This is a genomic window from Mycobacterium sp. NGS50 (assembly GCF_059812545.1).
This window is the reverse complement of sequence record NZ_JCALCW010000010.1, coordinates 54,637-111,639: the sequence shown is the minus strand read 5'-3', so window position 1 is coordinate 111,639 and position 57,003 is coordinate 54,637. Positions and strand designations below refer to the sequence as shown.

The window sequence follows — 57,003 nt, the reverse complement described above, 5'->3', positions numbered from 1 at the left end:
GCGTCACGCCGACACCCCCGTATCGGCGTCGGCCACCGCGTCGCGCATCTTCGGCCAGACGGCGAACAACCGATCCCCCAGGGCCAGCGGTGTCCGCAAGTCCACCAACAGTGGAACCCAGCTCGGCGCGCAGACGCGGCGCGCGCGGCGCGCGATCCCGGAGGTGATCGCCGTGGCCGCCGACTCCACCGGGATGGGCTTGCCTACCGCCGGGGGCAGGGTGGCCATCACGACGCCCAGACCGGAGCGCGCCAGCATGTCTTGCGCCAGCCCGGTGTTGACCAGGCCGAAGTAGGCGATTCCGACACTGACTCCGCTGCCGCCCAATTCGACGCGCAGCGACCGCACCAGCGATTCCACCCCGGCCTTGGCGGCCATATACCCGCTGACGGTCGGTCCCGCGATGACGGCGCCGATCGATGCGACCGCCAGGAGGTATCCCCGGCGTTGCCGTAGGTAGGGCAGCGTCGCGGCGGCGGTGTGGAAGACACCGACGAGGTTGACGTCGATGACGCGCCGCCACTCCCCCGGATCGACGGCGGCCACGGTGGCGGCGGGCCCGGCGATCCCGGCGTTGGCCACCACGACGTCCACCCCGCCGAAGTACTCGGCCGCCGCCGCGCAGGCCACCGTCATCGACTCCGCCGAGGTGACGTCGGCATCGAACGCGGCTGCGGCATCGCCGAGTTCGACCACCAATCGCTGCGCACTCTCGGTGTCTCGATCCAATAGCGCAACGCGAGCACCGTTCTCGACAAGCTGACGCGCGATCTGGGCGCCGATGCCCTGCGCCCCGCCGGTGATCAGCACCGTCTTTCCGGCAAGTCGTTCCGCCCGTGGCGTTCTCATGCCCACGACGCTACGACCGCCGGCTACGGATCGGAATGCACGAATCAGACGCGCATTTGACACTTGCGGACATCGGCGCCGGGCGCAGCGGGTCGCTCATGCCGCGCCTGCTCAGCACCCACGCCGCCGTCAACCGCATTACCCCACCCCCGCATCGTCGCCCATCGTCAGCCGCAAGATGATGCGGGTCACCTCGTCGGGGTTGTCCAGCTGCGGGCAGTGCCCGGACCGCGGCAACACCACCAGTTCGCTCCCCCGAAGCTGCTGATGCAGCATGCGACTCGACTCCACCGGGATGACCCGGTCCAGCCCGCCGTGCACGATCACGGTCGGGCAGTCGACGCGCAGCCCGTCGTGACCATCGGCGGTTTCGCGGGCGTACTGGAGTCCGTAGCGGCCCAACTCGACGAGGTCGGCAAACCGCGACGCGGTCCCGGCCCAATACGCGACGACCTCAGGATCAGGGAGAACTCCGGGCCCGTAGATCATCCTCGGCACCACTCGCCGGGCCGCGCGCCGCAACACCTTCGGCGGCACCGGGATACGACCCAACGCCCACCACAGCCCGTCCGGTACCGCGTATCGGCGGGACAGCCGGGCCACCAACTGCTGCGCGTTCATCGGATCATCCATGGCGACAAGGCCGGCCACCCATTCGCCATGGCGGGCAGCGGCGCGCACCGCGGTGGCGGCGCCCAGCGAATTCCCCACCAGCACAGCCGGGCCGAGTTCGGCCAGGATGGCGTCGACGAACGCGTCGAATTGGGCCACCATCGGCCCGGGCCGCCGTGGCGCGGCCAGCCCGAAACCGGGCAGGTCGACCGCGACCGCGCGGCGCCCGGCCGCGGCCAACCGGGTGAGCACGCCCCGCCAGGTCTCGGCGCTGTCGGCGAATCCATGTAGGAGCACCACCGGCGTCCCGGTGCCGGGCACCGTCAGCGTCCGGGTACCGAAGCCGTGGTAACTCGCCCGGGTCTCGGTGATCATCGCCGACTCAGCCCAGCAGGCCCTTGGCGATGTGGGTGATCTGAACTTCGTTGCTGCCCGCGTAGATCATCAGCGACTTGGCATCGCGGGCCAGTTGCTCCACCCGATATTCGGCCATGTAACCGTTGCCGCCGAACAGCTGCACGGCGTCCATCGCGACATCGGTGGCGGCCTCCGAGGAGTACAGCTTCATCGCCGACGCCTCGGCCAGCGATGGAATCTTTCCCGCCTGCACCTTCTCCAGCGTCTGAAACACCATGTTCTGCACGTTGATCCGGGCGACTTCCATCTTGGCCAATTTCAGCTGAATCAACTGGAACTGGCCGATGTTCTGGCCCCACAGCGTGCGGTTCTTGGCGTAGTCGACGCACAGCCGGTGGCATTCGTTGATGATGCCCAGTGACATCAGTGCCACGCCGGCGCGTTCGGCCACGAAGTTGGCCCGCGCGCTTTCCCTTCCGTCGCCGCTGGTGTGCTGTTCGGTCTCACCGAGTAGCCGATCCGGGGTCAGCCGCACATTGTCGAAGAACAGCTCGCCGGTGGGCGAGGACATCATGCCCATCTTCTTGAACGGTTTGCCCTGCGTGAGCCCCGGCATCCCGGCATCGAGCACGAAGGTCAACACCGGCCGATTACGCGGATCCGACGAACCGGCAGTCCCCTCAGCCAGCTTGGCGTAGACGATCAGTACATCGGCGTAGGGACCGTTGGTGATAAAGGTCTTCTGCCCGTTGCGGATGTAGTCGGACCCGTCTCGTCGCACGTAGGTCTTCATGCCGCCGAACGCATCCGAGCCGGCGTCGGGTTCGGTGATCGCCCAGGCCGCGATCTTTTCCAGGGTCATCAGCTCCGGCAGCCAGCGCTCCTTCTGTGCCAGGGTGCCGCGGCTCAGGATCGTGGCGGCGCCCAAACCCAGGCTGACGCCGATCGTGCTGAGCAGGCCGATGCTGACCCCGGACAACTCCGACACCATCACCGCTGCCATAGACAGCTGGCCGCCCAAGTCGCCCAATCCGCCCTGCGATTCGCCACGGGATTCGGTCTCGCCGGATTCGGCTTTGGCGCGTTGTTTGTCCAGCATGGTCTTGACCGCTTCGCCGGCCACCACGTCCAAGCCGAATTCGCTGAACAGTTTGCGCGCGATCGGATACGGCGCAAGCTCACCGCTTTCCAGCGCGTCGAGATACGGACGGATCTCGGCGTCGATGAACCCGCGCACCGTATCGCGCATGATCACATCGGTGTCGGACCACTCAAACATGGTGTTCTCCCCGGCTCAGTGCGGCAGCCGTGCCGCGATGTCGTCGATCTGCCAGCAACCGTCGGTCTCGATGGTTTCGGTGTCGTGCCAGCCCGACAGCCGCGAGATGGCACCGCCCTGCACCGCGTACACCGTGCCGGTGACCGGGCATTTCTCCGTTGCCAGGTAGGCCACCAGCGGCGAGATGTTGGCCGGGCTGAACAAGTCGAGTTCGCCGTCCCCCGGTTCGGCCATCAGTGCGCCCATGCCCGGCGTGGCCAGGGTGAGCCGGGTGCGGGCGATCGGGGCGATCGCGTTGACCCGCACCCCGTAGCGGTCGAGTTCCTCGGCCGCGATCAGCGTCAGCGCGGCGATGCCGGCCTTGGCCGCACCGTAGTTGGCCTGTCCCGCGTTGGGCAGCGTCACCCCGGAACCGCTGGCGGTGTTGACCACCGCGGCGTTGGGTTGGTCGCCGGCCTTGGACTGGTTCTTCCAGTACTCGGCGGCGTGCCGCAGCATCGCGAAGTGCCCTTTGAGGTGCACTGCCAACACCGCATCCCATTGCGACTCGTCCATGCCCGCGATGAACGCGTCACGCAGGATCCCGGCGTTGTTGACCAGCACATCGAGTCGACCGAACTCGTCGATGGCCTGCTGGACAAGGTTTTTCGCCGCCGCCCAGTCGGAGACGCTGTCGGTGTTGGCCACCGCGCGCCCGCCGGCCGCGACGATCTCCTCGACGACCTGATGAGCCGGGCCGGTGTCGGCGCCCTCCCCGGCGTTGCTTCCACCCAGGTCGTTGACCACGACGGCGGCGCCTTCGGCGGCGAACAGCAGGGCGTGTTCGCGCCCGATTCCCCGTCCGGCGCCGGTGATGATCGCCACCCGGCCTTCCAGTACACCCATGTGTGACTCCTCGTTATCTTCAGTCGGCGATGACGGCCAAGCCGTCGGTGATGGCCATTTCGTCGGTGCCGGTTCGTGCGGTCTCGAACGCGTACGTCGTCGTGCCGTCGCCCCGGCCGCGGGTCCAGATCCGCGTTTCCAGGTCGTCGCCGGGCAGCACCATCTTGGAGAACCGCACCGCCAGTCGGCGCAGACGACTCACGTCCGACCCGGCCACCTCGGTCAGCACCGCCCAGGAGGTGAACGCCATGGTGCACAGGCCGTGCGCGATGATGCCCGGCAGTCCCGCGTCTTTGGCGACCTCCTCGTCGAGGTGGATCGGCATCGGATCCCCCGCGGCGGGTCCGTAGCGAAACGTCTGGTCATGGTCCACATGCTGAAGAACCTTGGCCACCGGAGCCTGGGCACGCAGCGCGTCATCGAATTTGTGCCCGGGACTCAGTTCGCCCACCCGCTTGCCTGCGTTGTGCCCACGGAAGAAGCACGTCACATACTGCTCGTTGACGAGTTCGCCGTCCTCGGTGCGGCATTCGAGATAGACAGCGGCGCGGGTGCCCTTCTCCAGGCCCTCGTACCCGATCATCTTGCCGCGCGACAGCAGGCGGTCGCCGGGACGGATCGGCCGATGAAAATGGAAGTCCTGTTCACCGTGAACCACCCGGGGGATCAGCTCGACGGGCGCAACCTCGACGGTGGGGGTGAGCAACGACTCGAACACCGGGACGATCGCGAACACGGGCGGGGCGAGCTCGCCGGTTCGGTGCGCGGCGATCGGATCGTTGGTCGCCTCCGCGTACTCCGCGATCCGCTCCCGGGTCACCTCGAAGCGGTCCTCGTCCGTCCATTTGTTGAGTCCGGCATCATCGAATTCCAGATCGTCTGCCATTTCAGGCCGCCGCTGACGCCAGCGACTCGAGCTGGGCGAGGGTCTTGTCGAGTTGCTTGGCGCCATCCTTCTCGACCGCCTTGCCCAACGCCCCCTTGATCAGCGCGCCCTCGAAATCGCCGGCGACACTGAACTGCGACCCCTCGCCGGATGGTGTCACCGAGAACTCGAATTGGCATTTCACCCCGGCCATCCCGGTCCCGGACATGGTCAAGCTCAGTGCGGACCCGGGTTCGTCAACGACCTTGTCGATTTTCCATTCGATCTTGTTGGCCATCCCGAGCATGACGATCTTGGCGGTCAGCGTCGCACCGGGCGTCAGTGTGGCCGGCGGCTCCTGCAGCCACTTCTCGTGGATGGTGAACCACTTGTCCCAGCTGGACAGATCGGACACGGTATTCCACAACGCCTCCGGGCTGACCGACAACTGCTTGGTCGCTTCGATGTGTCCCATCGTTTCTCCTTCGGTGTAGTTCAGCGCTCGGCGCGCTGGTATGCCGTCACGACGGCGGCGCCGCCGAGTCCGATGTTGTGCTGCAGCGCCGCGGTGACGCCGTCGACCTGTCGCTTGTCGGCGGCGCCGCGCAGCTGCCAGGTCAGCTCCGAGCACTGCGCCAAACCGGTGGCACCCAGCGGATGCCCCTTGGAGATCAGCCCGCCGGACGGGTTGACCACCCAACGCCCCCCGTAGGTGGTATCACCGTCATCGATCAGCCTCGGCGCCTCCCCTTCCTCGCACAGCCCCAACGCTTCGTAGAGCAGCAGTTCGTTCGCCGAAAAGCAGTCGTGCAACTCGATCACCTGGAAGTCCTGCGGCCCCAGTCCGGACTGGTCGTACACGCGTTGGGCGGCTTGCACATTCATGTCGTAGCCGATCAGGCTCTTGCAGGTGCCGTCGAAGGTGGACTTGAAGTCGGTGGTCATCGCCTGCCCGACGATCTCGACCGCCTGACCGGCCAGCCCGTGCTTGTCGACGAACGCCTCACTGGCCAGGATCGCCGCACCCGAACCGTCCGAGGTGGGTGAGCACTGCAGCTTGGTCAGCGGGTCATAGATCATCCGCGACGCCAGGATGTCCTCCAGGCTGTACTCGTCCTGGAACTGCGCATACGGATTGTTCACCGAATGCTTGTGGTTCTTGTATCCGATCTTGGCGAAATGTTCGGCGGTGGAACCGTATTTTTTGATGTGTTCACGACCAGCGGCGCCGAACATCCAGGGCGCCGGGGGGAAGAGCACTTCGGAGATCTCGGCCAGCGCGAGGATGTGTTTCTCCATCGGCTGGGCGCGATCGTCGTAGGAGGCCTCCAGCGAGCCCGGCTTCATCTTCTCGAAGCCCAGCGCCAGCGTGCAGTCGGCCAACCCGCCCCGGATCGCCTGGGCGGCAAGGAATAGCGCCGTCGACCCGGTCGAGCAGTTGTTGTTGACGTTGACGATCGGGATGCCCGTCAACCCCAGTTCGTAGACCGCCCGCTGCCCCGAGGTCGACTCGCCGTAGACGTAGCCGACATAGCCCTGTTCGATGGCGGTGTAGTCGATGCCGGCGTCGGCCAGCGCTTTGGTTCCGGATTCCCGTGCCATATCGGGGTAGTCCCACGCCGACCCGTCGGCGTTGCTCCGTCGCCCCGGCTTCTCGAACTTCGTCATGCCGACACCGATGACGTAAACCTTGTTGACCATGGCACTCCTCTTCCGGCCGCCGAACTCGCAACAAAACATACAGACCTGATTGCATCTTTGCAAGGGCGGGCGACGGGTCCAAGCGCACGACCTGTTGCCTCGAGGCTTAAACCACTGCGACACGCCCCGGCGTCTCGTCGCAACCGGTTAGGTGTCGCGACGCGGGGCGGGCGAGTGGGCCTGGATCAGTCGGACAGTGCGGCCGGCAACACGCCGGCGGCGATCTGGCGGACGTGCGCCGACGCCCGGTCCCACCGGCGCCGGGCGCGCTCGGGATCGTCGTCGACGAAGTTGGCGACCAGGATGCCGCGCAGCGCATCCATCGCCGTGTAGACGATGTTGCGGAGCTCCTTGGGCTCAGGGTGCTCGGGCATCAGTTGGGCGATGGCCGCGATCAGCGTGCTGTTGACGACGGGCTCAACGCGTTCAATGTGCCGCGCCAGTGTCCTATCGGTGCGTGAAGCCACCCAAAGTTCCATCGTGGCAATGAATAACGGTCCCTGATGGGCCTCCCACAGGAAGTCCAGCACCGTCGACACCGGATCGGGGCTGGACTGCACACGGCCCAGTTCACGGATCGCGGCTTGGGCTCGCTGCTGAGCCAGATGCTCGATCGCTGCCGCGACCAGATCCTCTTTGGAGCGGAAATGATGGATCTGAGCGCCGCGGGTGACCCCGGCCAGCTCGGCGATGCGCGGCGTGGTGGTGCCGGCATAGCCGTAGGACACCAGGCACTCCACCGTTGCGTCGAGCAGGCGCACTCGCATGGCGGCGCTGCGCTCCGCCTGGGTACGCCGCACCCGCTGGTCGTCGACGCCGGTCGCCATCGCCATCCCCTTCCCGAATCGGCTGGTCAACCATACATGCCGAAACGCGCTAGAGGATAGATACAACACAGAATGTATGTTTGCAGATCAGGGTGACAGCGGGGTGAGAGTCACCCGCAACACCTCCAGCCCGCGCAACGACGAGTTGGTGGTCCATCGCGGCGTGCCGATCACCTCGATGCGCTGCACGCGCTGCACCAGTTCACGCAGGACGGCCCGCGCCTCCATCCGGGCCAGTCCGGCACCCAGGCACAGGTGGATACCGGAGCCGAAGGCGACGTGGGACGGATTCCGGTCGGCGAGATAGGAGTCCGGCCGGTCGAATTGGCGCGGGTCGCGGTTGGCCGCACCCCACAACAGCGCCACCCGGGCGCCGGCCGGAACGGTGGCCTCCCCTATCCGGTAGTCGACTTTCGCCGTGCGGTAGAACCCTTGGATCGGCGACGAATACCGAAGTTGCTCCTCGATGGCGCTGCCCAGCAGCGTGTCGGGGTCCCGACGGATCACCTCGAACTGGTCGGGGTTCTCCGCGAGCGTCAAGAACATGGTGCTCAGCAGGTTGGTGGTGGTCTCGTTGCCGGCCAACAGCAACAGCAGGGCGAAGTAGAACAATTCCAAATGGGTGATCGCGCCGGTGTCGGCGTTGTCGATCAGACGGCCCAGCAATGTGCCGGACCCCAGTAATTCGCCGGTGCGGAATCGGCTGTGGAAGTAGGCGTGCAGGTGGCGGACGCCGTTGAGGGTGGGCAGCATCTGCCACAACCCCTTGGGGGTGAGCTGGATGTTGGCGACCCGAACGCATTCGTTGGACCAGTACCGGAAGAAATCCTGGTCGTCGGGCGGGATGCCCAGGATGTGAGCGATCATCCGCATCGGCATCGGTACCGCCAGCCGACTCACCATCTCCGCGCCGGGATTGGCCAGCAGCTCGCCGACCAACTCGGTGGCCAGCTGATCCACGACCGGTTGCCAGCTGCTGAGCGCACCGCGGGCGAACGCGGGCTGTACCTTGCGCCGCAACTCCGGGTGCCGAGGCGGATCCATGTTCAGCAGCACCGGGACCTCGAATCGGGCCCGGGTCACCCCTTCCCGACTGGACAACACCGCATCGTTGCGCGCCGCCGCACGGACATCGTCGTAGCGGCTCAGCACGAATATGTTCCGGCGGCGGTTGTAGCGGACCCGTGGGCCGGCCAGCAACTCGCGGTAGCCCGGGTACGGATCGGCGGCGGTCGCCGGATCGAACGGGTCGAACGAGGTCTCGGGAATGCCCGGGTACGCGCGGTGCTTGAGTTTGGCCGCCAGGTCGGTGCTGATGTTGGCGTACAGGCTGTCCACCACGGGTTTCGCCACCGAGGTTGCCAGTGCGACGTCATGTCTGAGGCTCACCGGTCCTCCGTTCTCGCCCAAGAACGATGCACATCCGACCGTAACGGAACTTTCTGTAACGGACAATAGCGTTAACATAGTGGCTGATGATGTCTGCAGACGCCACCGAGATGACGATCGACGAGCTGGCTCAGCGCGTCGCCATGTCGTCGCGCAACATCCGGGAGTGGCAACGTCAGGGGTTGGTGCCGCCACCTACCCGCCGGGGCCGAATCGGGGTGTACTCCGAGGAGCATGTGACCCGCATCCAGCGGGTGCGGAAGCTGCATACCGAGGGCCTTCCGCTGGATCTGATCCGTCGGTTGATCCAGGCCAGCGCTGCCGATGAAACCGACATCCGCCAGCTGGCGTCCGAGGTGCTCACACCGTTCTCCAGCCGGCGGTCGGCGACGCTGACTCGTGAGGAACTCACCGATCGTCTCGGTGACACCACCGTCAGCGCACTGGCCCGATTGGGTCTGATGACCGGCGATGCTGACCTTTCGACACGCGATGAAGCGACACTGGATCTGCTCGAAGGCCTTACCGAGGTGGGAATTTCACTGGATCGGGTGGTCACCGTGCTCACCGAGGTCGAGTTTCATCAGCGCGCGATTGCGCGGTTGTTCCTCGACGCCTATGTCGACGACGTGTGGCAGCCGTTCGCGGCGTCGGGATTCACCGAGCCCGGCTGGGGTCCCATCGCCGAGAATGTGGCGCGGGCAAAGCCGTTGGCGGTCCGACTGATCGCGCACATGCTCGAGGTTGCGCTGGACGACGTGGCGGGATCCATTGTGGTGCATGAGGCCAACCAGGCCGAACGAGTGCTGGAAGCCGAGTCTGCGACCGCCGCTAAAGTGTCGCCGGCCGGATGACGACCACCGATTTGGTTCGGTTGCCGGCATCTTCGAGTAGCGCGATCACCTGTCCGTTCGGATCGGTTGCCGCGTAAATCCCCTCGATCCCGGCGATCGCAAGGGGCCGCCCGTGCCCGGTCGCTTCCGCCTCCTCGGCACTGAGTTCGCGCCGCGGAAACGCTTGCAGGCAGGCTGCATCCAGCGTGTAGCTCAGCTGCGGGGACTCGGCCAGTTCCTCGAGGCTGCGGGACTGGTCCAGGTCGAATCGTCCGGATCGGGTGCGCCGTAATGCGGTCAGATGCCCTCCGACGCCCAGTTCGGCGCCCAGATCGCGGGCCAGCGCACGAATATAGGTACCCGACGAGCAATCCACCTCGACATCGAGGTCGACCAGCTCACCGCAGCGCCGCAGGGCCGACACGTCGAAACGGTCGATACGCACCGGCCGGGCCGCCAGCTCGACTTGTTGACCTTCGCGGGCCAGCTGATAGGCACGCTTGCCGCCCACCTTGATCGCGCTGACCGCCGAGGGTACCTGCGCAATGTCGCCCCGCAGCCCGCCGATCGCCGCCTCGATCGCATCTCCGGTCACGTCTGCCGCCGAAACCTGCTGCAGCATCTCGCCTTCGGCATCCTCGGTGGAGGTCGTCTGCCCCAACCGGATGGTGGCGGCGTACGATTTGGCGTCCGTGGTCAGCAGGCCGAGGATCTTGGTGGCGCGTTCTACCCCGATCACCAGTACGCCGGTGGCCATCGGGTCCAGGGTGCCGGCGTGGCCGACCTTGCGGGTGGCAAAGATTCGCCTGCATCGCGCCACCGCGTCGTGGCTGGTCATACCGGCGGGCTTGTCGACGATGACCAGACCGGCCGGGACCGGACCGCTCACAGGACGATCGCTGTTAAGACCAGGCCGCCGGCCACCGACCACCGGCCGGCCAGCCGTGTCAGCGGAGGACCAGACCGCGCCGCGGGGTCGATCAGAATCTCGGAGACGAACCCACCCGTGGTTGCGGCATCGTCAACATCGAAGGTGATGTGGGCGTCCTCGAAGCCCAGCCAGCGCTGCGTCAGCGGAAACCAGGCCTTATACGTCGCCTCCTTGGCGCAGAACATGATCCGATCCCAATGCAGATCAGCCGGCAGCGCGGAGATTTCGTTGCGCTCCACCGGCAGCGTCACCGCATCCAGGACGCCGTCGGGCAACACGTCGTGCGGTTCGGCATCGATACCCACCGAACGCACCTCGGAGGCCCGGCCGACGACCGCGCCACGGAAGCCGGCCGTGTGCGTCAGGCTGCCCACGATGCCCTCCGGCCAGCGCGGTTCACCCTTCTCTCCCTTGAGAATCGGCGCGGGCGGCACTCCGAGCTGCTGCAGTGCCAGCCGCGCGCAGTAGCGGGCGGTGATGAACTCGCTGCGCCGCTTGGCGACCGACTTGGCGATCAGCGGCTCCTCCTCGGGCATCGGACGAGCTTCGGGAGGGTCGTCGTAGAACTCGGCCGAGGCGACCCGGGTACCGCGTGGCAGCAGCACCCCATCCAGCAGCGGGCTCATCGGGACTGCCGCTGGCGCAGTCGGTCCCGGAATTCTGCCGATGCCGACCGCATCTCCGGGGTGATGACGAAGTGACCGCCGAAATCATTGAGGTACCCGGGCGCGTACTGCGGGTCGGGCAGTATCTGGCGCAGCCATCGATACGGTTTGCGCCGCCGCCATTCCCGCGGATAGCCGACCGAGACCTCTTCGAAGCGCACGCCGTCGTACCAGGTGGTGCGCGGAATGTGCAGGTGGCCGTACACCGAACACACCGCGTTGTACCGGGTGTGCCAGTCGGCGGTCTCGGTGGTTCCACACCACAGCGAGAACTCCGGATAGAACAGCACGTCGCAGGGTTCACGGACCATCGGGAAGTGGTTGACCAGCACCGTCGGCACCATCCAGTCCAGATCCTCAAGCCGTTTGCGGGTGGCCGCCAGCCGGTCGCGGCACCAGGCATCGCGAGTGGCGTAGGGCTCACACGACAGCAGGTATTCGTCGGTGGCCACCACATTGGCCGCCTTGGCGACCGCCAGCCCCTCGGCCTTGGTGGTCGCGCCGGCAGGCAGGAACGTGTAGTCGTAGAGCAGAAACATCGGCACGATGGTGGCCGGGCCGCCCTCCCCGATCCATACCGGGAACGGGTGCTCGGGTGTGATGACCCCCATCTCGTCGCACATCTCGACCAGGTAGTCGTAACGCGAGCGGCCGAAGATCTGCTTGGGGTCCTTGCCGGTGGTCCACAGCTCGTGGTTGCCCGGCACCCAGATCACCTTGGCGAAGCGGCGGCGCAGCAGATCCAGCGACCAGCGGATCTCGTCGGTGCGTTCGGCGACGTCCCCGGCCACGATCAACCAGTCATCGGGAGAGGACGGGTACAGCGACTCGGTGACCGGCTTGTTGCCGGAGTGACCCGTGTGCAGATCGGAGATCGCCCACAGCGTCGGGCGGTGCGTGCGCGTCGACTCCCGGGTTCCCACAACCACCCAGCCTAACCGGTGGGGTTGGGCCCAAAACTGGAACAGGTTCTCGTCCGGCTTGTACACTCCCGGCAGGTAGTCGGCGATGTGAGGTGGGTCATGGTTTCCAGGGTGCGTCTGTTCGCGGTATTGGGCGCGCTCGCCTTCGCCATCATCCTGGTCTTCCAGGGCACCACAACCAGCGGACGCACCGACGGCGGCGTGGAGCTGCGGTCGACCGCGGTGCCGTTGGCGCCGCCCAGCAGCCCGGCGGTCAACACCACCAACCCGCGCCCGTTCGACGCCTGCGAGGACATCCCCTTCGACGTGATCGCGGGCCTCGGCCTGGCCTACACCCCGCCCAAGCCGGTGGAAGCCAAACGGTGTGAGTTCGACGCCGGCAACTACCAGGTCGCCGTCGAGCCGATCATCTGGCGCACCTACGAGCAGACGCTGCCGGCCGACGCCGTCGAGACCACCATCAACGGGCACCGGGCCGCGCAGTACTGGGTGATGAAGCCCACCGACTGGAACAACCGGTGGTGGGTTTCCTGCATGGTCACCTTCAAGACCAGCTACGGGGTGATCCAGCAGGCGCTGTACTACGCGCCCACCTACTCCGAGCCCGACGTCGACTGCCCGGCGGAAAACATGATGCGGGCCCAGCAACTGTCGCCGCATTACGTCTTCTGAGATGGTGGCCAGCCGGCGCCGCGGGACGGCCCGCCACCTCACCAACACCGCCTTGAGCCGCGTTCTGCGGCTGCCTGCGCCCACCACCCGATACACGGTGAGCCGCGAGCGCGTCCCGATGCGCGACGGCGTCACCCTGCTGGCCGACCACTACCAGCCGCACGGTGAACCGGTCGGCACGCTGCTGGTTCGCTGTCCCTACGGCCGCGGCTTCCCGTTCGCGCTGGCCTACGGCCGGATTTACGCCGCCCGCGGCTACCGGGTGATCCTGCAGAGCGTGCGCGGCACGTTCGGTTCGGGCGGCGCGTTCGAACCGATGGTCAACGAAGCCGACGACGGTGCCGACACCGTGGCATGGCTGCGCGCCCAGCCCTGGTTCGCCGGCTCGTTCGCCACCATCGGGCTGTCCTATCTGGGGTTCACCCAATGGGCATTACTTCAGGATCCGCCGCCGGAACTGGCCGCCGCGATCATCGCGGTCGGGCCGCACGATCTGTACGAGTCGACGTGGGGCACCGGGTCGTTCGCGCTCAACGACTTCCTCGGCTGGAGCAACCTGATGGCGCACCAGGAGGCGCGCCCGCGGCTGCGGGCCGGCCTGCACCAGCTGGCCGGCCGACGCACGGTTCCGCGCGCCGCCGCCGGACTGCCGTTGGGCACGGCCGCCCGCAACCTGCTCGGCACCGGATCACCTTGGTTCGAATCGTGGCTGGAACACCCCGACGAGGACGACCCGTTCTGGGACGGGCTGCGCTGCCCGGCCGCGTTGGAGCGGGTGCAGATTCCGGTCCTGCTGCTCAGCGGCTGGCAGGACCTGTTCCTGCAGCAGACCCTGGCCCAGTATCGGCGGCTGCGCGAGCGCGGAGTCGACGTGTCGCTGACCATCGGGCCGTGGACTCACACCGAGATGCTGACCACCGGTTTGAGCAGAGTCACCGCGGAGTCGCTGCACTGGCTGGACACCCACCTTCGCGGCGTGGATACCCCCAGCCGCAGCCCGGTCCGCGTTTACCGGACCGGCCACGGGTGGTGTGATCTGCCGGATTGGCCACCACGCAGCACCCTGCGGCCCTGGTACCTGCAACCCGGCGGTGCGCTCGGCGAGGCGGCACCCGATGGCCAGACATCCGCCGAATCGGCCAGGTTCCGGTTCGACCCCACCGACCCCCCGCCCACCATCGGCGGCCGCCTGCTGTCGCCGGACAGCGGATACTGCAATGACAGCCGGCTGTCCCGCCGTGACGACGTGCTGAGCTTCACCGGCGCGGCGCTGACCCAGGATCTGTCGGTCTGCGGCACCCCGGTGCTGGAGCTGGCCCACTCATCAGACATCCCGCACGTCGACCTGTTCGTCCGGATCAGTGAGGTCGACCCCCGCGGTCGCTCGGTCAACGTCAGCGACGGCTACCGGCGACTGCGGGAGCACAACGGCCCGGTGCGGATCGAACTCGACGCCATCGACCGTCGGTTCGCTGCCGGATCACGGATCCGGGTGATGATCGGCGGGGGCAGCCATCCGCGTTACGCCCGCAACCTGGGCACCGGCGAAGCGCAGTCGAGTGGAAGCCGGCTCCAACCGGCCACCCACACCGTGCGCTTCGGCAGCTCCCGGCTGCTGCTACCGATATCAGCCGACGGCGGCGCGGACGCGCGCGGCCACAGCGGCTAACGCGGCGCCGTCGCCGAGCGGGGCGGCCAGCGCCGGTGCGACCGGAACCTGCACCCAACTGGTGCAGCCGGCGAAATCGGGGGTGCGGGTCAGCCACACGGGTTCGACGAGCGGCACGGCCTGGATCACCAAGACCGCCAGCCGATGTTTGGGCCGGAAGTCCATTCGGTCGGCACGCACCGATTCGTCGGTCCAGATGTGCAGATCCGCGATCTCGGTGAGCCCGTCTGGACGGTTGACCGGCACCGCGGCAACAACATTGGCCGCTGCCCGCAGCAGCACCCGCTCATCGGTGCAGTCGTCGGCCGCCGATGCGAGCAGGTCGCGGTGTTCGGGGCGGACCCGCTCGGTGTGGCTGTGCGCGACCGTCGGGAACAGCAGAAACTCGTCGGCGGCGACTTGGAAACGCTTCTCGCCGATACCGCCCTTGCGCAGCAGGATCGACTGCCGGCCGGCCAGCAGCGCGTGCACCGCCGCGCTCCACTCCTTGAGCGCAGGGATCATCGCGGCGCAAGCCGGCGCAGCGGCGGTACGGTCTTGGGCGGCTGGCGCCGCTGCGGCAGCGTATCCAGCAAACGGGTCGTCGTCGCCGTGACTTCGGCAACAGCCATCTCGAACGCCTCGGTGTTGGCGGCCGACGGGCGAGTCAGGCCACTGACCTTGCGCACGTACTGGCGGGCAGCCGCCTCGATCTCCGCGGCGGTGGCCGCCGGCTCGAGCCCGCGCAGTTCGGTGATGTTGCGGCACATGCCATCCACGATAGGTCGAGACCACTGGTTACGGTGAAGCCATGACACGCGCCGCCGACGACATCCTGCTGATCGACACCACCGATCGGGTCCGCACCCTGACGCTGAACCGGCCGCAGTCACGCAACGCACTGTCGTCCGCACTGCGGGAACGGTTCTACGGCGCCCTGGCAGATGCCGAAGCAGACGACGCTGTCGATGTGGTGATCCTGACCGGCGCCGACCCGGTGTTCTGTGCCGGGCTGGACCTCAAGGAATTGGGCGACCAGTCCGCGCTGCCCGATATCTCGCCGCGCTGGCCGGCGATGACCAAACCGGTGATCGGCGCGATCAACGGCGCCGCGGTCACCGGGGGCCTGGAGTTGGCGCTGTACTGCGACATCCTGATCGCCTCCGAGCGGGCCCGCTTCGCCGACACCCACGCGCGGGTCGGCCTGCTGCCGACCTGGGGAATGTCGGTGCGGCTGCCCCAGAGGGTCGGGGTGGGACTGGCCCGGCGGATGAGCCTGACCGGCGACTATCTGTCCGCCGACGACGCCCTGCGCGCCGGCCTGGTCACCGAGGTGGTGCCGCACGAGCGGCTGCTACCGGCGGCCCGCGAGGTGGCGGGATCCATCGTCGGCAACAACCAGCGCGCGGTTCGCGCGCTGCTGGACTCCTATCACCGCATCGACGACGAACAGATCAACGCGGGGCTCTGGATCGAGGCGGCTTCGGCACGACAGTGGATGCGCCAGACCAACGGGGATGCGGTCGCCGCCAGCCGCGACGCCGTGCTGCAGCGGGGCCGTACCCAGGTGCGCTGACCCGGCCCTTCGCTTTCCGTAGGACTGCTACGTTTCAGACGGCTTCGACACGTATTCCGCGCCCGTCAGCCGAACGAACGCGACGTTCTCGCGCCCAGATTCCGACCTGAACCACGCCAGATGCGGCTGGAAGCACGCTAAAAACCCAGGTAGCACGCTATTGCGTGGCTAATCGTTGCGCTGCTATATTTCTTTTCGTAGCGCTGCTACGGTTTCTAGTGAAGAGGATGCCGCGTCGTCGGCCTCCGACCGAGAGGAATCGCCATGAATCAAGCCGGTGTCTCCGCGCAGACGGTCACCACCCGCGATGGCGTCGCCCTCTCGGTCCGCGAACACGGGTCGCGCACTGCCGGCCACACCGTCGTCCTGCTGCACGGCTGGTGCATGAACAAGGACGCATGGAATCTCCAGATCGCGCAGCTGATCGCGGAATGGGGCACCGACATCCGGGTGATCGGTTACGACCACCGCGGCCATGGCGCCTCCGCTAACGCGCCGGTCGGCACCTACCAGGTCGACCAGCTCGCCGATGACCTCGCGGTGGTGCTGGAATCCCTGGACGTGACGGGGCGCCTCACCCTGGTCGGCCACTCGCTGGGCGGTATGACGGCGCTGGCCTACCTGGGCCGGGCCGCCCATCTGCGCCCCGTCGAACCGCACAGCATCGTCCTGGTGGCGACGGCAGCCGGCAAACTCGCCCAGCGCGGCATCGGGCGTCTGCTGGGCTCCCGCGCCTCCGACGCGGTGTGCGCCATCGGATACCAGTTCCCGCGGCTGGCGAACGGTGTGGTCCGGGCGTTCGGCCAGCCGGTGTCACGCGCGCTGCGGATCTGGGCTGAGGAGTCACTCGGCGGCGCGATCGACACCACCCCGATCACCACCAAACTCGGTTTCATGCGGGGCCTGAAGATCTACGACCACTACGCGACGCTGCCGACCATCACCGCGCAGACCACCATCATCAGCGGCGGCGTGGACACCCTGACCCCGGCCGTGCACGGCCGCGACATGGCCGCCGGCATCGCCGGCGCCCGGCTGATTCACCGTCCGGCTGCCGGGCACATGGTTCTGCACGAGGAGCCGGAGTTGGTGACCGCCGCCATCAGCGACGCCATCATCGAGGGCGGCCGGATGGCGGCGCCTCAGGTCCTTGCCGCCTGACCTCGGCTAGGTCGTCCCCGTCACGACCCAGCGCCCGGACAGCGTCCGCCAGCCCACAAACACCAACCGCAGCACGATGAACGTGGACAACCCGGTCCAGATACCGGCGAGCCCCCACCCGAAGATCAGCGACAGCCAGATCAGCGGCAGGAACCCGACCAGGGCGCTGACGACGGTGGCGGTGCGCATGAACGCGGCATCGCCCGCGCCGATCAGCACACCATCGAGTGCGAAGACGATCCCGGCGAGCGGCAATTGACCGACCAGGAACCACCACGGCACGCCGATGGCGTCCAGCACCGACAAATCGTCGGTGAACAGCTTCGGCAAAATCGGAGCCCCGGCGCCCAGCAGCACCGCGAGCACCGTCGCCGCCGCCAGCGAGAAAACCGTCACCCGGCGCGCCACCGCGGTCGCCGCGCCGGTGGCACCGCCACCCAACGCGGCGCCAACCAGCGACTGGGCAGCGATGGCCAGCGAATCGAGAACCAGCGCAAGGAAAGTCCAGAGTTGTAGGACCACCTGATGGGCGGCGACCGCCGCCACACCGAACCGGGCGGCCACCGCCGCGGCGGACACGAAGCAGGCCTGGAATGCCATACTGCGCACGACCAGATCACGGGCCATCACCAGCTGGGACCGCAGTATCGCCGGATCCGGTCGCAGCGACACCCGTTCGACCAACAGTGATCGACAGAACAGCAGCGCCGCCAGCCATTGGCCGGTCAGGTTGGCCACCGCCGAGCCGGCCAACCCCAACTGCGGCAGCCCCAGCCAGCCGTACACCAGCAGCGGGCACAGCAGGGCGGACAGCCCGAACCCGGCGACGACGTGACGCAGCGGCCGCACCGTGTCCTGCACCCCGCGCATCCACCCGTTTCCGGCCAGCGAGATCAGGATCGCGGGGGCGCCCAGGATCGCGATCCGCAGCCACGGCAGCGCGGCATCGGCGATGGCGGCGCCCGTCGCTGCACCGCCGGCGATCACCGCCACCAACGGAACCGCCGCGGCTTCAACGGCGATGGTGACCGCGGCCCCGATCATCAGCGCGAGCCAGGTGGCCTGAACACCTTCGGCGATGGCCGCGGCGCGGTTTTGGGCGCCGAAGTGTCGTGCCGCGCGCGCGGTGGTCCCGTAGGACAGGAACGTGGCCTGCGACCCGACCACGCCCAGGATCAGCCCACCGATCGCCAGCCCGGCCAGCGGCAGGGCGCCGAGCCGGCCGACGATGGCGGTGTCGAAGAGCAGATACAGCGGCTCGGCGGCCAACACGCCCAGGGCGGGCAGCGCCAGTCCGAGAATCTGGCGCGCGTCAGCCACCGCCACTCCCCCCGCGACCGTGCGTGGAATGCCAGTTTGCGGGCAGTTTTACGTACAACTGCGCACGTTCGCGGAGTCGCTAGCCCAGCGCCGCGACGAGCGCGGCAACCGCATCGTCGACCGGGCCGGACGCCGAATAGCCGGCGGCCAGCCGGTGCCCGCCACCGCCGAATCCGCAGGCGACCGCTGCCAGATCCACCGCCGACTTGGCCCGCATCGATACCGACCAGCGTTGCGGTTCGATCTCCTTGAAGACCGCGGCGACCTCGGCTTCCTGGGCGGTGCGCACGATGTCGACGATGCTCTCGATCTCCTCCGAGCGGGCAGCGGCCCACTCGCGATGCTCGACCACGGCGTAGACCAGGCCACGCCCGGCGGCGGCGGCGGACACCAGCTGCGCCGACGACAGCACCCGGGTCAGCATGGGCAGCCAGGCGAAGGGATGGGTGTCCATCAACGTCCGGCTGAGCGCGGCGTTGTCCACGCCCAGGTCGACCAGCCGGGCCGCCAGCCGATGAGCGCGGGCACTGGCCCAGCGGAATGACCCGGTATCGATGACCAGGCCGGCATACAGGCAATGCGCCACCGCAAGGTCGATCGGTTGATCCCAGGCGTCGAGCAGTTCGGCAACCAGCATCGTCGTCGAGTCCGCGGTGGGATCGACGAAGTTTGCAGTGCCGAACAGGTCGTTGCTGGCGTGATGGTCGATCACCAGCAGCTCGCGCCCCGGCGCGGCCAGATCAGCCAAGCTGCCGAGCCGGTCGACGCTCGGCACGTCGACCGTCACCGCCAGATCAACGTCTCGTCGCATCAGATCGGGATCGACCAGCAGTTCGCCGCCGGGCAACGTCCGCAGCGACTGCGGTAGCACCCCCGGCGCGGCAAAACTCACCTGGACATGTTTGCCGCAGCGGTGCAGGACGGCCGCCAACGCCAGCGCCGCGCCGACGGTGTCGGCGTCGGGATGCACGTGGCAGGCCACTGCGATGGTGTCCGCCCCGGCCACCAGTTGGGCGGCTGCAGCAGCGTCGACACGGGTCACGACGGCCGGCTCAGTCTTCGGATCGATCGTCGTCACCGGCGTCTCCCGCCGTGCTGGTCCGATAAGGATCGGCGTCGCCGGCCGGTGTGGCGCCGACGCGTGCCCGGGCCACGTCGGCGTCGGCGGCCCGAGCGGCCGCCAACAGCTCCTCCATCCGGTGTGCGGCGTCGGGCACGGTGTCACGAACGAACGCCAGCGTCGGGGTGAACCGCACGCCGGTGCCGGCCCCGACCTTGCTGCGCAGCACCCCGGTGGCACTTTCGAGTGCCGCGGCGGCGCCCCCATAGTCCGGGGCGTCGTCGAGAGTGCGGCCGAGCACCGTGTAGTACAACGTCGCATCGTGCAGGTCGGCGGTCACCTTCGCGTCGGTGATGGTGACCCCGACCAGCCGCGGATCCTTGATCTCGTACTCGATCGCCGAGGCGACGATCGTCGAGATGCGCTTGGCCAGCCGGCGCGCCCGGGCCGGGTCCGCCACGGCTAGGTCCGCGCCTTCTCGACGAGCTCGTAGGTCTCGATGACGTCGCCTTCCTTGATGTCGTTGTAGGTGAGCGTCAGACCGCATTCGAAGCCGTCGCGCACCTCAGTGACGTCATCCTTCTCCCGGCGCAGCGAGGACACGGTGACGTTTTCGGCCACCACCACACTGTCGCGCAGCAGCCGCGCCTTGGCGTTGCGGCGGATGATCCCGGACGTGACCAGGCAGCCCGCGATGTTGCCGACCTTGGAGCTGCGGAACATAGCCCGGATCTCGGCGCGGCCGAGTTCCTTCTCCTCGTAGATCGGCTTGAGCATGCCCTTGAGCGCGCTCTCGATCTCGTCGATGGCCTGGTAGATCACCGAGTAGTAGCGGATCTCCACACCTTCGCGGTTCGCGAGTTCGGTGGCCTTGCCCTCGGCACGCACGTTGAACCCGATGATGATCGCGTCGGACGCCGACGCCAGGTTGACGTTGGTCTCGGTGATGCCACCGACACCGCGGTCGATCACTCGCAGCGCAACCTCGTCGTCGATCTGGATGCCCATCAACGCTTCTTCCAGCGCCTCGACCGTACCGGCGTTGTCGCCCTTCAGGATCAGGTTGAGCTGACTGGTTTCCTTCAGCGCCGAGTCCAGGTCCTCCAGGCTGATCCGCTTGCGGGTCCGCGCCGCCATGGCGTTGCGCTTGCGGGCGCTGCGCTTGTCGGCGATCTGGCGGGCGATCCGGTCCTCGTCGACGACCAGCAGGTTGTCACCTGCGCCGGGCACCGAGGTGAAGCCGATGACCTGCACCGGCCGCGACGGGGTGGCCTCGTCGACGTCGTCGCCGTGCTCATCGACCATCCGCCGCACGCGGCCGTAGGCGTCGCCGGCGACGATCGAGTCACCGACCCGCAGCGTGCCGCGCTGGATCAGCACGGTGGCCACCGGGCCGCGACCGCGGTCCAGGTGCGCCTCGATCGCCACACCCTGGGCTTCCATGTCGGGGTTGGCCCGCAGGTCCAGGGCGGCGTCGGCGGTCAGCAGCACCGCGTCTTCCAGGGCCTTGATGTTGGTGCCCTGCTTGGCCGAGATGTCGACGAACATGGTGTCGCCACCGAAGTCCTCGGCGACCAAACCGTATTCGGTGAGCTGGCCGCGGATCTTGGCCGGGTCGGCGCCCTCCTTGTCGATCTTGTTGACCGCCACCACGATCGGCACGTCGGCGGCCTGCGCGTGGTTGATCGCCTCCACCGTCTGCGGCATGACGCCGTCGTCGGCGGCGACCACCAGGATCGCGATGTCGGTCGCCTTGGCACCACGGGCACGCATGGCGGTGAACGCCTCGTGACCCGGGGTGTCGATGAAGGTGATCAGACGCTCGGTGCCGTCCAGGTCAACCGCGACCTGGTAGGCACCGATGTGCTGGGTGATGCCGCCGGCCTCGGCCTCGCGGACATTGGCCTGACGGATGGTGTCCAGCAGCCGGGTCTTGCCGTGGTCGACGTGACCCATGACGGTGACGACCGGCGGACGGACCTGCAGGTCTTCCTCGTCGCCGGCGTCTTCGCCGTAGGACAGGTCGAACGACTCCAGCAGCTCGCGGTCTTCGTCCTCAGGCGAAACCACCTGCACGACGAAGTTCATCTCGCCGCCCAGCAGCTCCAGCGTCTCGTCACCGACGGACTGGGTCGCGGTGACCATCTCGCCGAGGTTGAACAACGCCTGCACCAGTGCGGCCGGGTTGGCGTCGATCTTTTCGGCGAAGTCGCTCAGCGACGCGCCGCGCGCCAACCGGATGGTCTCGCCGTTGCCGTGCGGCAACCGCACGCCGCCGACGACCGGCGCCTGCATGTTCTCGTATTCGGCGCGTTTCGCCCGCTTCGACTTGCGCCCCCGCTTGGGTGCACCGCCGGGACGGCCGAAGGCACCCGCTGCGCCGCCGCGCTGGCCGGGGCGACCGCCGCCGCCACCGCCGCCGGGGCGGCCGCGGAATCCGGCACCCGCCGGTGCGGCGCCACCGCCACCGGGACCGCCGGCGCCACCGCCGCGGTAACCACCGCCGGCACCACCGGGACGAGCACCGCCCGGGGCGCCCGGGCGACCGCCGGGACCGCCCGGGCGAGGAGCGCCGGGCCGCGGCGGACGACCCGCGCCAGCGGGCCGAGGCGGCATGTTGCCGGGCGAAGCGCCCGGACGCGGGGCCCCCGGTCGGGGTGCGCCGGGCCGGGGAGCCTGCGGATGCGGACGCGGAATCGCCCGCTCAACCGGTTGCACCGAGGAGAACGGGTTGTTGCCGACCCGCGGAGTGCGGTGCCCGGGCTTGGGAGCCGGACCGGGACGCGGCCCGGGCGCGGGTGCACCCGGCTCGGTCCCAGGAGCGGCCGGGGCCGGCGGCGCAACCGGCGCAGCCGCCGCGGCGGGTGCCGGGGCCTCCACCGGCGGCGTCGCGACCGGCGCGGGAGCCGGAGCCTCGGCAGGCTTGGCTGCCGGCTTGGGGCCGGCGGGCTTGGGGGCCGCATCGGCGGCCGGCGCGCTGGCGGGGGCCGGTGCCGCCGCTGCGGGCTTGCCACCGCCGAACGATTCACGCAGCCGGCGCGCGACGGGCGCTTCCACCGTCGACGACGCGGATTTGACGAATTCGCCCTGCTCGCTTAGCCGGGCGAGGACTTCCTTGCTGGTAACACCGAGTTCCTTAGCCAACTCGTGTACGCGGGCCTTTGCCACTACTTCTCCTGTCCAGTGAGGCGACAGCGGTGGTGGGGCCGCGCCTCGGGTTTAGCTATGACGCATGGTCATCGGGACTTCACGGTGTGCTCATGTTCTTTGCTGCCTGTTCTGTTGCCGTGGCTCTCGAGCGCTCCAATGACTCCAAGTGCTCGATCACCGCGGAGGTGTCCGGTGAACCGGTGATACGCAACGCTCGGGCGAAGGCTCGCCGTCGGGTGGCCTCGCTCGCGCACTGCGGTTGGGGATGCAGCCATGCACCCCGCCCCGGCAGATTACCCGCTGTATCAACGGTCACGGAATACGCGCCGTTCCGAAGCACAGCGACCACTCGAAGCAGTCCGACAGCCAACTCTCGTTTCCGGCAGCCGACACACGTTCGCACCGGACCATCGGGGTGGCGGTGCTTCCGCGAATCAGCGGACGGACTCTCGCGCTGGATCACGGCTCAGTGTACCCACACCGCGAGGGTGCTCCGAACCAGCGGTTGATTGCCTCAGCGGCTAGCCGGGGGCCAGCTTGACGACGTTGCCGTGGTTGTTGAGGTCGGTCTCAGCGACGTACACGGCGCCGCCGTTGTCTACCGCCACTGCCCGCGGCACCTGTCGCGCATTCCATGTGGTCGGCAACGCCGAACCCGGACTCAGTTTCGTCAGCCCAGAGTCGTCGGCGACGTAGATGTTGCCGGATACGTCGACGGTGATGCCGTCCAGTGCACTGAACGTGTCCAGTTCGGCGGGAAGTTCGGTTGAGCTGGTAGAGCCAGCCGCCAGTTTGAACACCCGCCCGGTGTAGGTGTGGTTGTCTTGTAGGTGCTGGTCGAGGACGTAGATGTCGCCGGCGGGGTCCACCGCTACGCCGCGGACCCCGTGGAGCCCAGTAAACGGCAGCTCAGTAGGGCTGGGTGAACCTGGAGCTAGCTTCTGGACGCGCCATGGAACGTCCAGCCTTCCGCTGTCTGCATTGCCGAAAAAGACGTTGCCTTCGCCGTCGACCGCGACACCCTCTACCTCCGCATCGTGAGACATCGCTAGCAGTTGAGTGGGCTTGTCGGCGCCCGGCGCCAGTTTCAAGACCTGCCATTCAAGGTGGTGATCGCGGACGGCATCACCGACAACGTAGACATTCTCGGCCCCGTCGACCGCGAGGCCCTTCAAAATGTCGAGTCCGAAGAAGGGCAACTCGACCGGGCTGGTGGACCCCGCCGCCAATTTCAGCACCCGGCCTCTCTTGCCCGATGCACCTCTGTCAAAGTCTGCGACGTATACGTTGCCGGCGCTGTCGACGGCCACCCCGCGGGGTTCGCGGAGCCCGGGGAACGGCAGCTCGGTTTGTCGGCTCGCCCACTCGGGTGGTGGCGGCGACTTGTGGGAACGCCCAGGCAGCAGGCCAAGACCAAACGCCGCGACGAGTGTGATGGCCGCGAGTCCGGCCACCGCCGCGACGGTAATGACTGCTGCTCGACGCCGTCTGCGTCGCCGGGGTCGCCTTTTCGGTTCGGGGTACGGTGGGAACGATGCTGGTACGGGGTGCGGGTAGGCGGAAGCAAGCTGGGTGTGATCAAGCAGGGTCGCAGTCTGCGGATCTGTCGGGTGAACCTCACCGCGCTGTTCGGCGGTGAACACGGGCGGGGTCGACTGCGAACTCCCGCGCAGCGCCTGCACGAATTGCACGCAGCTCTGATACCGCTCGTCGGGGTTTTTCGCCAGCACCCGCGCGAACAGGTCATTCAAGTAGACGGGCAGGTGAGGTGCCCAGGCGGTGATCGCCGGGACCGGATGATGAAGGTGCGCCGACATCAGCGCCACAATCGAGGTGCCCGTGAAAGGCAGGGCTCCGGTCAGCAGTTGAAATGCTGTACATCCCAGGGAGTAGATGTCGGCACGGTTATCCAGTGGCCGGCCCTCGATGGCCTCGGGCGACAAGTAGGAGACCGTGCCCACGGTGACTCCGGTCGAGGTCAGCGATGTCGCTTCGATGGCTGCCTTGGCGATCCCGAAGTCGGCGAGTTTCACGGTTTTGAGCCTGCCGTCCGCGGCGAAGGCGACCAGGATGTTGGCGGGTTTGACGTCGCGGTGGGTGACGGCGTGCTCCGCATAGGCGTAATCGAGGGCGGCGCCCGCACCGGCGATGATCTCGGTCACCAACCCCAGCGGCAGCGGCCCCCGCTCCTGCAACAGTTGCGCACCGTCGCGGCCGGCGATGTATTCCATCGTCAGCCACAGCCGCCCTTCCCACTCGCCGCGGTCGTAGAGGGTGGTGATGTTGGCGTGCGACAGCGGTGCGAGCACATCGGCTTCGCGTTGGAAGCGGCTGCGAAACTCCTCGTTGCGGCTCACACCGCCGTCGAGCAGCTTCAGCGCGTCACGACGAGGCAGACGCGGATGCTGCACCAGGTAGACCTCGCCCATGCCACCGGCACCGAGCCGCTGCAACACACGGTAACCCGCAATGTCCTGCGCCCCGGGGTCCGTCACAGTCGGTGAGTTTGCCACACCACACATCTGGCGCTGCTCGCAATTTTCAGCCGGGGCACCCGATCAGTCTTGTGCGCTCGGGCACAGACTCGACTCCCGGCTTAGCAACCCGTGCTTACGCGCAGCGTATGACACGCCTGATGCATCCGCGCAAAGGACAGGCGAGTGATCCTGCGCCGAAATGCAGTGCGCGGCAGGGTATGGATGTTGTCGAAGTTGACGACGCAGTCTGCCGGCACCTGATCGTCGCTGACCGTCAATTCCAGCTCCGAGACCAATCCCCTGCGGGTTCGTGTGAGCGCTGCTACCACCACGGCATCCATCCGGCCTGCAACCGGGTTGCGGGTAAGGATAAGTACCGGACGGTCACCACCGGGCGTTGCGGCGAACCAGAGTTCACCGCGTCGCATCGGCCCAATCCGACCAATCCTCCGCGGGGCCCCAGTCAGCCACGCTAGCGAGTGCTTCTTCCCCCGTGGCATCCGGATGGCCCGCGAGTTCAGCCAAGTGCCGCCGTAACGCATCCCGAAGAAGGTCGGACCGATCGATCCGCAAACGGCGCGCCCACTCGTCGGCTTGGGCGACGTCCGCATCGTCGGCGCGGAAGCTGATCATCGTCATAGTGCAACTTTAGAGCCAGCAGTGGCGCAGCACTATTCACCGATCGAGCAACACATCCGGGCCGCTACGCCGCGGGCAGTTTCCATACCTCCGCATTGCCCACGAACGACCGCCCGAGGTAGATCTTGCCCCCGGCGTCGACCGCCATCCCGTCCGCGGAGATAACCCCTGGCACCGGGATATCAGTCGGTTGCGAGGGTGGCGCCGACCAGCCCGAAGGCCGTCACGCCCGGTTGGCTTCACGCTCCTGGTGGGCGTTGTGCTCGCCCGCAGCATCGGGAGCGTCGCTGCGGATATCGATCCGCCAGCCGGTCAGCCGCGCCGCCAGCCGGGCGTTTTGGCCTTCCTTGCCGATCGCCAGCGACAGCTGGAAGTCCGGCACCACCACGCGGGCGGCCCGGGTGTTCTGGTCGATGACGGTCACCGACACCGCCTTGGCCGGTGACAGCGCGTTGGCGACGAAACGGGCGGGGTCCTCGTCATAGTCGATGATGTCGATCTTCTCCCCCGACAGCTCGCTCATCACGTTGCGCACCCGCTGTCCCATCGGACCGATGCAGGCGCCCTTGGCGTTCAGGCCGGGCACCCGCGATGCGACCGCGATCTTGGAGCGGTGACCGGCCTCGCGTGCGACCGCGACGATGTCCACCGACCCATCAGCGATCTCGGGGACTTCCAGCGAGAACAGTTTGCGCACCAGGTTGGGGTGGGTGCGCGACAGCGTGATCACCGGCTCACGGCTGCCCCGGGTCACCCCGACGACATAGCAGCGCACCCGGTCACCGTGTTCATAGCTTTCGCCGGGCACCTGCTCGGCGGCCGGGATGACCCCTTCGGAGCCCTTGGTCTCGCTGCCCATCCGGACCACGACCAGGCCGCGCGCGTTGGCACGGTTGTCACGCTGGATCACCCCGGCCACGATCTCGCCTTCGCGGGTGGAGAACTCGCCGTAGTTGCGCTCGTTCTCGGCGTCGCGCAGCCGCTGCAGGATGACCTGGCGGGCGGTGGTCGCCGCGATCCGGCCGAATCCCTCCGGGGTGTCGTCCCATTCACTGATGACGTTGCCGTCTTCGTCGAGTTCGCGGGCCATCACGCGTACCACACCGGTCTTGCGATCGATGTCGATGTGCGCGTCGGCCTCATGACCCTCGGTGTGCCGATATGCGGTGAGCAGCGCGGTCTTGATGGTGTCCACCACCACATCCACCGAAATGCCTTTATCGGCCTCGATCGCGTGCAGCGCAGCCATGTCGATGTTCATCAGCGCCGCTCCTCCTCGCTTCGCTCTGCCTCGTCGCTGGCGCGGTTCATGATCGGGCCTCCGTTCCCACACCCGATTGCCCCGCCAATTCAAGCTCACGCTTCGAGGGCGACGAAAACTCAACCTGGACAACTGCTTTGACGACCTGATCAATGGGAATCTCGCGCACCGCCCAGTCCTTGCCGTCCCGAACGACCAGCTCCACCGTGCTGTCGCCGGTGGCGCCGATTCGGCCGGCCAACTCCGACCCGTCGGCCAGCGTCACCTCGACTTTGCGGCCACGTGACCGCCGGAACTGTTTGGCGCTGGTCAACGGGCGATCCACGCCCGGCGAACTGACCTCCAGAACGTAGGCGTCGTCGAGATCGATCTGGTCGAGCAACGACGACGCCGACCGCGACAGTACCGCGACGGTATCCAGGTCCAGCGGCGCGTCGCCGTCGGCGATCACCGTGATCCGCGGCGGGTTGGCTCGGGTGTCGATGACGACGTCTTCGATTTCGTATCCGAGGCGCGCGAACTCCGCGTCGAGCAGCTCGATCACTTGCGCCTGCGAAGGTAGCCCGGTGGCCACGGCGAGCTCCTCATCTTGAGTTGTCCGGTCAGCTGGTCCCGGCCGGTCGTCGACGGCCCGGGGCACCAGGCTCCCACGATACGCCAGGAACCGGCACCGGCCCGTGCGAACGACTCAAGCGGGCGCAATGGCAGGATGTTGGCGTGTCCAGCCCCTTTCCGGCCCTCAGCAGGCGTGACGTGCTGGTCGGCGGCGTGGTGCTGGCCCTGCTCGGTGTGACGGCGTCCGCGTGCAGTCCTGCCCCGCCCCCGGTTCCCGACGAGCTGGAGGAACAACTGCGGCTGGCCGTGCACGACGCCGAGCTGGCCACCGCGGCCAGCGGCGCGGCTGCCCCGGCGAACGCGCCGGCATTGACCACCATCGCCGCTCAGCGCTCCGCGCATGCCCAGGCGCTAGCCAGCGAGATCGCCCGTGCGGCCGGCCAGCCGACCCCCACCTCAACCAGCACGCCGGCTTCTACGACCACAACCGCGGCGGGTCCGCCGCCGTCGGTGCCCGACGTAGTCAACGCGCTGCACGCCGCCGCGGACAGCGCCGCCAAACTGGCCGCCAACTCCTCGGGGTACCGCGCCGGGCTGCTCGGCTCGATCGCCGCGGCATGCACCGCGGCCTACACCGTCGCGCTGGCAAACGGGGTGAGCGGATCATGACGTCGGCCGAACCGGCTCCCAACGCACCCGACAAGCCCGGCGACGCGGCGCTGGCCGCCGCGCTGGCCACCGAGCACAGCGTCATCTACGGCTACGGCATCGTCTCGGCGCATTGCGCACCCGAGGTGAACTACCTGGTGTCCGACGCGCTGCACCAGCACCGCGACCGCCGCGACGAAGTGGTGGCGATGTTGACCCGGCGTTCGGTGAGCGCACCGGTGGCCGCCGCCGGCTACCAGCTGCCGGATTCGGTGAACAATGCCGCCGACGCGGCGCGGCTGGCGGTGCGGATGGAGGATGACAGCGCGGTGGCCTGGCGCGCGGCGCTGGAAGCGGCCCAGAGCACCGAGGACCGCCAGTTCGCGGTGACTGCCTTGACGGCCAGTGCGGTGTTGGGGGCGCGCTGGAATCGGGAGTCGGGCATCTGGCCGCTCACCGAGACATTCCCCGGCGGCAACGCCTCGTAGCCACTGTCAGCCCAGCCACCACCACCGCGAGCGTGCGCAGTTGTACGCCAAACCGCCGTGGAATTGGCAATCTGCGCACGCTCGCCGGAGGTTGGTCAGGCTCGGATCGCCGCGACGATGTCGGCGGCAAGTGACTCGCCGACAGCCAACTCGCGGGCTTCCCCTGCCATCCGGTCACGCAACTCGACCACCCCGTTGCCCCAGCCCCGACCGACCACGACAATCCAGGGCACACCCAGCAATTCGGCGTCCTTGAACTTCACCCCCGGTGACGCCGACCGGTCGTCGAGCAGCACTTCGACACCGAGCCGGTCCAGGTCGGCGGCCAGCGCCTCCGCCCCGGCCCGCGCCGCGTCATCCTTGTTGGCGATCACCAGATGCACGCCGAACGGGGCCACCACGCTCGGCCAGCGCAGGCCCAGCTCGTCATGGTGCTGCTCGGCGATCACCGCCACCAGTCGCGACACCCCGACACCGTAGGAGCCCATGGTGAGCCGCACCGGCTTGCCGTCTTCGCCGAGCACGTCGGCGGTGAATGCATCGGTGTACTTGCGCCCGAGCGAGAAGATGTGGGCGATCTCGATGCCGCGGGCGCTGACCAGCGGGCCCGCGCCGTCCGGCGAAAGGTCGCCGTCGCGCACCTCGGCTGCCTCGATGGTGCCGTCGGCGGTGAAGTCGCGCCCGGCGACCAGCCCGACCACGTGGCGGCCCGGTTCATCGGCACCGGTGATCCAGCTGGTGCCGTCCACCACCCGCGGGTCGACGAGGTAGCGCACTTTGTTGTCCTGCAATGCTTTCGGCCCGATGTAGCCCTTGACCAGGAACGGATACTTGGCGAAGTCCTGGTCGGCGAGCAGCGCGTACTCAGCCGGCTCCAGGGCTGCCGCCAGCCGCTTGTCGTCGACCTCACGGTCACCGGGCACACCGATGCCCAGCAGCTCCCACTCGCCGCCCGGTTCGCGGACCTTGACCATGACGTTCTTCAGGGTGTCGGCGGCGGTGACGTTGCGTCCGAGCGCGCTGTTGGCCCAGTCCACCAAGGTGGCGATGGTCGGGGTGTCGCCGGTGTCATGCACTTTCGCGTCCGGCTGCCCGTCGATCGGCAGCGCCTCCGGGCGGGCGGTGAGCACCGCCTCCACATTGGCGGCGTACCCGGACTGCAGGCAGCGCACGAAGGTGTCCTCGCCGATCTCGCTCTCCGCCAGGAACTCCTCTGACGCCGACCCGCCCATCGCGCCCGACACGGCGGAGACGATGACGTAGCGCACGCCCAACCGCTCGAACATCCGCTGATAGGCGTCGCGGTGATGGTGGTAGGCGTCCTTGAGGCCGCTGTCGTCGATGTCGAACGAGTAGGAGTCCTTCATCACGAACTCCCGGCCGCGCAGGATGCCGGCCCGCGGCCGCGCCTCGTCGCGGTACTTGGTCTGGATTTGGTAGAGCGTCAGCGGGAAGTCCTTGTAGGAGCTGTACTCCCCCTTGACCATCAGGGTGAACATTTCCTCGTGGGTCGGCGCGAGCAGGTAGTCGTTGTCGCGCCGATCCTGCAGCCGAAACAGACCGTCGCCGTACTCGGTCCAGCGGTTGGTCGTCTCGTACGGTGCGCGCGGCAGCAGCGCCGGAAACAGGATCTCCTGCCCGCCGATGGCGTTCATCTCCTCGCGCACCACTCGTTCGATGTTGCGCAGCACCCGCAGCCCCAGCGGCAGCCAGCTGTACAGTCCGGGCGCGATCGGGCGGATGTAGCCGGCCCGGATCAGCAGCTTGTGGCTGGCCACTTCGGCGTCGGCGGGGTCGTCGCGCAGCGTGCGCAGGAACAGCTCGGACATCCGGGTAATCACAGCGGGCCAGCTTAGCCGGGCTCCCCGTCAGCACCGAGGTCGCCAGCGCGGAACAACCATCCGTTCCCGAACTTCAAGGAAGGGGTGGGCCTGATGCTGCAGCTGCCTGCACCCACCGTCGTCGGCGTCATCACCATCGACATCTCCAGCACGCAAACCACCGTCGAAATCCGCTCGTCACCGTCGGCTGATCCGGCCGAACTGTCGAAGACCACATTGCTGGCGCCCCCGGCGGAGCTGCGATCCGGCTACAACACCATCCCGATTCCGGCCTCGGCGCCGACCTCGAATGTGCTGGTGTGGATCTCCACCCTGGGCACCACTGACGGCCAGAATTGCGCCGAGATCCGCGAGATCACCATTCAAGCCGCAGCCTGAGCGGATTACAGCTCGCCGGCGTCCAGGGCGCCCTGCACCTCTTGGGCGTGCGCCACCTGCTCGGCGGTGTACCCGATCAGCAGCGACACAGCGCCGACGATCACGGCCACCCCCGCCACCCAGAGCAGGCCGTAGGTGTAGCCCTGGTCCAGCGCGTGCAGCTGCGCGGCGTTCATGTCCTTGACCGGGCCGGTGATACCGCCCTTGTACAGCGTGCGGGAGCTGATGACGGCCTGGATGACGGCCAGCACCACGGGACCGCCGAGGTTCTGCAGCATCAACACGATGGCCGAGGTGGGCCCGATTTGGTCGAAGCCGACACCTGCGATGGCCGCCAGCGCCAGCGGCACGATGATCACGCCGATCCCGATACCGCCGACGACGATCGGCACCACCAGGTTGGGGAAGTACGGGATGCCGGCGTACAGCGTGGAGCCGTACACCATTGCACCAACGACCAGGACCCCACCGGCGATCACCAGCACCCGCGGCGGGAAGTACCGCACCAGCTGCGAGGAGGCGCCCAGACCGATGCCCATCGCGACAGCGAACGGGATGAAGCCGACGCCGGCGTGCAGCGGGCTATAGCCCATGATGTCCTGCACGTACAGGCCGATCAGCACGGTCAGGGTGAACAGCACGCCGCCGGCCAGGAAGATCGCGGCGAACGTGACCAGCCGGTTGCGGTCGAAAAACAGCGTCAACGGGACGATCGGGTTCTCAGCGGAACGCTCCACCCACAGGAACGCCGTGAACGCCGCCGCGGCCACCAGCCCCGAACCGATGGTGAAGACCGAGACCCAGCCCTTCTCCGGCCCGATCGAGAACGCGAACACCGCCGCGGTACAGCCCAGCGTGGCCAGCACCGCACCGGCGGCGTCCAGCTTCATCAGTTCGCGGTTGGTCTCCCGCAACGCTGTGCGGGCCAGATAGATCATCACCAGCCCGATCGGCACGTTGACCACGAACGCCAGCCGCCACGACCATTCGGTCAGCGCCCCGCCGACGACCAGCCCCATCACCGAACCGACACCGGTCATCGCGCCGAACACCGCCATGGCGGCGTTACGGCCCGGGCCCTTCGGGAAGGTGGTGGCGATCAACGCCAGACCTGTCGGTGAGGCGATGGCGGCACCGATGCCCTGCAGCAGCCGGGCGGTGACCAGCGTCGGCTCGTCCCAGGCGATGCCGCATAGCACCGAGGCGATGGTGAAGCCGGTGACACCGACGATGAAGGTGCGCTTGCGGCCGATGGTGTCGCCGAGTCGGCCGCCCAGCAGCATCAGTCCACCGAAAGTGAGCACGTAGGCGGTGATCACCCAGCTGCGCCCGGCGTCGGACAGGTCGAGCTCGTTCTGGATCTTCGGAAGCGCGACGATCGCGATCGTGCCATCCATGGTCGCCATCAGCTGCATGCCGCCGATGGCGATCACCGCCGCGATGAATCCGCGGGAAGGCAGCCAGTCCGGCAGGAACCTCTTGAAACGGTCCACAGCGCTCCGATCGGCGGGCACGGGGTTCTCATCTTCCGGGCGGCTGCACACAAGGGCGGTCCGCTCTGCATCATTGAGAGCCGTCATAGCGGGCTACCCTACAGTAATATTAAGAGAGTTTTAAATGCCGAATCCGGCGACGGCCCCGATAACGATGATCGCGGGAGGTCGGACCCCTTCTGACCGGATCTTTTCCGGCGCGTCGCGCAGGGTCGCCCGCAACGTGCGTTGCGCGGCGGTGGTGCCGTGCTGAACCACCAGAACCGGTGTTTCCGCAGGTCGGCCGCCTTTCAGTAGCACCTCGCTGAATTGTTCGATGCGTTCGACCGCCATCAGCAAAACAATGGTTCCGGTCATTGCGGCCAACGCGTCCCAATTCACTAACGATTCGGGGTCACCGGGCGCGACATGGCCGCTGACCACCACAAATTCGTGGTTGACGCCCCGGTGTGTGACCGGAACACCCGCCAGCGCGGGAACCGCTATGGCACTGGTCACACCGGGCACCACGGTGACCGGAATCCCGGCTTCGGCGCACGCCAGCAGCTCTTCGTAGCCGCGGGCGAACACGAAGGGATCGCCGCCCTTGAGCCGCACCACGAACTCGCCGGCCTTGGCCCGCTCGACCATCAGCTCATTGATCGCGTCCTGCGCCATCGCCCGCCCGTAGGGGATCTTGGCGGCGTCGACGACCTCCACCTGTGGGGGCAGCTCGGCCAACAGTTCCGGGGGCGCCAACCGGTCGACGATCACCACGTCGGCCTGCGCCAGCAGGCGACGGCCGCGCACGGTGATCAATTCGGGGTCCCCTGGTCCCCCGCCCACCAGCGCCACCGACGGGCGGGTCACCTCGAAGCTGCCGGCGGAGACCAGCCCGGCCTGCAGTGCTTCGTGAATGGCGGAGCGGATCGCCGCCGACCGGCGATGCTCGCCGCCGGCCAGTACCCCCACCGTGAGCCCGGTGTGATCGAACGTCGCCGGCGTGACGGCGCTGCCTTCCACGGCGATGTCGGCGCGGACACAGAAGATTCGACGGCGGTCGGCCTCGGCGACCACCGCGGTGTTGACCGCCGGGTCATCGGTGGCGGCGATCGCGTACCAGGCGCCGTCGAGGTCGCCATCGCGATACTCCCGCAGCGACAACGTGATTCGGGCCATCGCCTCGACCGCAGGAGTGGCTTCCCGGGCGATCACATGAACGTCGGCGCCACTGGCGATCAGCAGGCCAAGCCGACGCTGCGCGACGGAGCCGGCACCGATCACGACGACCTTCTTGCCGGTCAGGCGCAGGCCGACGAGGTACGGGTTGGCCTCGGGGGCGCTCACCAGATCGTCACCAGCTCAGCGCCGGTGTGCACCATCGGATCCCCGGGTTTGCACGCGAAGGCGGAGGCGAACTGCGGCATGTTGGTAGCCGATGCGAACGCGCGGATCTTGTCCGGCGAGTGCGGGTCGGTGTTGAGCGCGACTTCTGCGGCCTGCTCGCGGGTGCTGCCTTCATAGATACGGGCCGAGCTCAAGAAGAACCGCTGATCTGCGGTGTGGCCGTCGGCGCTCGTGTCGGCCTGATCGTCCGGCAGCGTTGCCCGCAGCGCGTCGTAGGCGATGTTCAGCCCGCCCAGATCGGCGATGTTCTCACCCAGTGTCAGCGCGCCGTTGACGTGCAGGTCGGGCTTGCCCGGAATCGGGGTGTAGGCATCGAACTGCTTGACCAGCGCGCCAGTGCGCTCGTCGAACTGTTTCTTGTCCTCGGGTGTCCACCAGTCGACCCGGTTGCCGTTACCGTCGAACTGGCTGCCTTGATCGTCGAAACCGTGGCTGGATTCGTGACCGATCACCCAGCCGATACCGCCGTAGTTGGCGGCGTCGTCACCGTCGGGGTCGAAGAACGGCGGTTGCAGCACCGCCGCCGGGAAGTTGATCGTGTTGGTGGACGGGCTGTAATAGGCGTTGACCGTCTGTGGGGTCATCCCCCACTCTTTGCGGTCGGTCGCTTTGCCGATCTGTGAGATGTCGTAGTGGTAGTTGTACTTTCCGGCCGCCTGCAGGTTGGCGTACCACTTGCCCGGTTCGATCTGCAGGCCGCTCCAGTCACGCCAGTGCTCGTCGTCGGGGTAGCCGATTTTGGGCAGGAACAGCGCCCACTTGTCCAGCGCCTTCTTCTTGGTCTCCGCGCTCATCCAGGTCAGGTTCTCGATGCGGTGCCGCAGTGCTTCGCGAACATTGGTGACCAATTGCTCGGCGCGCGCCTTGGCGTCCGGCGGGAAATACTTGGCGACGTACAACTGGCCAAGGCCCATCCCCATCGCACCGTTGACCGCGCCGACAACCTTCTTCCACCGCTCCTTTTGCTGCGGCTGGCCGTTGAGCGTCTTGCCGTAGAAGTCGAACACGGCGTCCTGGAACGGCTGGCTCAGCATCGAAGCGGTGCCGCTGATGACGTTGAAGCGCAAGTAGGCGCGCCACTGGTCGATCGGTGCGGTCGCCAACAGCCGGTCGAACCCGGCGATGAACTTCGGCTGCGACAGTGAGAAGCCCGCTCCCACGTCGACACCTTGTGCAGCAAAGAATTTCGCCCAGCTGAAGTGCGGGCTGACTTTGTCGGCCTCGGCCACGGTGACAAGGTTGTACTGATTGTCCAGGTCGCGCAGTTCAGTCGGCGACAGTGACGCCTTGGCCAGATCGGTCTCGAACGCGATCACCTGACCGGCCTGCTGAGTGGCGTCGGCTTCGGGGGTGCCGGCCAGTTGCAGCGCCTTGGTGATGAAGCCCCGGTATGCCTCGCGGATCTGCTGATATTTCGGCTGCGCGTAATAGTCCGGCGACGGCAGCCCCAGCCCGCTCTGCTCGACGTAGCCGATCTGACGTGTCGCGTCCTTGAAGTCCGCGCCTGAGCCGAAGCTGAAAAGGTAGGCGTCGCCGTTGCTGTAGCGGCTATTGATGAACCCGGCGATGTCGGCCGGGTTCTGCAGTGCGTCGACGGCGGCCAACAGCGGTTTGATGGGCTCGTAGCCGAGCTTGTTGATGGCATCCATATCCATGCCGGCGGCATACAGGTTGCCCAGCTTGTCGGTGAGGTCCCCGGAGTCCTTTTCGGCGTGCGCCGCGGCGTCCTCGAGGATCGCCTTTTGCTCCTGCCGGCTCTTGTCGGCCAGCATGCTGAACGATCCCCAACCGGTCTGGTCGGCCGGGATCGGGTTGGCCGCATTCCACTTCGCGTTGACATAGGAGGCGAAGTCGTCACACGGACGGAACTGATCGTCGAGGTCGAAGGCGGCCGGATGGTGATGGGTGGCTGAGTGACAGCAGCCCGAAACTGCGAGTGCCACGCCACAGGCCAGGGCGATCGGGGTCAGCAGAAGCTTGTGCACGAACACATCCTTACCTTGCCGGGTTCGCCTGTCGCCGCGAGCGTGCACAGAATGCCAACTTCACCGGCGTGTCGTTGTACAACCACGCACGCTCGCCGGTGTCAGCCGGCCGCCGATGAATCCAGCCGCAACGCCTTGGTGCCCCACTTCCACACCTCATCGAAGAGGGCGGGCTCGCCGGACAAGTCAGTACCCAGCGACGGCACCATCTCCTTCAGCGCGGGCAGCCACGACTGATAGCGATCGGGGAAGCATCGCTGCATGACGTCCAGCATCGCCGGAACCGCGGTCGATGCACCCGGCGAGGCGCCGAGCAGGCCGGCGATGCTGCCGTCGTCGTCGGCGAGCACGGTGGTGCCGAACTCCAGCACTCCCTTGATCCCGTCGGGGCGGATGACCTGCACACGTTGGCCGGCTTCGATGGTTTCCCAGTCGGCGTCGCGTGCAGTGGGCGCGAACTCGCGCAGCGCCTGCACCCGGGCCGGCTCGGACAGCAGCAACTGTCCGATCAGGTAATTCACCAGGCTCAGCTGGGTCACCCCGATGCTGGCCATCTGCACCACGTTGTTGGGCTTCACCGATTTCGGCAGGTCCGAGAAATGGCCCTGCTTCAAGAATTTCGGCGTCCAGCCGGCGAACGGCCCGAACAACAGGAACGGCTTGCCGCCGATGATCCGGGTGTCCAGGTGCGGCGCCGACATCGGCGGGGCGCCCAGCGGCGGGAAGCCGTACACCTTGGCCTGATGGGCAGCGGCCAGTTCGGGGTTGGCGGTGCGGATGAACTTTCCGCCGACCGGGAAGCCCGCGAATCCCTTGGCCGCCTTGATACCCGACTTCTGCAGCAGTGACAGCGCGTCCCCGCCGGCTCCGACGAACACGAACTTGGCGTCGATCTTGCGGCTCGCCCCGGTGCGCCGGTTGCGGACCTTGACCCGCCAGCTGCCGTCGGATTGCCGGGCCAGATTGCGCACCTCGTGGCCGAACAGCGCGGTGGTGCCGTTCTGGACGGCGTAGGCGATGAGCTGCTTGGACAGCGACCCGAAGTCGACGTCGGTTCCGTCGGTACTCCAGTTGAGCGCGACCGGCTCGCTGAAGTCGCGTCCGGCGGCCATCAGCGGAAGACGGCGGGCGAACTCGTCGGCGTCGTCGATGAACTCGGTAGCAGCGAACAGCGGGTTGGCGGCCAGCGCCTGCTGGCGGCGCCGCAAGTAGTCGACACGGTCAGCGCCGTGAACGAAGCTGACGTGCGGGACCGGGTTGAGGAAGCTGCGGACGTCGGTGAGGATGCCGTTCTCCACCGCGTACGCCCAGAACTGGCGGGTGACCTGGAACTGCTCGTTGACATGCACCGCTTTGGTGATGTCGATCGACCCGTCGGGCTGCTCGGGCGTGTAGTTCAGCTCACACAGCGCCGAGTGCCCGGTACCGGCGTTGTTCCACGGGTCGCTGCTTTCGGCGGCGGCCCCGTCCAGGCGTTCGACCAGCGTGATCGACCAGTCCGGCTGCAGTCGCCGCAGCAGCGCACCCAAGGTGGCGCTCATGATCCCCGCGCCGACCAACACGACGTCGGTCTTCACAATCTTGCCTTGCTCTGACACCGGATCGTTCGTCCTTACCTACTCGCGGGTATTTCGGTCTCAAGATTATCCCGACCAGGATCGCCGCAGCCTACCGGCGTACAACGTCGGGTCGGCTTAAGCTTTGCGGTGTGACTGGCTGGGAGCCCGACGACCTGCCCGGCTACCTGCGGTACACGATCCCGCTGGGTACCGACCCCGACGGCGAGGGCGACATCGTCGCCACACTGGTAACCCGCGACTCGGTCGGCGCGCGAGCGCTCGCGGGTCCGCGCGCCGTCCTGGCGGTCCACGGCTACACCGATTACTTCTTCCACACTGCCCTCGCCGAGCACTTCGCCGCCCGAGGCTTTGCTTTCTATGCACTGGACCTGCGTAAATGCGGTCGATCCCGGCGTCCGGACCAAACGCCGCACTTCACCACGGACCTGGCGTGCTACGACACCGAGCTCGAGGCAGCCCTGGCCGTGATCGCCGAACGGTCCGGGTCACCGCGAGTGCTGGTATACGGCCATTCCGCCGGCGGGCTGATCGTGTCGCTGTGGTTGGACCGGCTGCGGCGTCGAGGCGCGACCGCCGCAGCGGGTGTCGCCGGGCTGGTCCTCAACAGCCCGTGGCTGGATCTGCACGGTTCACCGATCCTGCGCATGCCGGTGACCTCGGCGCTGATCGCGGCGCTGGCCCGGATGGCCGGAACCAGAGTGGCCCGATCACCCAGCAGCGGCGGATACGGGTCCAGCCTGCACCGCGACTACCACGGGGAGTTCGACTACAACCTGGCATGGAAGCCGCTGGGCGGCTTCCCCGTCACCTTCGGCTGGTTGCACGCGGCCCGTCGCGGCCAGGCCCGCCTGCACCGTGGACTCGACGTCGGCGTGCCCAACCTGATCCTGCGCTCGGATCACAGCGTGTGTGAGACCTCCGACCCGGTCACCCTGCAGCGCGGCGACGCCGTCCTCGACGTCGCCCAGATCGCGCGGTGGGCGGGTTGTATCGGCAATCGCAGCACCGTCGTCCCGGTTCCCGGCGCCAAGCACGACGTGTTCTTGTCCATGCCGCAGCCCCGCCAGGTGGCCTACCAGCAGCTGGACAACTGGCTCGACTCCAATCTCAGCACGACGGTGGCGTCGGGAAAGGCCTGAGGCCGTGCAAAGCTACGACCTGGCCATCATCGGAACCGGCTCGGGCAACAGCCTTCTCGACGAGCGCTACGCCGACAAGCGGGTCGCGATCTGCGAACAGGGTGCCTTCGGCGGCACCTGCCTCAATGTCGGATGCATCCCGACCAAGATGTTCGTCTACGCCGCCGAGGTCGCCGACACCATCCGCGGCGCATCCCGCTACGGCATCGACGCGCATGTCGATGCGGTGCGCTGGGAAGACATCGTCGCCCGGGTGTTCGGCCGCATCGACCCGATCGCCTCCGGCGGCGAGAAGTACCGGCGCTCCATGGCAGGCGTCGACGTATACGGCCAGCACACCCGGTTCGGACCGGTCGCCGACGGCCGCTATGTCCTGCTCACCGACGGCGGCGAGCAATTCCTCGCCGAGCAGGTGGTGATCGCCGCAGGTGCGCGCGCCGTCGTGCCGCCACTTTTCGCCAGCAGCGGCATCCCCTACTACACCAGCGACACCGTGATGCGGATAGCCGAACTCCCCCAGCACCTGGTGATCATCGGCGGCGGGTTCGTCGCCGCGGAGTTCGCGCACATCTTCTCCGCGCTGGGAGTTCGGGTCTCCCTGGTGATCCGCGGCGGCACCCTGCTACGCCAGCTCGATGACACACTCAGCGACCGGTTCACCCGCATCGCCTCGGACAAGTGGGACGTGCACACCCATCGCCATGTCATCGACGCGCGCAACGACGGATCCGGAGTCAGGCTGGAACTCGACGACGGTGCCGTGCTGCGTCCCGACGCGGTGCTGGTGGCCACCGGCCGGGTGCCCAACGGCGATCTGCTGGACGCCGGGAACGCCGGTGTCGAGCTCGCGGGGTCACGGGTGGTCGTCGATGCCTATCAACGGACGTCCGCGCGCGGGGTATTCGCACTCGGAGACGTCTCATCGCCCTACGAACTCAAACATGTCGCCAACCACGAGGCACGAGTGGTGCAACACAACCTGCTGTGCGAGTGGGACGACACCGCCGGCATGGTTGCCAGCGACCACCGATACGTGCCCTACGCGGTGTTCACCGACCCGCAGATCGCCACCGTCGGCCTGACCGAGTCGCAGGCCGTCGCGCAGGGGTACGACGTATCGGTGAAGGTGCAGGACTACGCCGACGTGGCTTACGGCTGGGCGATGGAGGACACCGTCGGCATCGTCAAGCTCGTCGCGCAGCGCGGAACCGGACGCCTGTTGGGCGCCCACATCATGGGCTATCAGGCGTCGTCGATCATCCAGCCGTTGATTCAGGCCATGAGCTTCGGACTCACCGCCGGGTCGATGGCGCGCGGCCAGTACTGGATACACCCGGGATTGCCCGAAGTCGTCGAAAACGCCTTGCTCGGCCTCACCTGACAAGGTTTGCCAAACTTTACAATTAGGTTCGCCTAAATTCCACGATCGACCGCCCTGACCTGCTTGAACGGCTCACCTCGCGACACACCCGCAACTATCCGCCAAATTGCTGGAGCTGGCGCAAGCGGGTACCTTCGGAACCGGGTCTGCCACCGCGATCCACATCCGCAGCGAAGGAAAACGATGCTCGCCATCCGCCGCCCCGACGTGACCGTCGCTCCGGCGTACCGTCCACCGTGGCGCGTCTTGAGCCGCTCTGCGGGCCTCACCGCGATGTTCATCATCCCGGCCATGGTGGTCCGCCTCGCGGGCCTTCACCCGAGTCCGGTCATCGCACTGGTGGTATACGGCTCGGCGGTGGTGGCGGCCAGCTTCCTGCTCGCCTGGGCTGCAGAGGCCGCCCAGATCGACGTTGCCGGTGGGCTGGCGATCGCGGTGCTGGCGTTGATCGCGGTACTGCCGGAATACGCCGTCGACCTGTACTACGCATACATCTCGGGCCACGTCCCGGAATACACCCAATACGCGGCGGCCAACATGACCGGCTCCAACCGGCTGCTGATGGGCCTGGGCTGGCCGGTCGTGGTGCTGGTCGGCCTGGTGGTGGCACGCAAGACCACCGGCGCCAAAGCGTCCGCATTGTCGCTGGAGCCCTCCAACCGGGTGGAACTCGGGTTCCTGCTGATCGCCGGTGTCGTCGCATTCGTCGTCCCGGCCACCGCTCACATCCACCTCACGCTCGGCCTGGTGCTGCTGGCCTGGTTCGCCTTCTACCTGTACAAGATCAGCCACGGCGACGTCGAGGAGCCCGACCTGATCGGCACCGCCGCCGCCATCGGCGAACTCGGCGACCGCCCGAGGCGGCTCACCGTGGTCGCCCTGTTCCTCACGGCGGGCGCGGTGATTCTGCTGTGCGCGGCGCCGTTCGCCGACAACCTTGTCGCCGCCGGCACCCAACTCGGCATCGACCGCTTCCTGCTGGTGCAGTGGCTGGCGCCGCTGGCATCCGAAGCACCCGAATTCATCATTGCGACCATCTTCGCCAGGCGCGGCAAAGGTGCGGCGGCGATCGCCACCCTGGTGTCGGCGAAGGTCAACCAGTGGACGCTGCTGGTCGGCTCGCTGCCGTTGGCGCATCTACTGGGCGGGGGCGGACCCGCCCTTGTCCTGGATTCGCGCCAGGTCGAGGAAATGCTGCTCACCGCCACCCAGACCCTGATGGGTGTCGCGTTGATCCTGGCGTTGCGTTTCCAACGGGCCACGGCATGGGCATTATTGGGGCTGTTCGCCGTCCAGTTCGCGATCACGTCCACCGAGGGTCGACTGGTGCTGTCGGCGGTGTACGCGGTGCTGGCGCTGCTCGGCCTGATCGTCAACCGCAACCAGTTGTTCGCCACCGTGCGGGCGCCATTCGTGGGGCATGCGGTGCTGCACCACGGTCATCCGCATTCCGACCAGCCGGCTTCTAGGGTTTGAACACCACCCGCGTACCCGACGGTTCGCTGTGCGCCCACGCGGCTTCGACCTCCCGCAGTGGCACCGATTGGGTGGTCAACCGAACGCGTCCCTCGCCCAACAGGGCCAGCAGCCGGGGCAGGAATTCGCCACGGGCCTGCAGCACGACGTCCAGCGGAACACTGCCGATCCCCACTCCGCACAGCGTGACTCCGGCGCTGCGCAGAATTCCCGCCGATAGGTTGATGGTCGGCCCCGCCATCTGGCCGACCTGCACGAATCTGGTGGCCTGGTAGGCGGCTGACAACCCGTGATTGCCCAGGGCCGCGAGTGTCTGCTCGGCCGGTTCGCCCCACAGGTAATCGATGACGGCATCGAATGGCTGTTCCCGGTGCATGGCGGAGATCCGGGCGTGCAGGTCCACCTCCCCCAGCGCGATGGTGTCCGCACCGGTGCTCCGCAGCCACTCGAGGCGGCTGGCGTTGCGGCCGACCGCCACCACCTGCTGCACCCCGAATTCGACCTGCGCCAGCTGCACCGCCAACGAGCCGGTCACCCCCGTCGCCCCCAATACCAACACGCGGTGCCCGGGCCGAGCCTGCGCGCCGTGCTGCAGCGACATCCACGCTGACAGACCCGGATTGGGCGCTGCGGCGGCGGTGACCGCGTCCACACCGTCTGGCACCTCAATGACCGCACGCGGATCCATCAACGTGCGCTCGGCCATCATTCCGTACGGACTGACCGCACCGCCGTATACCCGCCGGCCGTCGGCGAGCCGGGCCACCCCGTCCACCCCGGCAACGCTGGGCAACACCAGTTCCTTGCTGCCGTAGTGTGTTCCGGCCACCAGCCCGCGGGTGAGGTTGGTCAGCGCTGCTGCCTCCACTGTGGCCGCCACCGCCCCGTCACGGTCCTCGGGTTCCGCGAAATCGGTGTACACCGGGGCACGCCCCAACTCCTGGATCACCGCAGCCTTCATCACGCCTCCTAATGGTTTCCATGGAAACTTACTCTCGACCGAGCCGGCGTGACAATATGGTCTCCGTGAAAACTAAGGCCTCCGCGATCTCTGAGATCAGCGAGTTGATCCGGGCCGTGGGTGACAAGTTCGGCGACACCGATCATGACGCCGAACGTGAATTCATCGCCGCGGCGTGCCCGCGGCGGTTGCGCAGCCTGACACGCGAACTACCCACGCTGAGCATGCATCTGCTCGATCACATCACCGACGAGCCGATCAACCTCGTCGCGCTGGCCGCCTGCTCCGGTCAACTCAAGGGGACCACGTCCAAGCACGTGCAGCGACTGGTGTCGGCGGGCCTGGTCGAGCGCTTGCCGGTGCCGGGCAACCGCAAAGGGATCGCGCTGCGCCTCACCGCCGATGGCCGAACCGTCGCGCGTGCCCACCGAGCGATGCACGACGAGATGAACCTCGGGTTCGGCGAGTTTCTGTCGCGTTATACCCGTGCCGAGTTGGCGACGGTGACGAAGATCCTTGGCGACCTGCTGGCGACCGAACGGGTGGGCGTTCGGTTGGCGCGTTAGGACGCGAGCGCGGTCAGCAGTCTTTCGGCCAATCGGCGATGGGTGGTGTTCTGGGACGAGGCGAACCGCCAGCCTTCCTCTGTCCGTACCGCCACGGTGGTGTTCACGCGGTAGGCGCGTGGCCTCCGATTTCCCTTCGTCACGGCGGCTTTGGCGTGGATCAGCGCGGTATCGGGCGTCAGGAACCGCAGTTGGGTGATCTCGACGTCGAGGCGTGAGCCCTTGAGGAACTTCTTGAACAACGGCGCGTAGGACACCGCGATCGAGTCGCGGCCCCGGTGGTGGGAGCCCAGGAACGTCACATAGTCCGCGTCGGCGGTGAAGACACTGGCGTAGGCGTCGGGATCCCCGGCATCCCAGCCCTTGACCTGACGATCCACCAGCCTGCGGATCGCGTCCTCGTCGTCAGTCACGCACCCAGTGTCAATGACGAGAATCTGATCGACCGGGTCGTGTTCGGATATCCTTGCAATCGTTATGGTTTCGTGATCTTCGATCGGCTTTACAGGTGCAGCTTCAGCCCGTAACTTGTCAGACCCCAACGATAGCGTTCTGGTATGGATTCGGGTAGCCGGGAAGCGATCGTCGAGGTGTTCGACGCGCTGGCTGCGGATCTGAAGCGGGCGTTGGAGTTGGACTTTGAGGTGTTGACCACCCCGGAGCGGTTGACGTTCTTGGAGCGCTGCGAGGTGCTGCGCCGCCAGCTGCCCGCTGTCGAGCATCCGTTGCTCAACCAGCTTGCGGGCGCCGATAAGTCGGAGTTGGGTGCCAAATTGCGGTGGGCGATCGCCGATCGGCTGCTGATCAGCCGTGGCGAAGCCGCCCGGCGGATCGCCGCGGCCGCCGATCTGGGTCCGCGGCACGGGTTGACCGGCGAACCCCTGGAACCGGTATTGCCGACGGTGGCCGCCGCCCAACGCGACGGGCACCTGGGCTCCGCGCATGTGCAGGTGATTCAGGACTTCTTCGCCTACCTGTCTGACCGCGTGGCGATCGACGAGCGGATCCAGGCCGAGATCGACCTGGCCGGCTACGCCACCGAACTGCGCCCCGACCAACTGCACAAAGCCGCCGTCGCCCTGGCCGAAAAGCTCGATCAGGACGGCGACTTCACCGACGACGACCGCGCTAGGCGCCGCGGCATCGTGATCGGCACCCAGGGCCGCGACGGCATGAGCACCATCAAAGGCGACCTGACCCCCGAAGCCCGCGCCGTGGTGGAGGCCGTATTCGCCCGGCTGGCCGCCAAAGGCATGTGCAACCCCGACGATCCCACGCCGTGTGTGAACGGCACCCCGTCGCAGGAGGCGATCGACGCCGATCACCGCGGTATCCGCCAACGCCAACACGACGCCCTGATCGCGATGGGCCGCCACCTGCTGGCCTCCGGCGAGCTGGGCCAACACAACGGGCTACCCGTCTCGATCATCGCCTCGACCACCCTGTCCGAGCTGCAAGCCGGCATCGGCAAGGCGTACACCGGTGGCGGGTCCTGGCTGCCGATGAGCGACGTGGTGCGCATGGCCTCCCACGCGCACCACTATCTGAGGATCTACGAGGGCGCCAAGGAACTTGCCCTGTTCCACACCAAACGACTCGCCAACCCGGCCCAACGCATCGTGCTCTATGCCAAAGAACGCGGGTGTTCGCATCCCAACTGCCCGATACCCGGATATCACTGCGACGTCCACCATGACGACGACTACGCAAGCACCGGGGTCACCGACATCCACGGCCTGACCTTCCGCTGTCACCCGCACCACCAGATCATCACCACCGGCGGCTGGAAAACCCGCAAGAACCATCGCGGCGAAACCGAAACCCTGCCACCGCCGCATCTGGACCACGGTCAACCCCGCACCAACACCTACCACCGCCCCGAACAGGTGCTGGGCGACAACGAAGATGATGACGGGCCGTAGCAGGCGGCCTACAGCGGCGTCACATACGCCGAGCTGATCCCACCGTCGACCAGAAAGGTGGACGCGGTGATGAACGATGCGTCGTCGCTGGCCAAAAAGGCGACAGCGGCGGCGATCTCGCTGGGCTGGGCGAACCGTCCGAGCGGGACATGCACCAGCCGGCGCGCTGCCCGCTCAGGGTCGGCGGCGAACAGCTCGGCCAGCAGCGGCGTATTCACCGGGCCCGGACACAGCGCGTTGACCCGGATGCCTTGGCGCGCGTATTGCACACCCAACTCCCGCGACATGGCCAGCACTCCACCCTTGGAGGCGGTGTAGGAGATCTGCGACGTCGCCGAACCCATCACCGCCACAAACGATGCGGTGTTGATGATCGACCCACGGCCCGCGGGCGCCATGTGCCGCAACGCAGCCCGGCAGCACAGGTAGACCGACGTGAGGTTGATGTCTTGCACCCGCTGCCACGCCGGCAGTTCGGTGTGCTCGATCAGGTCGTCGTCCGGCGGGGAGATGCCGGCGTTGTTGAATGCGACATCGACGGAACCGTATCGGGACGCGGCGGTGTCGAACAGCGCATCGACGGCGTCCTGATCGGAGACATCCACCGGCACAAACAATCCGGACAGCTCGTCGGCAGCGGCGGCACCCGCCTCGGCGTCGACGTCACCGATCACCACGGTGGCGCCCTCGGCATGCATGCGCCGGGCGGCAGCCAGGCCGATCCCACCCCCACCACCGGTGATCACGGCGACTCGCCCGGCCAGACGGCGGCTGAGATCCATCACGAAAGCTCCTTAACGGCAACGAACACGTTCTTTGTCTCGGTGAATGCCAGCGGCGCATCCGGTCCCAGCTCGCGGCCCAGACCAGAGTGCTTGACACCGCCGAACGGGGTGGAGTAGCGCACCGACGAATGCGAATTGACCGACAGGTTCCCGGCTTCCACCGCGCGGGATACCCGCAGCGCCCGCGACAGGTCGTTGGTCCAGATCGACCCGGACAGCCCGAACATCGTGTCATTGGCCAGCGCGATCGCGTCGGCCTCGTCTTCGAACGGCAGGACGGTGACCACCGGGCCGAAGATCTCCTCGGTGACACTGCGGTCGGTGCGCGCCGGGGTCAGCACCGTCGGCGCGAACCAGTATCCGGGGCCGTCGGGGGCATGGCCACGGAAGGCGACCGGCGCGTCGTCGGGCACATAGGAGGCGACCTTCTCCCAGTGCGGACGCGACACCAGCGGTCCCATCTCGGTATCCCGGCAGGTGGGGTCACCGACGACGACACCGTTGACGGCGGGCTCCAGCAACTCCATGAACCGGTCGTACACGCCGCGCTGCACCAGGATCCGGCTGCGGGCACAGCAGTCCTGCCCGGCGTTGTCGAAGACGCCGTCGGGCGCGGTCGCCGCCGCCTGGTCCAGATCGCAGTCCGCGAACACGATGTTGGCGCTCTTGCCACCGAGTTCCAGCGTGACGCGTTTGACCTGCGGGGCCGCGGCGGCCATCACCCGGGTGCCGGTGGCGGTTGATCCGGTGAACACGATTTTGCGAACCTCAGGGTGAGTGACCAGCGCCTCCCCCAGCTCAGCACCCTGACCGGGCAACACCTGCAGCAGGTCGGCATCCAGTCCGGACTCGACCGCGAGTTCGCCCAGCCGGATGGTGCTCAGCGGGGTCCATTCGGCGGGTTTGATCAGCACTGCATTGCCGGCGGCCAGTGCCGGCGCAAATCCCCAGGACGCGATCGGCATCGGAAAGTTCCACGGGGTGATGACGCCTACCACGCCCAGCGGTTCATAGAAGGTGACGTCGAGTCCGCCGGCAACCGGGATCTGTTGGCCGGACAGCCGTTCCGGGCTGGCCGCGTAGAACTGCAGCACATCGCGGACGTGGCCGGCCTCCCATTCGGCCGCCGTGATCGGGTGTCCGGAGTTGGCGACCTCCAGGGCGGCGAGCTCACCGGTGTGGCGGTCGACGGTGGCGGCGAATGCCCGCAACCGCGCTGCGCGTTCGGCCGGCGGCAGCCGCGCCCACCGGCGCTGCGCCGCCTTGGCGCGTGCCACCGCATCGTCGAGTGCGTCCGCGCCGGTATGCACGACGTGTTGCAGCACTTGTTCGGTGGCGGGGTTGACCAGTTCGGCGCTGCTCATGCCGCCGCGCCCGCATACCCTCGCGCAGCCTCCACGATGGCGGTGAACAGCCGCAGGTCCTGCAGGGATTCTTCCGGATGCCACTGCACCGCCAGCGCGAAATGCGTTCCAGGCAGCTCGATTCCCTCGATCACGCCATCGTCGTCTCGGGCGCTGACCATCAGTCCCTCCCCCACCTCGGCGATCCCTTGATGGTGATAGCACTGCACCTCGGCGGAATCGCCGAGAAGTTCCGCAAGCCGGGTGCCGGGCACGGTGCGTGCGGTCAGCGTGGTGAACACCGCGTTGCCCGCGCGATGCCCGTCGTGCCCGATGACGTCGGGCAGGTGCTGGTGCAGTGTTCCGCCGCGCGCCACGTTGAGCACCTGGGCGCCGCGACAGATCCCCAGCACCGGCAGCCCGCGCCGCAGGGCGGCCGCCAGCAGGGCGAGCTCCCACGCATCACGGTCGCCGCGGGGCTCGTCGGTGGCCGGATGCGGCGGCTGACCGTAGGCGGCGGGGTCGACGTCGCGGCCGCCGGTGATGACCAGGCCGTCCAGACCGTCGAGCACCGCGTCGGCGATTTCGGAATCCACCGGTTGCGGCGGCAGCAGCACCGCAACCCCGCCGGCGGCGGTGATTCCTGCGATGTAGCTGGCGGGCAAGAAGCTGGCGGGGACGTCCCAAACCCCGGTCTGCGCCTGGTCGAGATATGTCGTCATGCCGACGACGGGCGTTCCGGGCCTAGAGCCGCTCAAAGCCACGCATCCTTTCCCAGTCGGTGACCGCGGCGTTGAAGGCGTCCAGTTCCACTCGGGCGTTGTTGAGGTAATGGGTAACGACGTCGTCGCCGAACGCCTCCCTGGCCACCGCCGAGTGTTCGAACAATGCCGCGGCGTGCGCCAGCGTAGTCGGCAACCTCGGCAGTTCGCTGTCATAGGCGTTGCCGGCAAACGGTTCCGGCAACTGCAACTGGTTGTCGACGCCGTGCAGGCCGGCGGCGATCAGCGCCGCGACAGCGAGGTACGGGTTCACGTCCCCGCCGGGGACCCGGCATTCCACCCGCAGACCGTCGCCGTGGCCGACGATCCGCAGCGCGCAGGTGCGGTTGTCGAAGCCCCAGGCCAACGCGGTCGGCGCAAAGCTGGCGGCAGCGAACCGCTTGTAGGAGTTGATATTCGGCGCGTAGCACAGGGTCAGCTCCGGCAGTGCGGCCAGCTGACCCGCAACGAAGCTGCAGAACAGCGCCGACATGCCGCGCGGGGAATCGGAGTCGGCGAAGACGGGGGTTCCGTCGCCGGTACGCAGCGACAGATGGATATGACAGCTGTTGCCCTCACGTTCATCAAATTTCGCCATGAACGTCAGGCTCTTGCCGTGCTGGTCGGCGATCTCCTTGGCGCCGGACTTGTAGATCACGTGGTTGTCGCAGGCGGCCATCGCCTGCTCGTATCGGAAGGTGATCTCCTGCTGGCCGGGGTGACATTCGCCTTTGACGCTCTCCCACTGCAGGCCGGCGCCGGCCATGTGCACCCGGATGTCGCGCAGCAGCGGCTCCAGCCGGGCGCCGGCGCTCAGCGCGTAGTCGGCGTTGTAGTCGGTCGCCGGGGTCAGGTCGCGATAGCCGCGGGCCCACCCGTGCCGGTAGGGCTCCTCGAAGACCAGGAACTCCAGCTCGGTCGCGGCGTATGGCGTCAGACCCCGCTGCGCCAGCCGTTCGATCTGGGCGGCCAGCACGGCCCGCGGTGCGACGGTCACCGGATGACCGTCTGCGCTGTTCGCGTCGGCCAGCACCAGCGCGGTGGCGGGCAGCCAGGGGAGGCGGCGCAACGTGCCGATCTCCGGGGTCATCACCAGGTCGCTGTATCCGGTATCCCAGCTCGACAGCGGGTAGCCGGGCACGGTGTTCATCTCGACGTCGCAGGCCAGCAGGTAGCCGCAGCACTCCGCGCCACGGGCAGCCACCTCGCCGAGAAAGACATCAGCGGCGATCCGCTTGCCGACCAACCGCCCCTGCATGTCGGGGATAGCCACCACAACGGTGTCGATCTCTCCCGCTGCGACCAGCCCTTGCAGGTCGGTGAGCGACAACATGGGGCCGCTGATCTCAGACCGTCACCAAGTGCTGGCGCGCAGCACGATCTCCGCCGCCAGTTGCGCGGTGGATTCCTGGGCGCTGCGCCGTCCGAGCAGCTCCACCATCCGGAAGTCGCCGTAGACGAAGCGCTGGCTGGCGCGGGCCACCTGCTCGGCGGCCCGACTGCTGACCAGCACCGTGGTGTTGATCTCCACCGGTGGGCAGTGTTCGTCTCGAACCATGCCGTTCAGGTCAGCCACCCGCGGGTGCCCGCGATCGATGGACACCAACCCGGTGAAACGGTCCAGCCTGGTCGCGGCCAGTTCCCAGGCGAGTTCGCCACCGCCCAACCGGTCGCCGACCACGATTCCCCACTGGATGTCGAGCGAGTCCATGATGCCGACGACCGACTTGGCGGTCAGCCGCGGGTCAGGCCCGACGACGACGGTCCGCAGATGCGCGGTGTGCAGCCGCTCGCAGACGCCGTCGTAGGCGGCAAGTGTGCGTTGGGCGGCGCTCAGCAGGACAACGGCCGGACTCCCCTCGGGGCCGGCGACGTCTACCGGAATCGGGAATCCGTCGACGGTGGTCATCGTCGAAGGCATTTTCAGGACGGTACCGCCAGCCGGCCTTCGGCGGACGGTTTTCCGCGGGCTTCCTCAGAGAGTTATCAGGACGACTGACATACCCGGGTCGTCACGGCAGCGTCAGGATCTCCGCGCCGTCGTCGGTGACCACCAGTGTGTGCTCGAACTGCGCGGTCCACTGCCGGTCGGTGGTTGCCACGGTCCAGTCGTCGTCCCAGATCTCGTAGTCCAGGCTGCCCAGGTTGATCATCGGCTCGATCGTGAATGTCATCCCCGGCTCGATGACCGTCTCCACGGCCGGCTGATCGTAATGCAGCACCACCAGCCCGTTGTGGAACGTGGTGCCGATGCCGTGCCCGGTGAAATCTCGAACGACGTTGTAGCCGAATCGGTTTGCATAGGATTCGATGACCCGCCCCACCACCGACAATGCCCGTCCCGGTTTGACCGCCTTGATCGCCCGCATGGTCGCCTCGCGGGTGCGCTCGACGAGCAGGCGGTGCTCCTCGGCGACGTCACCGGCCAGGAAGGTGGCGTTGGTGTCGCCGTGCACCCCGTCGATGTAGGCGGTGACGTCGATGTTGACGATGTCGCCGTCCTGGATCACCGTCGAGTCCGGGATGCCGTGACAGATGACTTCGTTCAGCGACGTGCAGCACGACTTCGGATAGCCCTTGTAGCCCAGCGTCGACGGGTAGGCGCCGTGCTCGACCATGTACTCGTGGGCGATCCGGTCGAGTTCGTCGGTGGTCACGCCCGGTGCGACGGCTTTGCCCGCCTCGGCCAGGGCGGCGGCCGCGATCCGGCCGGCCACCCGCATCTTCTCGATGACCTCCGGGGTCTGCACCCACGGCTCGCTGCCTTCACGGGCGGTGGGCTTGCCCACGTATTCCGGACGTTCGATGGACTTGGGCACCGGGCGCGTCGGAGAGAGCACGCCGGGAGACAACGCGGAACGTGTGGGCATTGCCCCAGCTTAATAGACCTGTTGACGCCGCCATCGCCACTGACGGCGGGGGCCGCGGATGTCCACCGACCCGCACACCACACGTCCGGTGAACACCACATGCGGAGTTCCCTCGGCCGGCGCGTCCTTGCGGTGGTCGCGGGCGCTGCCGACGTAGACCTCCACGTCGTCGACCGAGGCGCTGGCGCCGGGCGGCAACCGGATGTCCAGCGATCCGAATCGCATGTCGAGCTCGATGACCACGACCGGTCCGGCGAAGCGGGCCTGCACCAGGTCCAGATCCACCGAACCCAGCCGGCGTACCAGCGCCAGTCGGGTCGGTACGACCCATTCCCCGCTTCGCTTGAGCGAGCCGGCCCAGCCGCGCAGCTCCAGCCGGTCGGCCGCGGAGGTGACGATCGCCCGCGGCCCGGGCAGGTCGCCGACCAGGTTGTCGAGCTCGGCCCGCATCCGGGCCTGCGAGACCAGCGCGGAGCGTTCCTCGAACTCGGCGATATCGATCAGCCCGAGAGCGACCGCGTTGTGCAGACGGCGCAGCGTGCCGTTGCGGTCCGCATCCGACACGCGCAGCACCAACGCCGCTTCTCTATCGATCTCCGTCATGGCTTCCCTGTTGAACTCCGGTCCGACGCCCTCTCAGCAATTTACCGCCGCGGGCTCCGGCGCGCCGGTTCGACGGCGTGCACACCGGCCGGGCGTCGCGGCGCGGGCGGCCACTGAACAATCAGTTGCGAGAGTGATATCCCACAAATGGCAGTGCTATTTCAGAAAATCAACATTGGTTTATCAAAATTTATCGCTCCGCCCGTAGGTCAAATCGGCTGTGCCGGGTTGAATGCTGCGGACCTGCGAGGATCCTGGCGCGGCCGTCCGCTTCAATCGACATTGATTAGCTGAAAGATGTTTAGCCACAACATAACCCGTGTCCCACTTCGGGTTACCGAAGGTATTCAATAGTGCAAGAAAGTAGACTGAGTTCGGACTGAGATTCTTTTCGAATTCCCTGTGATTTCGCCGTGCGTAGGTATAGGCTTCCCGGTGTCGGGGGGTCGGCCACCTGAGTTTTTAGGGACTCATGTGCGAGCCAACGACCGTGGGGGACCAGCCCCACGTGTGCATCCATTGATGACATACCGGATTGGAGGCTCACACATGAGTCACATCAAGACTACCGCAGTCGGTTTAGGCGCAGCGTTCATCGGCGCGGCTGTCGCCGCGTTTATCGGCGTGGGATCCGCCTACGCCGACGCCGGCGATGCCGACGCGTATGAAGACCTGTTCGGGGCACCGGGCACGGCTGGATTGTCTGCCGGACAGATCAGGGACAATGTGGCGTTGGACGCGCAATTGTTGGAACAGAGCGCCGGCAATGCGCAGTCGTTTGACACCTACGTCGACAATTTCGAAGAGGCAGGCACCGCCCACCCGCTGACCCAGCTCATCTGGGGGCTCGACCCGAGCGCGTTCGTGATCCAGCACGACGACGACATCACCGGTTACCTCACGGACGCTGCTGGTGTCGGTGCTGCCGGTGGGTATCTGGTTCCCGACGATTTCCTCGGTTACGTCGCCGTGGACCTGGATGCGTTCCTGCTGAACCCAACCGGTCTGGGACCGCTGCTTCTTGGCCCGATCATCGACCTGTTGCTGGGCTTCCCGGCGGCGCCCTGACGGGGTGGGCGGCTGACCGGTGAGACCTCGCCGGTCGGCCGCCCATAACCGGGCAAGTAGTGGAACGTTGTTCCTGGGTGGGACTGCTTGCTCGGCAACAATGCCTGTCGCCCGGTCGCGAACATGCGCCCGGGCGACAGGTTATTGCGCTCAGGCCAGGTAGTCGCCGGGCAGGCTTTGCAGCATCACCTTGGTCATCCGCACCGCGTACTCCGAGCTACCGCCGCCGACGATCAACGCGGCGAACGCCAGGTCCCCGCGGTACCCGGCGAACCAGGAGTGCGACCCGCCGTCGAATTCGGCCTCACCGGTCTTGCCGTACACCTCACCGCAGTCGGCGATGTCCTTGGCGGTGCCATTGGTCACCACCAGTCGCATCATCGGGCGCAGACCCTCCAGCATCTTTTCGCTGATCGGGGTGGCCTCACCGGTCACCGCCGTCGGTCGGCCCTCGATCAGCCGGGGAACCGGAGTCTTGCCGGCCGCGACGGTTGCCGCCATCAACGCCACCCCCAGCGGGCTGGCCAGCACCTTGCCCTGACCGAAACCGTCCTCGGTCCGCTCGGCCACATCGACCGTCGGGGGCGCCGATCCGGTCACCGTGGTCAGCCCGTCCACCTGGTAGTCGAGGCCGAGACCGTATTGGGCAGCCGCCAGCGTCAACGCCCGCGGGGGCATCCGGCTGGCCAGTTCGGCGAATGTGGTGTTGCACGAACTGGCGAACGCCCGCGCCATCGGGACCACGCCCAGATCGAATCCGCCGTAGTTGGGGACCGTGCGTTGACCGATGTCGATCTCGCCGGGACAGCCCAGCAGCGTGTTGGGTGTGGCCATGTCGCGCTCCATCGCCGCACCGGCGGTGACCATCTTGAACGTCGATCCCGGGGGGAACAGGCCGGTGGTGGCCAGCGGACCGTCTTCGTCGGCCCCGGCGTTCTGCGCAACCGCCAGGATCTCGCCGGTCGAGGGCCGGATCGCCACGATCATCGCCTTGCCCCCGCGGGTGTCGACCGCGTGCTGGGCCGCGTTCTGCACGGCACGATCCAGGCTGATGGTGATCGAGGGGGCCGGCGCCGGCGCCACTTCATGCAGCACCGCGACGTCCACGCCGTTCTGGTTGACGCTGACCACCCGCCAGCCCGGTTGCCCGTCGAGGTCGTCGGCCACCTGTTTTTTCACCTCGGTGACGACAGCGGGTGCGAAATGCGCGTCGGTGGGCAGCAACTCGGGCTGCGGGGTGACCACGACGCCCGGCAGCGCACCGATCACGGGCGCGATCCGGTTGTTGTCGTCGGCGCGCAGCGTGATCAGATCCAACGGTTGGTTGGCCGAACTGGCTTGTTCGGCAAGGCGTTGCGGATCGTTGAGGGTGTCGTCGAACGGGCCGAGCGCGTCGATGACCGCCCGGGCGGTATGCATCAGATCCCGGCCGGCCCGGGCCGCATCCAGTGCGTAGTGGTAGTGGTAGCCCGGCACCAGCACGTCGGTGCCGCCGACTTCGTTGACCGAGGCCCGTCGCGGCGCATCGGCCCGCAACGCGAATGTCTGATGCTCCCCCAATCTCGGATGCAGCCCGGTCGTGGTCCAGCGGACCTGCCAGCGCCCCTCGTTGCGTGCCATCTTCAGCTGGCCCTGGTAACTCCAGGTCCGGTTCTTCGGCAGCTGCCAGGTGTAGCGATATTCGACGGCGCCGGTGTCCTCGTTGTACTTCGCGCTGAGCACCTGTGCGTCGAGGCGGCTGGCCTGCAAACCGGCCCAGGCCGCGTTGAGCGCTTCGCGGGCCGCGGTGGGATCGTCGCTGAGGTCGGCCGCGGCGGCGGTGTCCCCGGTGGCCAGGGCGGCGAAAAAGCGTTGGGCAGCCGGGCCCGGCCCATCCGGCCGCGGGGTGCAGGCCGCCACGATGCCGGTGGCCACGACCACGGTCACCAAGACCGCGACTCGTGATGCCCATGAGGTAGATGTGGTCATTGGGGCTGATGTTAAGTAATTGGTGGCCTGGACGGGCGGAGGCGCACCGAGACCGAATCGTGATGTCCAGGCCGCTGCAATCGACGTCCAAATTTGCAAAACAGCGGATCTCCGGGGCTGTAGGTCAGTCTGGGCGTCGATTTCAGTGGGTTGCCGCCGGATTTGGTCACCGACTCGCGCTGGCCGCGCTGCCGGGGTGCAGGGACTGCGCGAACGATATATTTGCCGCATGAACGCAGCCACGGTCGACGCGGCCAGTCCGCATCACTCCCCCCGGTAACCCATGCTGTCTGTCGGATCGACTGTTGCGGGTTACCGGGTCGAACGGGTTCTTGGGGAGGGCGGCATGGGTGCCGTCTACCTGGTGGCCAACCCCGAATTGCCCCGCAAGGAAGCGCTCAAGCTGCTGTCTGCGGAGTTGTCGCGCGATGAGGGGTTCCGGGCCCGGTTCCTTCGCGAAGCCGACGTGGCCTCGCAGCTGGACCACCCCAACATCGTGTCCATCCACCGGCGCGGCCAGACCGACGACGGCCAGTTGTGGATCGCCATGCAGTTCGTCGACGGCACCGACGCCGATGCCGCGTTGCGCGCCGGCAAGATGACCCCCGACCGGGCCATCCACATCATCGGCGAAGTGGCCAAAGCGCTCGATTACGCCCACCGGCAGAACGTGCTGCACCGCGACGTCAAACCCGCGAACTTCCTGCTGTCCGGTCCGGCCGGGCCGGAAGAGCGAGTGTTGTTGGGGGACTTCGGAATCGCCCGAGCATTCGATGACGCCAGTCTGACCGGCACCGGCCAGCTGATGGCCACCGTCTCCTATGCGGCGCCCGAGGCGATCTCCGGCAACCCGGTCGATCGGCGTGCTGACCAATACTCGTTGGGCTGCTCGCTGTTTCGGCTGCTGACCGGCAAGACGCCGTTCGCCGACCTCAAAGGGCAGGCCGCGGTGATGAAAGCCCACCTTCAGCAGCCACCTCCGCGAGCCACCGAGTATGCGGCCTGGCTGCCACCGGCGATGGACGCCGTGATCGCCACCGCCCTGGCCAAGGATCCGGCCCGTCGTTTCAGCAGCTGCACCGACCTTGCCATGGCCGCCAAAGCCGCTCTGCGCCAACCCACTCGGAATGAAGAGGCGACACATCGCCTCACTCCTCCGCCGATACCACGGCAGCAGTACGGTTCCCCGCCTCCGGTGCCGATCTACCGGCCGTCTGGCCCCCCACCGGGCCCGCAGCCGCATCACGGACCGCCGCGGCAGCCCCTCGCACCAGGGCACCGCCCCGGGCCACCGCCACCGCCAGCGCGGCCCACGAACCGCCCCGCCCAGCCCCCGCAGGGCCGTCGTACCGCCATCATCGCCGGAGTGGTTGGCGTTGTCGTGCTCGTCGCGGGGCTGATCACCGTGTTGGCGTGGCCGTCCGACGACTCGGACTCGACTCCCAGCAGCGCACCGACGTCGACCGTCGCCGCCAACACAACGACCGCCCAGACGACCAAGACGCTGGCCACCCCGACCAGCACCACACCGCCGCCGTTGGCACCCGCCGCGGATCTGCCCGGATTCCTGCTCAGCGCCGACGAACTCGCCGGCGTGATGGGCACCCCGCTGGGTGCCGATCCGATGCGCGACACGATGGCCGACGACAGCAACGCCATCTCGGACAAGGACTGCCTGAGCGCATGGATGCCGGGCCAGACCGCCAGCTACGACGGCAGCGGCTGGACCGACATCCGAACCCAGGTCGTCAAGCAACCCAATGTCAGCCACGACGCGGTCTCCATCGCCCAGTCGGTCATCGGGTTCCCGAGTCAGGACCAGGCCAAGGCCAGTGCCACGAACCTGGGCGGGCAGTGGAAAGCGTGCGGTGGACGCACCGTCACCATCAACACCTCCAATGGGCCGGTGCCGTGGACCTTCGCCCAGCAGGGCACGCCCAGCCCCGATCTCTACACCATCACCCTCACCAAACAAGGCGGCAGCAACGTCTGCGGGCGGGCGATAACGTTCCGCAGCAATGTCGTCGTCGACATCCTCAGCTGCTCCCCCGGCTACTCCGGCCAAGCCGTCGACATCGCCAACCGGATCGCGGCCAAGCTCCCGCAGTAGCGGCGGCTAGTCAAGCAGCACCGTCGCGAAGGTGCCGACCTCGGTGAACCCGACCCGCTCATAGGCTGCGCGGGCCACGGTGTTGAAGTCGTTCACATACAGGCTGGCGATCCGGCCGGTGCCGACGATGACCGCTGCGACCATTGCGGTGCCGGCCGCACCCAGGCCCTGACCACGCCACTCCGGATGCACCCAGACACCCTGGATCTGACCGACGCCCGGCGCCTGCGATCCGACCTCCGCTTTGAAGATCACCTCGCCGTGCTCGAAGCGGGCCCAGGCGCGGCCGGCGGCGATCAGGTTGGCCACCCGGCGACGGTAGCCCCTGCCCCCGTCGCCGAGTCGCGGGTCGACGCCGACCTCGCCGATGAACATATCGACGGCGGCCACCAGATAGGCGTCCAGCTCGTCGGCCCGCACCTGGCGCACCCCGGAATCCAACGGGCAGGTGGGATGGGTGTGCAGCGCCATCAGCGGCTGGCACTCCCGGACGTCGCGAGCCGGCCCCCAGGCCTGCTCCAACCGCCGCCACATGGGCAACACCAGTTCCGCCCGCCCGACCAGCGACGAACAGCGCCGCGACATGCTCATCGCCTTGTCGGCGAATGCGTTCAGA

Annotated in this window: 55 protein-coding genes and 1 pseudogene (2 of these 56 cut by a window edge); 15 read left to right on the top strand and 41 right to left on the bottom strand. The window is 67.5% G+C overall.

The annotated features are described in order from the left end of the window. From AC5Y36_RS09590 to AC5Y36_RS09545, 10 genes are all read right to left on the bottom strand, one after another. Window positions 1-7 carry the 5' end (the start) of a flavin-containing monooxygenase gene (locus tag AC5Y36_RS09590; protein ID WP_500040646.1) on the bottom strand. The gene continues 1,490 nt to the left of window position 1, outside the view, so 7 of the gene's 1,497 nt are visible here — the first part of the coding sequence; its start codon is at window positions 5-7; its stop codon lies beyond the left edge, outside the window. Then, window positions 4-849: a short-chain dehydrogenase/reductase gene (locus tag AC5Y36_RS09585; RefSeq protein ID WP_500040645.1), complete on the bottom strand. Its 846-nt coding sequence runs from the start codon at window positions 847-849 to the stop codon at window positions 4-6. The genes AC5Y36_RS09590 and AC5Y36_RS09585 overlap by 4 nt, the downstream gene beginning before the upstream one ends. A 138-nt stretch (window positions 850-987) precedes the next feature. Next, window positions 988-1,836, bottom strand: coding sequence for an alpha/beta fold hydrolase (locus AC5Y36_RS09580; RefSeq protein ID WP_500040644.1), 849 nt, complete (start codon window positions 1,834-1,836; stop codon window positions 988-990). Between the two features lie 7 nt (window positions 1,837-1,843). Beyond that, window positions 1,844-3,097: an acyl-CoA dehydrogenase family protein gene (locus AC5Y36_RS09575; RefSeq protein ID WP_500040643.1), complete on the bottom strand. Its 1,254-nt coding sequence runs from the start codon at window positions 3,095-3,097 to the stop codon at window positions 1,844-1,846. Between the two features lie 15 nt (window positions 3,098-3,112). Further along, window positions 3,113-3,982 carry an SDR family oxidoreductase gene (locus AC5Y36_RS09570; RefSeq protein ID WP_500040642.1) on the bottom strand — a complete coding sequence of 290 codons (870 nt, stop codon included), beginning with the start codon at window positions 3,980-3,982 and terminating at the stop codon, window positions 3,113-3,115. A 19-nt stretch (window positions 3,983-4,001) separates the two neighbouring features. Beyond that, window positions 4,002-4,868: a MaoC/PaaZ C-terminal domain-containing protein gene (locus AC5Y36_RS09565; protein ID WP_500040641.1), complete on the bottom strand. Its 867-nt coding sequence runs from the start codon at window positions 4,866-4,868 to the stop codon at window positions 4,002-4,004. 1 nt (window position 4,869) lies between these two features. Then, window positions 4,870-5,322: a type II toxin-antitoxin system Rv0910 family toxin gene (locus tag AC5Y36_RS09560; protein WP_500040640.1), complete on the bottom strand. Its 453-nt coding sequence runs from the start codon at window positions 5,320-5,322 to the stop codon at window positions 4,870-4,872. A 20-nt stretch (window positions 5,323-5,342) separates the two neighbouring features. After that, window positions 5,343-6,548 (bottom strand): lipid-transfer protein, encoded by a 1,206-nt coding sequence (locus AC5Y36_RS09555; protein ID WP_500040639.1) that lies wholly within the window; start codon window positions 6,546-6,548, stop codon window positions 5,343-5,345. Between the two features lie 185 nt (window positions 6,549-6,733). Beyond that, a complete protein-coding gene (locus AC5Y36_RS09550) occupies window positions 6,734-7,375 on the bottom strand; it encodes a TetR/AcrR family transcriptional regulator (protein WP_500040638.1) in 642 nt (213 codons plus the stop codon). 87 nt (window positions 7,376-7,462) lie between these two features. Then, entirely contained in the window at window positions 7,463-8,764 is a 1,302-nt protein-coding gene (locus tag AC5Y36_RS09545; protein ID WP_500040637.1) for a cytochrome P450, read from the bottom strand. Window positions 8,765-8,850: 86 nt separating this feature from the next. Between AC5Y36_RS09545 and AC5Y36_RS09540 the strand changes: the two genes are divergently transcribed. Further along, entirely contained in the window at window positions 8,851-9,618 is a 768-nt protein-coding gene (locus AC5Y36_RS09540; RefSeq protein WP_500040636.1) for a MerR family transcriptional regulator, read from the top strand. Here AC5Y36_RS09540 and truB read toward each other — a convergent pair. From truB to pptH, 3 genes are read right to left on the bottom strand one after another with little or no spacing between them, the layout of a single operon-like run. After that, the gene (gene truB / locus AC5Y36_RS09535; RefSeq protein ID WP_500040635.1) at window positions 9,596-10,486 is read right to left on the bottom strand and encodes a tRNA pseudouridine(55) synthase TruB; all 891 of its coding nucleotides are present in this window, start codon (window positions 10,484-10,486) and stop codon (window positions 9,596-9,598) included. The genes AC5Y36_RS09540 and truB overlap by 23 nt on opposite strands. Then, on the bottom strand, window positions 10,483-11,154 hold the full coding sequence (pptT, locus tag AC5Y36_RS09530; RefSeq protein WP_500040634.1) for a 4'-phosphopantetheinyl transferase PptT: 672 nt from the start codon (window positions 11,152-11,154) through the stop codon (window positions 10,483-10,485). The genes truB and pptT overlap by 4 nt, the downstream gene beginning before the upstream one ends. Further along, the gene (gene pptH, locus AC5Y36_RS09525; protein WP_500040633.1) at window positions 11,151-12,122 is read right to left on the bottom strand and encodes an ACP phosphodiesterase PptH; all 972 of its coding nucleotides are present in this window, start codon (window positions 12,120-12,122) and stop codon (window positions 11,151-11,153) included. Before pptH ends, pptT begins: the two co-directional genes overlap by 4 nt. A gap of 93 nt (window positions 12,123-12,215) precedes the next feature. On the opposite strand from pptH, the gene AC5Y36_RS09520 reads away from it, so the two are divergent. Both AC5Y36_RS09520 and AC5Y36_RS09515 read left to right on the top strand, forming a co-directional pair. Beyond that, entirely contained in the window at window positions 12,216-12,788 is a 573-nt protein-coding gene (locus tag AC5Y36_RS09520; RefSeq protein ID WP_500040632.1) for a DUF3558 domain-containing protein, read from the top strand. 1 nt (window position 12,789) lies between these two features. Further along, on the top strand, window positions 12,790-14,457 hold the full coding sequence (locus AC5Y36_RS09515) for a CocE/NonD family hydrolase (RefSeq protein WP_500040631.1): 1,668 nt from the start codon (window positions 12,790-12,792) through the stop codon (window positions 14,455-14,457). Here AC5Y36_RS09515 and AC5Y36_RS09510 read toward each other — a convergent pair. Next, entirely contained in the window at window positions 14,416-14,961 is a 546-nt protein-coding gene (locus tag AC5Y36_RS09510; RefSeq protein ID WP_500040630.1) for a DUF1802 family protein, read from the bottom strand. The genes AC5Y36_RS09515 and AC5Y36_RS09510 overlap by 42 nt on opposite strands. Continuing rightward, on the bottom strand, window positions 14,958-15,206 hold the full coding sequence (locus AC5Y36_RS09505; RefSeq protein WP_500040629.1) for a DUF2277 domain-containing protein: 249 nt from the start codon (window positions 15,204-15,206) through the stop codon (window positions 14,958-14,960). Before AC5Y36_RS09505 ends, AC5Y36_RS09510 begins: the two co-directional genes overlap by 4 nt. Window positions 15,207-15,247: 41 nt before the next feature. On the opposite strand from AC5Y36_RS09505, the gene AC5Y36_RS09500 reads away from it, so the two are divergent. After that, a complete protein-coding gene (locus AC5Y36_RS09500) occupies window positions 15,248-16,012 on the top strand; it encodes an enoyl-CoA hydratase (RefSeq protein ID WP_500040628.1) in 765 nt (254 codons plus the stop codon). Window positions 16,013-16,276: 264 nt separating this feature from the next. Further along, a complete protein-coding gene (locus AC5Y36_RS09495; RefSeq protein WP_500040627.1) occupies window positions 16,277-17,173 on the top strand; it encodes an alpha/beta fold hydrolase in 897 nt (298 codons plus the stop codon). Between the two features lie 6 nt (window positions 17,174-17,179). On the opposite strand, the gene AC5Y36_RS09490 is transcribed toward AC5Y36_RS09495, so the two are convergent. From AC5Y36_RS09490 to rimP, 10 genes are all read right to left on the bottom strand, one after another. Beyond that, the gene (locus tag AC5Y36_RS09490; protein ID WP_500040626.1) at window positions 17,180-18,493 is read right to left on the bottom strand and encodes an MATE family efflux transporter; all 1,314 of its coding nucleotides are present in this window, start codon (window positions 18,491-18,493) and stop codon (window positions 17,180-17,182) included. A 79-nt stretch (window positions 18,494-18,572) separates the two neighbouring features. Beyond that, a complete protein-coding gene (locus AC5Y36_RS09485) occupies window positions 18,573-19,571 on the bottom strand; it encodes a DHH family phosphoesterase (protein WP_500040625.1) in 999 nt (332 codons plus the stop codon). Continuing rightward, the gene (gene rbfA, locus AC5Y36_RS09480; protein WP_500040624.1) at window positions 19,546-20,013 is read right to left on the bottom strand and encodes a 30S ribosome-binding factor RbfA; all 468 of its coding nucleotides are present in this window, start codon (window positions 20,011-20,013) and stop codon (window positions 19,546-19,548) included. Before rbfA ends, AC5Y36_RS09485 begins: the two co-directional genes overlap by 26 nt. Before the next feature lie 2 nt (window positions 20,014-20,015). Beyond that, window positions 20,016-22,721 (bottom strand): translation initiation factor IF-2, encoded by a 2,706-nt coding sequence (infB, locus tag AC5Y36_RS09475; RefSeq protein WP_500040623.1) that lies wholly within the window; start codon window positions 22,719-22,721, stop codon window positions 20,016-20,018. 79 nt (window positions 22,722-22,800) lie between these two features. Beyond that, window positions 22,801-23,043 carry a DUF448 domain-containing protein gene (locus AC5Y36_RS09470; protein ID WP_500040699.1) on the bottom strand — a complete coding sequence of 81 codons (243 nt, stop codon included), beginning with the start codon at window positions 23,041-23,043 and terminating at the stop codon, window positions 22,801-22,803. A 181-nt stretch (window positions 23,044-23,224) separates the two neighbouring features. After that, complete coding sequence (locus tag AC5Y36_RS09465) at window positions 23,225-25,198, bottom strand: serine/threonine-protein kinase (RefSeq protein ID WP_500040622.1); 1,974 nt, start codon at window positions 25,196-25,198, stop codon at window positions 23,225-23,227. 101 nt (window positions 25,199-25,299) lie between these two features. Then, the gene (locus AC5Y36_RS09460) at window positions 25,300-25,608 is read right to left on the bottom strand and encodes a type II toxin-antitoxin system PemK/MazF family toxin (protein WP_500040621.1); all 309 of its coding nucleotides are present in this window, start codon (window positions 25,606-25,608) and stop codon (window positions 25,300-25,302) included. Continuing rightward, window positions 25,595-25,819, bottom strand: coding sequence for a ribbon-helix-helix protein, CopG family (locus tag AC5Y36_RS09455; protein WP_500040620.1), 225 nt, complete (start codon window positions 25,817-25,819; stop codon window positions 25,595-25,597). The genes AC5Y36_RS09460 and AC5Y36_RS09455 overlap by 14 nt, the downstream gene beginning before the upstream one ends. Before the next feature lie 223 nt (window positions 25,820-26,042). Then, window positions 26,043-27,080 carry a transcription termination factor NusA gene (gene nusA / locus AC5Y36_RS09450; protein ID WP_500040619.1) on the bottom strand — a complete coding sequence of 346 codons (1,038 nt, stop codon included), beginning with the start codon at window positions 27,078-27,080 and terminating at the stop codon, window positions 26,043-26,045. Window positions 27,081-27,126: 46 nt separating this feature from the next. Continuing rightward, window positions 27,127-27,654: a ribosome maturation factor RimP gene (gene rimP / locus AC5Y36_RS09445; RefSeq protein WP_500040618.1), complete on the bottom strand. Its 528-nt coding sequence runs from the start codon at window positions 27,652-27,654 to the stop codon at window positions 27,127-27,129. 143 nt (window positions 27,655-27,797) lie between these two features. Here rimP and AC5Y36_RS09440 point away from each other — a divergent pair, with 143 nt between their 5' ends. Then, window positions 27,798-28,304 (top strand): hypothetical protein, encoded by a 507-nt coding sequence (locus AC5Y36_RS09440; protein ID WP_500040617.1) that lies wholly within the window; start codon window positions 27,798-27,800, stop codon window positions 28,302-28,304. Further along, window positions 28,301-28,771 carry a ferritin-like domain-containing protein gene (locus tag AC5Y36_RS09435; RefSeq protein WP_500040616.1) on the top strand — a complete coding sequence of 157 codons (471 nt, stop codon included), beginning with the start codon at window positions 28,301-28,303 and terminating at the stop codon, window positions 28,769-28,771. Before AC5Y36_RS09440 ends, AC5Y36_RS09435 begins: the two co-directional genes overlap by 4 nt. Window positions 28,772-28,866: 95 nt before the next feature. Here AC5Y36_RS09435 and AC5Y36_RS09430 read toward each other — a convergent pair whose 3' ends face one another. Then, window positions 28,867-30,612: a proline--tRNA ligase gene (locus AC5Y36_RS09430; protein WP_500040615.1), complete on the bottom strand. Its 1,746-nt coding sequence runs from the start codon at window positions 30,610-30,612 to the stop codon at window positions 28,867-28,869. A 60-nt stretch (window positions 30,613-30,672) separates the two neighbouring features. Between AC5Y36_RS09430 and AC5Y36_RS09425 the strand changes: the two are divergent. Then, window positions 30,673-30,990, top strand: a pseudogene (locus tag AC5Y36_RS09425) (hypothetical protein); the annotation flags it as partial. A gap of 5 nt (window positions 30,991-30,995) precedes the next feature. On the opposite strand, the gene AC5Y36_RS09420 reads toward AC5Y36_RS09425, so the two are convergent. The 4 genes from AC5Y36_RS09420 to mqo all read right to left on the bottom strand — a co-directional run bounded on the left by AC5Y36_RS09420 (window position 30,996) and on the right by mqo (window position 37,452). After that, window positions 30,996-32,570 (bottom strand): MFS transporter, encoded by a 1,575-nt coding sequence (locus AC5Y36_RS09420; protein WP_500040614.1) that lies wholly within the window; start codon window positions 32,568-32,570, stop codon window positions 30,996-30,998. Window positions 32,571-32,603: 33 nt separating this feature from the next. After that, window positions 32,604-33,809 (bottom strand): uroporphyrinogen-III C-methyltransferase, encoded by a 1,206-nt coding sequence (cobA, locus tag AC5Y36_RS09415; RefSeq protein ID WP_500040613.1) that lies wholly within the window; start codon window positions 33,807-33,809, stop codon window positions 32,604-32,606. Next, on the bottom strand, window positions 33,806-35,854 hold the full coding sequence (locus AC5Y36_RS09410) for a M13 family metallopeptidase (RefSeq protein ID WP_500040612.1): 2,049 nt from the start codon (window positions 35,852-35,854) through the stop codon (window positions 33,806-33,808). The genes cobA and AC5Y36_RS09410 overlap by 4 nt, the downstream gene beginning before the upstream one ends. 101 nt (window positions 35,855-35,955) lie before the next feature. After that, window positions 35,956-37,452, bottom strand: a complete 1,497-nt coding sequence (gene mqo, locus AC5Y36_RS09405) for a malate dehydrogenase (quinone) (protein WP_500040611.1) — start codon at window positions 37,450-37,452, stop codon at window positions 35,956-35,958. 110 nt (window positions 37,453-37,562) lie between these two features. Between mqo and AC5Y36_RS09400 the strand changes: the two genes are divergently transcribed. The 3 genes from AC5Y36_RS09400 to AC5Y36_RS09390 all read left to right on the top strand — a co-directional run bounded on the left by AC5Y36_RS09400 (window position 37,563) and on the right by AC5Y36_RS09390 (window position 41,430). Next, window positions 37,563-38,573 carry an alpha/beta hydrolase gene (locus tag AC5Y36_RS09400; protein ID WP_500040610.1) on the top strand — a complete coding sequence of 337 codons (1,011 nt, stop codon included), beginning with the start codon at window positions 37,563-37,565 and terminating at the stop codon, window positions 38,571-38,573. 4 nt (window positions 38,574-38,577) lie between these two features. Continuing rightward, window positions 38,578-39,954 carry a mycothione reductase gene (gene mtr, locus AC5Y36_RS09395; protein WP_500040609.1) on the top strand — a complete coding sequence of 459 codons (1,377 nt, stop codon included), beginning with the start codon at window positions 38,578-38,580 and terminating at the stop codon, window positions 39,952-39,954. 183 nt (window positions 39,955-40,137) lie between these two features. Next, window positions 40,138-41,430, top strand: coding sequence for a calcium:cation antiporter family protein (locus tag AC5Y36_RS09390; RefSeq protein ID WP_500040608.1), 1,293 nt, complete (start codon window positions 40,138-40,140; stop codon window positions 41,428-41,430). Here the strand turns inward: AC5Y36_RS09390 and AC5Y36_RS09385 are convergent. Further along, the gene (locus tag AC5Y36_RS09385; RefSeq protein ID WP_500040607.1) at window positions 41,420-42,391 is read right to left on the bottom strand and encodes a quinone oxidoreductase family protein; all 972 of its coding nucleotides are present in this window, start codon (window positions 42,389-42,391) and stop codon (window positions 41,420-41,422) included. The genes AC5Y36_RS09390 and AC5Y36_RS09385 overlap by 11 nt on opposite strands. A gap of 65 nt (window positions 42,392-42,456) precedes the next feature. Between AC5Y36_RS09385 and AC5Y36_RS09380 the strand changes: the two genes are divergently transcribed. After that, the gene (locus tag AC5Y36_RS09380) at window positions 42,457-42,957 is read left to right on the top strand and encodes a MarR family winged helix-turn-helix transcriptional regulator (RefSeq protein ID WP_500040606.1); all 501 of its coding nucleotides are present in this window, start codon (window positions 42,457-42,459) and stop codon (window positions 42,955-42,957) included. Here the strand turns inward: AC5Y36_RS09380 and AC5Y36_RS09375 are convergent. After that, on the bottom strand, window positions 42,954-43,385 hold the full coding sequence (locus tag AC5Y36_RS09375) for an SgcJ/EcaC family oxidoreductase (RefSeq protein ID WP_500040698.1): 432 nt from the start codon (window positions 43,383-43,385) through the stop codon (window positions 42,954-42,956). The two genes, AC5Y36_RS09380 and AC5Y36_RS09375, sit on opposite strands and share 4 nt — an antisense overlap. A 129-nt stretch (window positions 43,386-43,514) precedes the next feature. Between AC5Y36_RS09375 and AC5Y36_RS09370 the strand changes: the two genes are divergently transcribed. Then, window positions 43,515-44,879 carry an HNH endonuclease signature motif containing protein gene (locus tag AC5Y36_RS09370; protein ID WP_500040605.1) on the top strand — a complete coding sequence of 455 codons (1,365 nt, stop codon included), beginning with the start codon at window positions 43,515-43,517 and terminating at the stop codon, window positions 44,877-44,879. An 8-nt stretch (window positions 44,880-44,887) separates the two neighbouring features. Here AC5Y36_RS09370 and AC5Y36_RS09365 read toward each other — a convergent pair whose 3' ends face one another. The 7 genes from AC5Y36_RS09365 to AC5Y36_RS09335 all read right to left on the bottom strand — a co-directional run bounded on the left by AC5Y36_RS09365 (window position 44,888) and on the right by AC5Y36_RS09335 (window position 51,241). Beyond that, window positions 44,888-45,664 (bottom strand): 3-oxoacyl-ACP reductase, encoded by a 777-nt coding sequence (locus AC5Y36_RS09365; RefSeq protein WP_500040604.1) that lies wholly within the window; start codon window positions 45,662-45,664, stop codon window positions 44,888-44,890. Continuing rightward, window positions 45,661-47,028, bottom strand: coding sequence for an aldehyde dehydrogenase family protein (locus AC5Y36_RS09360; protein ID WP_500040603.1), 1,368 nt, complete (start codon window positions 47,026-47,028; stop codon window positions 45,661-45,663). Before AC5Y36_RS09360 ends, AC5Y36_RS09365 begins: the two co-directional genes overlap by 4 nt. Next, window positions 47,025-47,729: a gamma-glutamyl-gamma-aminobutyrate hydrolase family protein gene (locus AC5Y36_RS09355; RefSeq protein ID WP_500040602.1), complete on the bottom strand. Its 705-nt coding sequence runs from the start codon at window positions 47,727-47,729 to the stop codon at window positions 47,025-47,027. Before AC5Y36_RS09355 ends, AC5Y36_RS09360 begins: the two co-directional genes overlap by 4 nt. Window positions 47,730-47,751: 22 nt before the next feature. Then, window positions 47,752-49,101 (bottom strand): glutamine synthetase family protein, encoded by a 1,350-nt coding sequence (locus tag AC5Y36_RS09350; protein WP_500040601.1) that lies wholly within the window; start codon window positions 49,099-49,101, stop codon window positions 47,752-47,754. Window positions 49,102-49,122: 21 nt separating this feature from the next. Beyond that, a complete protein-coding gene (locus tag AC5Y36_RS09345) occupies window positions 49,123-49,689 on the bottom strand; it encodes an alpha/beta fold hydrolase (RefSeq protein ID WP_500040600.1) in 567 nt (188 codons plus the stop codon). Between the two features lie 91 nt (window positions 49,690-49,780). Further along, complete coding sequence (gene map, locus AC5Y36_RS09340) at window positions 49,781-50,638, bottom strand: type I methionyl aminopeptidase (protein WP_500040599.1); 858 nt, start codon at window positions 50,636-50,638, stop codon at window positions 49,781-49,783. A gap of 9 nt (window positions 50,639-50,647) precedes the next feature. Continuing rightward, entirely contained in the window at window positions 50,648-51,241 is a 594-nt protein-coding gene (locus AC5Y36_RS09335; RefSeq protein WP_500040598.1) for a DUF1707 SHOCT-like domain-containing protein, read from the bottom strand. Between the two features lie 549 nt (window positions 51,242-51,790). Here AC5Y36_RS09335 and AC5Y36_RS09330 point away from each other — a divergent pair. Continuing rightward, complete coding sequence (locus AC5Y36_RS09330; protein WP_500040597.1) at window positions 51,791-52,309, top strand: hypothetical protein; 519 nt, start codon at window positions 51,791-51,793, stop codon at window positions 52,307-52,309. Window positions 52,310-52,459: 150 nt separating this feature from the next. Here the strand turns inward: AC5Y36_RS09330 and AC5Y36_RS09325 are convergent, their stop codons facing one another. Next, window positions 52,460-54,277, bottom strand: a complete 1,818-nt coding sequence (locus AC5Y36_RS09325; RefSeq protein WP_500040596.1) for a penicillin-binding transpeptidase domain-containing protein — start codon at window positions 54,275-54,277, stop codon at window positions 52,460-52,462. A gap of 346 nt (window positions 54,278-54,623) precedes the next feature. Here AC5Y36_RS09325 and AC5Y36_RS09320 point away from each other — a divergent pair, with 346 nt between their 5' ends. Further along, entirely contained in the window at window positions 54,624-56,387 is a 1,764-nt protein-coding gene (locus tag AC5Y36_RS09320; protein ID WP_500040595.1) for a serine/threonine-protein kinase PknH/PknJ, read from the top strand. A 6-nt stretch (window positions 56,388-56,393) separates the two neighbouring features. Here AC5Y36_RS09320 and AC5Y36_RS09315 read toward each other — a convergent pair whose 3' ends face one another. Continuing rightward, a protein-coding gene (locus AC5Y36_RS09315) for a GNAT family N-acetyltransferase (RefSeq protein WP_500040594.1) crosses the window boundary here: on the bottom strand, window positions 56,394-57,003 show its 3' portion. Its footprint extends 245 nt past the window's final position; only the last 610 of its 855 coding nucleotides appear in the window; its start codon lies off the right edge, out of view; its stop codon occupies window positions 56,394-56,396.

Bases quoted from the DNA above. Each gene is read 5' to 3' on its own strand.
- AC5Y36_RS09585 (WP_500040645.1), bottom strand. From the start codon at position 849: ATGAGAACGCCACGGGCGGAACGACTTGCCGGAAAGACGGTGCTGATC.
- AC5Y36_RS09580 (WP_500040644.1), bottom strand. From the start codon at position 1,836: ATGATCACCGAGACCCGGGCGAGTTACCACGGCTTCGGTACCCGGACG.
- AC5Y36_RS09575 (WP_500040643.1), bottom strand. From the start codon at position 3,097: ATGTTTGAGTGGTCCGACACCGATGTGATCATGCGCGATACGGTGCGC.
- AC5Y36_RS09570 (WP_500040642.1), bottom strand. From the start codon at position 3,982: ATGGGTGTACTGGAAGGCCGGGTGGCGATCATCACCGGCGCCGGACGG.
- AC5Y36_RS09565 (WP_500040641.1), bottom strand. From the start codon at position 4,868: ATGGCAGACGATCTGGAATTCGATGATGCCGGACTCAACAAATGGACG.
- AC5Y36_RS09560 (WP_500040640.1), bottom strand. From the start codon at position 5,322: ATGGGACACATCGAAGCGACCAAGCAGTTGTCGGTCAGCCCGGAGGCG.
- AC5Y36_RS09555 (WP_500040639.1), bottom strand. From the start codon at position 6,548: ATGGTCAACAAGGTTTACGTCATCGGTGTCGGCATGACGAAGTTCGAG.
- AC5Y36_RS09550 (WP_500040638.1), bottom strand. From the start codon at position 7,375: ATGGCGACCGGCGTCGACGACCAGCGGGTGCGGCGTACCCAGGCGGAG.
- AC5Y36_RS09540 (WP_500040636.1), top strand. From the start codon at position 8,851: ATGATGTCTGCAGACGCCACCGAGATGACGATCGACGAGCTGGCTCAG.
- pptT (WP_500040634.1), bottom strand. From the start codon at position 11,154: ATGAGCCCGCTGCTGGATGGGGTGCTGCTGCCACGCGGTACCCGGGTC.
- AC5Y36_RS09520 (WP_500040632.1), top strand. From the start codon at position 12,216: ATGGTTTCCAGGGTGCGTCTGTTCGCGGTATTGGGCGCGCTCGCCTTC.
- AC5Y36_RS09515 (WP_500040631.1), top strand. From the start codon at position 12,790: ATGGTGGCCAGCCGGCGCCGCGGGACGGCCCGCCACCTCACCAACACC.
- AC5Y36_RS09510 (WP_500040630.1), bottom strand. From the start codon at position 14,961: ATGATCCCTGCGCTCAAGGAGTGGAGCGCGGCGGTGCACGCGCTGCTG.
- AC5Y36_RS09505 (WP_500040629.1), bottom strand. From the start codon at position 15,206: ATGTGCCGCAACATCACCGAACTGCGCGGGCTCGAGCCGGCGGCCACC.
- AC5Y36_RS09500 (WP_500040628.1), top strand. From the start codon at position 15,248: ATGACACGCGCCGCCGACGACATCCTGCTGATCGACACCACCGATCGG.
- AC5Y36_RS09495 (WP_500040627.1), top strand. From the start codon at position 16,277: ATGAATCAAGCCGGTGTCTCCGCGCAGACGGTCACCACCCGCGATGGC.
- AC5Y36_RS09460 (WP_500040621.1), bottom strand. From the start codon at position 25,608: ATGCGACGCGGTGAACTCTGGTTCGCCGCAACGCCCGGTGGTGACCGT.
- AC5Y36_RS09455 (WP_500040620.1), bottom strand. From the start codon at position 25,819: ATGACGATGATCAGCTTCCGCGCCGACGATGCGGACGTCGCCCAAGCC.
- nusA (WP_500040619.1), bottom strand. From the start codon at position 27,080: ATGAACATCGACATGGCTGCGCTGCACGCGATCGAGGCCGATAAAGGC.
- AC5Y36_RS09435 (WP_500040616.1), top strand. From the start codon at position 28,301: ATGACGTCGGCCGAACCGGCTCCCAACGCACCCGACAAGCCCGGCGAC.
- AC5Y36_RS09420 (WP_500040614.1), bottom strand. From the start codon at position 32,570: ATGACGGCTCTCAATGATGCAGAGCGGACCGCCCTTGTGTGCAGCCGC.
- AC5Y36_RS09390 (WP_500040608.1), top strand. From the start codon at position 40,138: ATGCTCGCCATCCGCCGCCCCGACGTGACCGTCGCTCCGGCGTACCGT.
- AC5Y36_RS09385 (WP_500040607.1), bottom strand. From the start codon at position 42,391: ATGAAGGCTGCGGTGATCCAGGAGTTGGGGCGTGCCCCGGTGTACACC.
- AC5Y36_RS09370 (WP_500040605.1), top strand. From the start codon at position 43,515: ATGGATTCGGGTAGCCGGGAAGCGATCGTCGAGGTGTTCGACGCGCTG.
- AC5Y36_RS09360 (WP_500040603.1), bottom strand. From the start codon at position 47,028: ATGAGCAGCGCCGAACTGGTCAACCCCGCCACCGAACAAGTGCTGCAA.
- AC5Y36_RS09355 (WP_500040602.1), bottom strand. From the start codon at position 47,729: ATGACGACATATCTCGACCAGGCGCAGACCGGGGTTTGGGACGTCCCC.
- AC5Y36_RS09350 (WP_500040601.1), bottom strand. From the start codon at position 49,101: ATGTTGTCGCTCACCGACCTGCAAGGGCTGGTCGCAGCGGGAGAGATC.
- AC5Y36_RS09345 (WP_500040600.1), bottom strand. From the start codon at position 49,689: ATGCCTTCGACGATGACCACCGTCGACGGATTCCCGATTCCGGTAGAC.
- map (WP_500040599.1), bottom strand. From the start codon at position 50,638: ATGCCCACACGTTCCGCGTTGTCTCCCGGCGTGCTCTCTCCGACGCGC.
- AC5Y36_RS09335 (WP_500040598.1), bottom strand. From the start codon at position 51,241: ATGACGGAGATCGATAGAGAAGCGGCGTTGGTGCTGCGCGTGTCGGAT.
- AC5Y36_RS09330 (WP_500040597.1), top strand. From the start codon at position 51,791: ATGAGTCACATCAAGACTACCGCAGTCGGTTTAGGCGCAGCGTTCATC.
- AC5Y36_RS09325 (WP_500040596.1), bottom strand. From the start codon at position 54,277: ATGACCACATCTACCTCATGGGCATCACGAGTCGCGGTCTTGGTGACC.
- AC5Y36_RS09320 (WP_500040595.1), top strand. From the start codon at position 54,624: ATGGGTGCCGTCTACCTGGTGGCCAACCCCGAATTGCCCCGCAAGGAA.